Source organism: Candidatus Hydrogenedentota bacterium, from assembly GCA_016791475.1.
Taxonomy (GTDB): Bacteria; Hydrogenedentota; Hydrogenedentia; order Hydrogenedentales; family JAEUWI01; genus JAEUWI01.
Genome location: JAEUWI010000061.1, coordinates 1 through 41,718 on the forward strand (window position 1 = coordinate 1; position 41,718 = coordinate 41,718).

General features: G+C 59.7%; 27 protein-coding genes. 15 read left to right on the forward strand and 12 right to left on the reverse strand.

Going from position 1 to position 41,718, the window contains the following annotated elements; all coding sequences use genetic code 11:
- The first annotated feature begins 113 nt into the window (after positions 1-113).
- From JNK74_23730 to JNK74_23740, 3 genes are all read left to right on the forward strand, one after another.
- The gene (locus JNK74_23730) at positions 114-1,448 is read left to right on the forward strand and encodes a redoxin domain-containing protein (protein ID MBL7649200.1); all 1,335 of its coding nucleotides are present in this window, start codon (positions 114-116) and stop codon (positions 1,446-1,448) included.
- A 195-nt stretch (positions 1,449-1,643) separates the two neighbouring features.
- Positions 1,644-2,033, forward strand: coding sequence for a reactive intermediate/imine deaminase (locus JNK74_23735; GenBank protein MBL7649201.1), 390 nt, complete (start codon positions 1,644-1,646; stop codon positions 2,031-2,033).
- 39 nt (positions 2,034-2,072) lie between these two features.
- The gene (locus JNK74_23740) at positions 2,073-3,290 is read left to right on the forward strand and encodes a tetratricopeptide repeat protein (protein MBL7649202.1); all 1,218 of its coding nucleotides are present in this window, start codon (positions 2,073-2,075) and stop codon (positions 3,288-3,290) included.
- Between the two features lie 7 nt (positions 3,291-3,297).
- Here JNK74_23740 and JNK74_23745 read toward each other — a convergent pair whose 3' ends face one another.
- The 3 genes from JNK74_23745 to JNK74_23755 form a co-directional block, all read right to left on the reverse strand.
- Positions 3,298-4,230, reverse strand: coding sequence for a diguanylate cyclase (locus JNK74_23745; protein ID MBL7649203.1), 933 nt, complete (start codon positions 4,228-4,230; stop codon positions 3,298-3,300).
- Between the two features lie 2 nt (positions 4,231-4,232).
- Positions 4,233-5,084, reverse strand: coding sequence for an HDOD domain-containing protein (locus JNK74_23750; GenBank protein ID MBL7649204.1), 852 nt, complete (start codon positions 5,082-5,084; stop codon positions 4,233-4,235).
- 145 nt (positions 5,085-5,229) lie between these two features.
- Positions 5,230-5,535, reverse strand: coding sequence for a hypothetical protein (locus tag JNK74_23755; GenBank protein ID MBL7649205.1), 306 nt, complete (start codon positions 5,533-5,535; stop codon positions 5,230-5,232).
- Between the two features lie 181 nt (positions 5,536-5,716).
- On the opposite strand from JNK74_23755, the gene JNK74_23760 reads away from it, so the two are divergent.
- The 7 genes from JNK74_23760 to JNK74_23790 all read left to right on the forward strand — a co-directional run bounded on the left by JNK74_23760 (position 5,717) and on the right by JNK74_23790 (position 18,725).
- Positions 5,717-6,967 (forward strand): ISNCY family transposase, encoded by a 1,251-nt coding sequence (locus JNK74_23760; GenBank protein ID MBL7649206.1) that lies wholly within the window; start codon positions 5,717-5,719, stop codon positions 6,965-6,967.
- 437 nt (positions 6,968-7,404) lie between these two features.
- Positions 7,405-8,079, forward strand: coding sequence for a hypothetical protein (locus tag JNK74_23765; GenBank protein ID MBL7649207.1), 675 nt, complete (start codon positions 7,405-7,407; stop codon positions 8,077-8,079).
- 80 nt (positions 8,080-8,159) lie between these two features.
- Complete coding sequence (locus JNK74_23770; protein ID MBL7649208.1) at positions 8,160-10,187, forward strand: flotillin family protein; 2,028 nt, start codon at positions 8,160-8,162, stop codon at positions 10,185-10,187.
- Between the two features lie 45 nt (positions 10,188-10,232).
- The gene (locus JNK74_23775; GenBank protein MBL7649209.1) at positions 10,233-15,404 is read left to right on the forward strand and encodes a DNA repair ATPase; all 5,172 of its coding nucleotides are present in this window, start codon (positions 10,233-10,235) and stop codon (positions 15,402-15,404) included.
- 45 nt (positions 15,405-15,449) lie between these two features.
- Entirely contained in the window at positions 15,450-15,650 is a 201-nt protein-coding gene (locus JNK74_23780) for a hypothetical protein (GenBank protein ID MBL7649210.1), read from the forward strand.
- A 15-nt stretch (positions 15,651-15,665) separates the two neighbouring features.
- Entirely contained in the window at positions 15,666-16,646 is a 981-nt protein-coding gene (locus tag JNK74_23785) for an NAD(P)-dependent alcohol dehydrogenase (GenBank protein ID MBL7649211.1), read from the forward strand.
- A 9-nt stretch (positions 16,647-16,655) separates the two neighbouring features.
- The gene (locus JNK74_23790) at positions 16,656-18,725 is read left to right on the forward strand and encodes a TerB N-terminal domain-containing protein (GenBank protein ID MBL7649212.1); all 2,070 of its coding nucleotides are present in this window, start codon (positions 16,656-16,658) and stop codon (positions 18,723-18,725) included.
- Positions 18,726-18,787: 62 nt separating this feature from the next.
- Here the strand turns inward: JNK74_23790 and JNK74_23795 are convergent, their stop codons facing one another.
- The 4 genes from JNK74_23795 to JNK74_23810 all read right to left on the reverse strand — a co-directional run bounded on the left by JNK74_23795 (position 18,788) and on the right by JNK74_23810 (position 23,165).
- Positions 18,788-19,564, reverse strand: coding sequence for an HIRAN domain-containing protein (locus JNK74_23795; GenBank protein MBL7649213.1), 777 nt, complete (start codon positions 19,562-19,564; stop codon positions 18,788-18,790).
- Positions 19,561-20,448: a HipA domain-containing protein gene (locus JNK74_23800; GenBank protein MBL7649214.1), complete on the reverse strand. Its 888-nt coding sequence runs from the start codon at positions 20,446-20,448 to the stop codon at positions 19,561-19,563. Before JNK74_23800 ends, JNK74_23795 begins: the two co-directional genes overlap by 4 nt.
- Positions 20,449-20,512: 64 nt before the next feature.
- Positions 20,513-22,321: an ATP-binding protein gene (locus JNK74_23805; GenBank protein ID MBL7649215.1), complete on the reverse strand. Its 1,809-nt coding sequence runs from the start codon at positions 22,319-22,321 to the stop codon at positions 20,513-20,515.
- 10 nt (positions 22,322-22,331) lie between these two features.
- The gene (locus JNK74_23810; GenBank protein ID MBL7649216.1) at positions 22,332-23,165 is read right to left on the reverse strand and encodes a hypothetical protein; all 834 of its coding nucleotides are present in this window, start codon (positions 23,163-23,165) and stop codon (positions 22,332-22,334) included.
- Positions 23,166-23,906: 741 nt separating this feature from the next.
- On the opposite strand from JNK74_23810, the gene JNK74_23815 reads away from it, so the two are divergent.
- A complete protein-coding gene (locus JNK74_23815; protein ID MBL7649217.1) occupies positions 23,907-25,508 on the forward strand; it encodes a von Willebrand factor type A domain-containing protein in 1,602 nt (533 codons plus the stop codon).
- Positions 25,509-25,639: 131 nt separating this feature from the next.
- Here JNK74_23815 and JNK74_23820 read toward each other — a convergent pair whose 3' ends face one another.
- The 3 genes from JNK74_23820 to JNK74_23830 all read right to left on the reverse strand — a co-directional run bounded on the left by JNK74_23820 (position 25,640) and on the right by JNK74_23830 (position 29,975).
- Positions 25,640-26,605 carry a PmoA family protein gene (locus tag JNK74_23820; protein MBL7649218.1) on the reverse strand — a complete coding sequence of 322 codons (966 nt, stop codon included), beginning with the start codon at positions 26,603-26,605 and terminating at the stop codon, positions 25,640-25,642.
- A gap of 51 nt (positions 26,606-26,656) precedes the next feature.
- Positions 26,657-28,231 carry an aldehyde dehydrogenase family protein gene (locus JNK74_23825; GenBank protein MBL7649219.1) on the reverse strand — a complete coding sequence of 525 codons (1,575 nt, stop codon included), beginning with the start codon at positions 28,229-28,231 and terminating at the stop codon, positions 26,657-26,659.
- A gap of 178 nt (positions 28,232-28,409) precedes the next feature.
- The gene (locus JNK74_23830; GenBank protein MBL7649220.1) at positions 28,410-29,975 is read right to left on the reverse strand and encodes a hypothetical protein; all 1,566 of its coding nucleotides are present in this window, start codon (positions 29,973-29,975) and stop codon (positions 28,410-28,412) included.
- A 246-nt stretch (positions 29,976-30,221) separates the two neighbouring features.
- Between JNK74_23830 and JNK74_23835 the strand changes: the two genes are divergently transcribed.
- The 3 genes from JNK74_23835 (at position 30,222) to JNK74_23845 (ending at position 33,040) form a co-directional block, all read left to right on the forward strand.
- On the forward strand, positions 30,222-30,770 hold the full coding sequence (locus JNK74_23835; protein ID MBL7649221.1) for a DUF2058 domain-containing protein: 549 nt from the start codon (positions 30,222-30,224) through the stop codon (positions 30,768-30,770).
- Between the two features lie 87 nt (positions 30,771-30,857).
- Positions 30,858-32,006 (forward strand): SPFH domain-containing protein, encoded by a 1,149-nt coding sequence (locus JNK74_23840; GenBank protein ID MBL7649222.1) that lies wholly within the window; start codon positions 30,858-30,860, stop codon positions 32,004-32,006.
- Positions 32,003-33,040, forward strand: coding sequence for a prohibitin family protein (locus JNK74_23845; GenBank protein ID MBL7649223.1), 1,038 nt, complete (start codon positions 32,003-32,005; stop codon positions 33,038-33,040). Before JNK74_23840 ends, JNK74_23845 begins: the two co-directional genes overlap by 4 nt.
- A 120-nt stretch (positions 33,041-33,160) precedes the next feature.
- On the opposite strand, the gene JNK74_23850 is transcribed toward JNK74_23845, so the two are convergent.
- Entirely contained in the window at positions 33,161-34,798 is a 1,638-nt protein-coding gene (locus JNK74_23850; protein MBL7649224.1) for a ribonuclease H-like domain-containing protein, read from the reverse strand.
- Entirely contained in the window at positions 34,795-37,095 is a 2,301-nt protein-coding gene (locus tag JNK74_23855; GenBank protein ID MBL7649225.1) for a DEAD/DEAH box helicase, read from the reverse strand. The genes JNK74_23850 and JNK74_23855 overlap by 4 nt, the downstream gene beginning before the upstream one ends.
- 89 nt (positions 37,096-37,184) lie before the next feature.
- On the opposite strand from JNK74_23855, the gene JNK74_23860 reads away from it, so the two are divergent.
- On the forward strand, positions 37,185-41,718 hold a 4,534-nt coding region (locus tag JNK74_23860; protein ID MBL7649226.1), incomplete at its 3' end, for a leucine-rich repeat domain-containing protein.

Sequence of the window (41,718 nt, forward strand, 5' to 3'; positions counted from 1 at the left end):
CAGAAAATATCGGACGCCGTGGATGCACTCAAAATACTGGCCACCGCACAGGCTGCACCAAACTGGGGATAGCTCAGGAGGTTTCCGCCCCAACGCCACATCGAGGATAAGCCATGAAGCACGTCCTGGTTTTGACTATTGCCCTGATCTCCGTACTCCAAGCGGGGACCGAGGATACGGCATCAAGTTTGCAATTCCGGGACCTCTATGATCGGGAAGTCCGGCTGGAAACGGACCGGGAGACCACGGCCTGGGTGCTCGTCTACTTCTCCAACACCTGCCCCGTTGCGCGGCGCTACATGCCCCGGATTACCCAACTGGAAACAGACTACGGCGCGCGCGGGGTCCGCTTCGTCGGAATCAACGCGAGCCCGGCCGACTCGTTGGACGAGGTTGGGGAGTTCGCCCGAAGTTTCGAGATCGCCTTTCCCGTGCTGAAAGACGTCACGTTCGCGTCGGTGAGGGCGCTCGGGGTCACGCGCACCCCCGAGGTGGTCGTTCTTAACCGGGACTTCATGGCTGTATACAAGGGCCGAATCGATGACCAGTATCGTCTGGGCGGCGTTCGACCAACGGCGACACGTCAGGACCTCAAAGAAGCCCTGGACGCGCTACTCGCGGGGCGGGCGGCACCCGAGTCCCATGTACCCGCCGAAGGGTGCGCCATTACGTTCCCGGAAGACTCCCATTCGCCTGTAATCGCCACCGATGGGCGTGGGGAGCCCGGCGGACCGTTTACCCATGAATTTCAGCCCACCGGGACGGGTGAGCCGGGTGAAGCTCCGGACACCAGGGAATGGACGCTCGCGCCGACCATCCCACGGGAGTCCTGGATCAACGCGCTGGAAGTGGAAGGGCCCGCTGGTGGTGTAACGCTTTTCTATGAGGATCTCGAGACACCCGGCACGCGACGCCTTGTTGCCGGCGCACTCACCTCCGGTCAACGCCTGCAGTGGAACGCCGATGAGGGCATCCGCCTGCCCGCCGGAGCCAGGCTCCAGGCGGCGCTCCCCACCGGAGCCGAATCGACAACACGAGTGCGCCTCAAGCTCCAGGAGAATCCGCCCGCGCGTGAACTCTTCTGCTCACGAGATGCGTTTCCGGTCCGCCGAGACCAAGCGGAAGCTCCCCGGCTCCTTCAGTCAATTCCTTTGGGCGCCGCACTTCGGTGCGTCGCCGCGGATTACACCGGCTACGGCGCATCACTGGTGATTGCGCTCCCACAATCGAATCAAACCACGGCGAGCCTCCTGGCGATTCCCGTCTTGAATCCCGCCCGCCCGACGGCACGGTGCCTGGGCGAGGCATTCCAACTTGAGACCGCGCCGTTGCATGCCACCCTGGCATATCCCGGTTACCTGCGCTCCCCCCGGGCAACTCCGGGTGTGCGGCCAGAGGACGAGGAAACGACCCTCTCCATCTATCTCCACTGGTCGTTGCCATCCTGAATAGTGGCGCCCCGACCTACGGAGCATCGGCCTCGAAGCTCCCAGCCTCCGGCACACGTGAGGGTGTTGCCGTTTGAATCTGAAACCGGGGAATCGGGGTGCTTCGGATGTCCGGGTGTTGCACCTCCCGGCTCCGGCATGATACCTTCTATGAAAGCAGGTATGGTCGGTCGTAAGTATTCATAAGGATGTCCCATGAGTAAGGCATGCATCTTTGCCCCGAATGCCAGCCCCGCGGCTGGCCCCTATTCCCACGCCGTCCGCGCGGGCAATCTCCTTTTTGTCTCCGGGCAGGGCCCCTTCGCCAAAGACGGCAGCGGTGCGCAACCGGGGACCATTGAGGAGGAAACCGTTCGGACCCTGGAGAATCTGAAGGCGGTGCTGACCGATGCCGGTTCGGGTCTGGAGCATGTGGTCAAGACGACTTGCTTCCTTAAGGATATGAATAACTTCAAGGTCTTCAATTCCGTCTACGCCACCTACTTCACGGAGAACTTCCCCGCGCGCACCACGGTGGAGGTCGCGCGCCTTCCGATGGATATTCAGGTCGAGATTGAGGCCATAGCCATCATCCCCGGAGGCTGATGGCCGATGGGGCACAGGGCGTATTCAGGCTGGATTTTGGTGGCGGCTTTCATTGTGCTCGCCGCACTTCCCGCCTACGCTCGATCCGCCGCACAGCTTAACGACCTGGGCATTGCCGCCTACAATGAAAAACGCTTTACGGAAGCCGTTGCGTATTTCGAAGAGGCCTACGAGCTCGCCTCCGACAACGATGTCATCAAGCATAATCTATGCAATGCCCACCAGGAAGTCGCAAGCATCCTCGAAAAGGATGGCAAGAACCAGGAGGCCGTGCGCCATCTCGTGCTTGCCATCGGTATTCACCCCGAGAACCCCTCGCCACTGGTGCAGATTGGTTCCTACTACCTCAAGCTCAATCAGGTATCGGACGCCATTTTTCGGCTTGAAGAGGCGATTGAACTCAAGCCCGGCCTCGTTGAAGCCCATTTCATGCTCGGCGAGGCCTACTATCAGGACAACGACTTGCCCTCGGCCCGTGCGCAATGGGACTACGTCCTGGAGATGCGCCCGGACTGGCCCGGCCTCCGCGAGAAGTACGACAAACTCTTCCGGGAAGAGGTCGTAGAGCAGAACTTCAACAGTTCCGGAACCCGCCATTTCCAGTTGAGCTATCCGGGCGATCTGCCCCAGAGCACCCGCTTTAAGATTCTATCCATACTGGAGCGGGCCTACGCCGACGTCGGCCGCAAGCTGGGTGGGGTCTATCCGCCGGAAACGGTCAAGGTCGTTCTCTACAGCTCCGAACAGTTTGCCGAAGCCACCCAACTCGACAGCCATGTAGGCGCGCTGTTCGACGGAAAGATCCGCGTCCCCGTCACGGACGAACAGGGAAGGCCGCTGGACGAGGAGGATCTCTCCCGGCGCCTGAACCATGAATACGTGCACGTGGCGCTCCGCCAGCTTGTCGGCGCCAATGTGCCTTGGTGGCTCAATGAGGGCCTGGCCGAAACCCTGTCTCGCAGTATCGATCCCGTCAGGACCCAGATGCTCCAGGCGGCCTATGCCCAGGGTCTAACCTCGCCGCTCAGCCAGTTGGAAGGGAGCCAGTTGCACAAACTGAGTCCCGACGCACTTGCCCTGGCCTACGCCCAGGCCCACGCCACCGTCAACCTGCTTTGGACCAAATACGGTCAGCGGCGTCTGGTGCCCATGTTGCGTAATCTGAAGGAAGGCATGAAGGGGGAGGAAGCGCTCAACGCGAATTTCCGGAAGACCTACGCCGTCCTCGAACAGGAAGTCGCCGCCGCGTACCGCTGAGGACACCTCAGGTACGGCGGTCGAAACACGTGGTGGATCCCCGAATCGACTTCGCGTACTTCTTCACCTGCGCCGCCCGCGCGCTGATGTCCGCCACGTGCTTCACCGCGTGGGCCGCCGTGTCGATGACGGCAATCGAACAGGTCATCATGGAAAACGTACTCGTGTTTCCCTGACGGTCGATGGAATGTATCGCGCCCCGGATCCGATCTTCCTCGTCATAGAAGTTCGGTATAAGAAGGTCAAAATTGCGGAGGATTTCCTCGCAGGCCCCTTCGATGAGTTCGGACGGCGCGATCAACACGAAATCGTCCCCGCCGACATGCCCCACGAAACTCAGATCGCTCTTTGTGGCGCGCGCCGCATTCACCACGACCCGGGCGGTCATGCGCAACACCTCATCGCCCCGGATAAAGCCATACTTGTCGTTAAAGGGCTTGAAGTGGTCCAGGTCGAGGTAGGCCACGGCAAAGGCGTCGCCCCGCCCGAGGCGGGCCTCCGCTTCCCGGATAATGGCGATGTTCCCCGGCAGTCCGGTCAAAGGATTGGCGTTCAGGTCCCGCTGCGCCCGAGCCAGGCAGATCTGCACGCGGGCGAGCAGTTCTTCGGGGGTATAAGGGGCCAGCAGGAACTCGTCCACCTTGAGCCGACCCCAGTCGACCGTGGGCAGGGCTTCCCGACTCAAAGTCATGAGCATGGGGAGGTGGCCGTAGATCGTGTCGTTTTTGAGTTCCTCGGCCAGCGTCGTACCCGGAGCGGCCCCCGCTATCTCAAATGGAACGATAATGCAGTGTGGGGGCGTATCTTGAATCATCGCCTGTATCAGACCGGGACCGGCGGCCGTGTTGGCCGAATAGCCCGCCCCTTCAAGTATGGCAACAGCATCGCGGTTCGGGTTCGCCTCGGAGTCGACGACGAGTATGAGCCCAGGCTCCGCCACGCTCATCCTTTCCGACCAGTCGCGGCAAAAACATCCGCGCCCTGCTGATACTGCTCATCCGCGGCGATCATGATCCGGTCAATCTGCTCCAGGCTCAAGCCGAGCAACTCGAAAGCGTCGCGATCCAGTTCCGGCAGGGTACCGTCGCCCGCTTCGCCGTATTCCTGCGCCCGTGCAAGGATATCCGCCAGATGGACAATGGCCGCCATCTGGACGCTTCCCTTGGCACGGGAAGGATAATGATGATAGGTAAGCGCATCCGTAAGCCGCTCGGGCAGGTGCCAGCGCAGAGCGAGCCAGAGTGCGATTCGGCTGTGATCGACCCCAAACACTTCCTGCTCGACCACGGAAACATGACAACCCCGCCGGTGCGCTTCAGCCATCACGGCCAGGTAGTCTTGCAGCGCGAGGTGGGCAAGGATGACCTTACCGAGATCGTGCAGCAGCCCCGCCACCATGCATTCTTCCGGGTCTATCACACCGAGTTCTTTGCCAATATGCCTGCTGAGCAAGGCGGTCCCGAGACTGTGCTTCCAGAGACCGCTGGTCTCCTTGGCCAGGTCGCTGAACACCGCGGTCGTGAGCACGAGCCCTTTGACCACGTTGAATCCGAGTAGAACCAGCGCGTGGGTCACCGACGAAATCCGGCGGGGAAAGCCATAGACCGGAGAGTTCACCAGCTTCAGCAGCCGCGCGCTCAGCACTTGATCGCGCTGGATGATATCCCCGATTTCCTGCGCACCGGTGGAGTCATCGTCAACCATGCTCGTTATCACGGAAACAAAGGCCGGAAGGGTTGGCAGGCTGGAAAGATCTTCCACTTTCTTTTTTAGCAATTCGGCTGACAGGGCCATTCGCCGCGGATCCCAAATGCAAACCGGAAAGGTCCGGTCGCTACTTTGCTGGTTCAATTCAAGCCCCTGCCCGGAAATGGAACGGGGTAACATCACAGGTCTCGAAAGGAAATCACTGCCAGCGTGGCGGCGACGCCATACGGATTCAGGCGCTGTATTCTTCCTTCAAGCGCTCCAGTCGCTGCTGCAGTAACGCTTTGATCCCGAGTAGATTCGGGTCGCTGATACCCGCAAAACGCTTGTCCAGAGAGGCCTGCCGCGCTTCGACGTCAATTCCCGGTGTGCTGCTCCCCTCGATCCAGACGGAAACAACACTGGCATTCTTCAGCCGCTGGATTGCCTGTTCCGTCAATTTGTACCCCATCGGACACAACACGGCGCCACTGGAATTGGTGACGGCATCGGCCAAGATTTGACCGGGACGCAAGAATTTGACGTTAACGCTGCGCAAGTATTCCCTCCTGAAGTGCACCGGCATTCTATGAGAGGGCGCGCACAAGTGTCAACTTCCTGCCGCTTTACAGCGTCAAACTGTCGAAACTCTTTGAAAATGTCCCCCTGCTAACTCTTTGAAAATGTCCCCATACTGTGGATCTCGGAAAGGAGGTCCCTTGGACGGAGGACATTTGTTGATGAGCAGGAAAGAGCGTCTTCGGAAGTCGGTTGTGGAGCGGGTGGCGAAGGGTGAGTTATCCCAGGCGGCGGCCGCGGCGATGCTGGGCGTGAGTACGCGTCAGATGAAACGGATTTTTGGACGTTACCGGGAGGAGGGCGATTCGGGGTTGCTCCATCGCAGCCGTGGCTGCCCTTCGAGCCGGGCCTGTACGCCAGCCTTTCGGGAGCAGGTAGTCCAGCGCTATGGGGATGCTTTCGAGGGCTTGGGGCCGACGCTTGCGGCGGAGAAACTGGCCGAAGAGGGTCTGAAGGTAGACCACGAGACACTGCGGCGCTGGCTGCTCAAGGAGGGCAAGTGGCAACGTCGCCGCAGGCGCGCACAGCACCGCGAGCGGCGGCCGCGCCGGGAGCACTTCGGCGAACTGGTTCAGCTCGACGGCAGCCACCATGCATGGCACGGCGAGGACCGGCCGCACAGTTGCCTGATGAGCCTGGTGGACGATGCCACGGGACGTTGCATGACCTTGATGGCCGAAGAGGAGACGACCGAAGCCGCCATGGCCCTGCTGCAACGCTGGATCGAGCGCTACGGCGTCCCCCGGGCGCTCTACACGGACCGCAAGAGCGTCTACGTCACCGACCGGCCCCCGACGCTCGAGGAGCAGCTTGCGCATGAAGAGCCGGTGACCGCCTTCGGGCTTTCGTGTAGTAAACTCGGTATTGAAATCATCCGCGCCTACAGCCCCCAGGCCAAAGGGCGGGTGGAGCGCAAGCACGGCGTATATCAGGACCGCCTTTGCCATGAACTACGGTTGCGCGGCATCACCACGGTTGAAGAAACCGACCACATGCTCAAAGAGGAATTCGACGAACAACTCAACCAGAAGTTCGCCAGGCCCGCTGCCTCGCCGCACGATTATCACCGCCCGCTGCCCAAGGGCACGGACCTGCGGGATATCTTCTGCCTTGAAGAAACGCGGGTTCTGGCCAACGACTGGACGATCAGCTACCAACGGAAGATCTACCAGGTAGCCAGGCTCAATAGCCCCCTGCCCAAGCCCAAGAGCAAGATCACTGTGCGCGTCTGGAGGGACGGCAGCATTCACCTGCTGCGCGGCCAACAGCGTCTGGTCTTCAAAAGGCTTGAAGAGCCCGTCCCAAAACCCGAAGCAAAGGCCACCAAGACACAGGTGCCCAAAACAAAATCAAAACCCTCACATAAGCACCCGTGGCGCAAACGAATGATCGCACTACAGGCGGACAAATGAGTCGCCGACGTCCCCGTGGGGGCCAGCCCCCACACCCCCGGAGTTTAACGCATTGGGCAGGTTCCGGTGGGGGGAAAACCATGCAACAAGGAGGGGGCGCCAATGCGCCCCCTTCCACCGTTACCTGACCGAACGGGCGCTCGGGACGCTCTCCAGCGTTGCCCTATCCTCCCGACGGCACAATTAGAGTATCATGGCAAAGCAAAACGCGGAGGGGACATTTTCATTGAGTTAAGGATGGGGACATTTCTAAAGAGTTCCGACATGGTGAGGGCAAGCTGTTGACCCACCGGCGGGGAACATGCCACTATGACCCTTCGTGCGGAGCATTGGGACCGCGCGGAATGGGTTGCAATGGAAGTGCAGGAATCGAGCGCCGGAGCGTTACGGGCGGCCACGGTTATCTGGGCCAATCGCCTCGGCAGGGAGTGCAGGGAATGATCGAACTGTTTCAAGAGTCCTTCCGGCTGGTAAATCTGCCGTACACGCTCTTTTTCGGGCTGTCGCTGCTCTATTGGCTCTCTTACCTTCTTGGCATCGTGGGCGCCGACCTCGGCGATATTGGATCGGGCGCGGACGGCGCGCTCGATGGCGCCGGGGATGGCGTGGGCGATGGCGTGGGCGATGGCGTGGGCGATGGTGGCGGCGGAATATTCAGTGGCGTTCTGAGTTTTGTCTATGCGGCGGATGTGCCCATGACGATTATTCTTTCCGTGCTCAGCTTTGTGATGTGGGCCACGGCGGTGCTCTTCAATTACTACACGGGCAACACGAGTTTCGCTGTTTCGATGGGATTGAGCCTGCCTTTCTTTGCGGGTGGCGTGGTGGCGACACGTCTTATCATTCGGCCCTTTGTTCCGATTTTGAAGTCGGCCTTCGACGAGTCGAGCGACGAGATTCTGGTGCTGGGCCAGGTGTGCACGATCTCCTCACTGGAAGCGACGCACAGGCACGGCCAGGCGGAGTTGTCCCAGCAGGGCTCACCCATCGTGCTGAACGTGCAGACTCGGGAGGGCGTGGTGCTGAAAAAGGGCGACGAAGCGGTGGTGGTGGGAGAGGGTGAGAATGGAATTTACGTTGTCGCGCCATTTGAAGGCGGACAAGCAGGGTGAGAACAGGACGGGACCGACAGGCTGCGGTGTCGCATAGGTTTTAGAGATAGAATCGAGAGTTACTTAAAACGCAGGGTGAAATGACACCCGGAGGGAATACCATGATCGAGTTTGTAATGGTTGTAGGTCTCTTGTTTGCCGTTGTGCTGGGCTTTGCGCTGCTCTACATGATTGTGAACTGCTGGAGAAAGGTGGACCAGGGCACGGCCCTCATTATCGTGGGTGGCAGCAAGCCGACCGTGCACTTTTCCAAAGCGATACTCATCCCGATGATCCGCAAGGCGGAGGTCATGGACATTTCCGTGCGCCGCATCGAAATTTTCAGGCACGGTGCGCAGGGGCTCGTCTGCCAGGACAATGTCCGTGCCGACATCAAGGTGGCCTTTTTCGTGCGCGTGAACAACAACGCGGAAGACGTGCTGCGCGTGGCTCAGTCGATTGGGGCGGCCCGCGCCTCGGAAACGGAGAAACTGGAGGAGCTTTTTGAAGCAAAGTTTTCCGAAGCACTCAAGAGCGTGGGCAAGAAGTTTGACTTTGTCGCGTTGTACACCTCCCGCGAGGAGTTCAAGGAAGAGATCCTCAAGATCATCGGTCGCGACCTGAACGGCTATATTCTCGATGACGCCGCCATCGACTATCTGGAACAGACCCCCCTGAACCAGCTTGATCCGAACAACATCCTGGATTCGGAGGGCATAAAGAAGATCACGGATTTGACGGCGCAGCAGCAGATTCTTGCGAACAGCATCACGCGCGAGCGCGAGAAGACGATCAAGAAGCAGGACGTGGAAGCGCGCGAAGCGATTCTGGAGCTGGAGAAGCAACAGGCCGAGGCCGAGGCGAAGCAGTTGCGCGAGATTCAGTCCGTGCAGGCGCGTGAGCAGGCGGAGACCGCGAAGATTCAGGAAGAAGAACGCCTGAAGGCGGCCCGTGCCCGGATTACCACGGAAGAAGAGACGGCCATTGCCAACGAGAATAAAGATCGCCAGGTGATCGTGGCCATGCGCAACAAGGAACGCACCGATCAGGTGGAGAAAGAGCGCGTGGAGAAGGACCGCCTGCTCGAAGTGACCGAGCGGGAGCGCGTGGTCGCGCTGGCCACCATCGAACGCGACAAGGCCATCGAAGTGGAGAAGAAGGCGATTCAAGACGTGATCCGCGAGCGGGTGATTGTCGAGCGCGCGGTGGTGGAAGAAGAAGAAAAGATCAAGGATACCCGCGAATTTGCCACGGCGGAACGGGCGAAGAAAGTCGCTATCACCGCGGCCGAGCAAGACGCGCAGCAGGCGCTGGTAAAGGAAATCAAGTCCGCCGAGGCCAAGCGCGACGCCGCGCGCTTCAGCGCGGAGCAACTGGTTATCTCCGCCGAAGCCACGCGGGACGCCGCCGAGCGCGAGGCCGTGGGCAAGAAGGTGCTGGCCGAGGGCGTGACCGCCGAGCTGGCGGCAGCGGGCCTGGCCGAGGCTTCGGTGATCGAGAGCAAGGCCGTGGCGGAAGCGAAGGGTCTGGAAGCCCGCGCGGTCGCGGTGCAGAAGGAAGGTTCGGCCCAGGCCGCCGTCATGCAGCTTAAGTTCGAGGCGGACGCGAAGGGTATAACGGACAAAGCCGAGGCGATGAAGCTGTTCAACGAGGCGGGCCGCGAGCACGAAGAGTTCAAGCTCAACCTGGAGAAGGAGAAGGCGATCGACCTCGCCGCCATCGCCGCGCAGCAGGAAATCGCGAAGCAGCAGGCGGCCGTTATTGGCCAGGCGCTTCAGACCGCGCGCATCGACATTGTCGGCGGCGAGACGGAGTTCTTCGACAAGATCACCAGCGCGATCACCACGGGCAAGGCCGTGGACCGGCTGGTGGACAACAGCAAAGCCCTGACGGATGTGAAGAACACCTTCTTTAATGGCGATCCCGAGTACTTCAAGGCGCGGATGGCGCACTTCACCGACCTGCTCGGCGTGAGCAGCGAGGATTTGAAGAACCTGTCCATTGCGGCGCTGCTGAACAAGATGAAGGATGCCGCCGGGAAAGGCCCCGAGGCCACGGAGTTGCTTACGCTCTCCGGGCTTGCGAAACAGTTGGGCTTCAGCGACAAGAAACTCAGCCAGATCCTCTGATCGAATCAGTTGATCGCGTGATACATCCAGCGAGGAGAATCGCACATGGCTGAACAAGAATCGAAGGCGGCGGAGGCCCCCGAAAGCGGGGCCACCGTCGGCCTGGAAGCGGGCGCGTATGAGATCATACGCAACCGCCTCGTCAAAGGCGGCAAGGCGCTGCAAACGCGCTTGGAGCAGCTCAACGCGGGACGCAAAAAAGTGTTCGGCGCCATAGAGACGAAGCTGCTGGCGACGGAGCACATCACCACGGACAACAGTTGCATTGCCCGCGACATGATTCCCGTGGGCGACCGATTCATCTTCGGCTACAACGTCCACATTGGACTGAAGTCGCAGATCGCGCTCGAGGACGTGTTTTCGGTTTATCGCCTGGAGAACCACACGCTCATCCGAGAGTCCCTGGACCTGATTCGCAATGCGAATTTCGAGCGGGACTTTCAGGAGCTCTTCAAGTACTACAAGAGCACGGTTTTTGCGAAGTTCTCCATCATCGGGCCCCATTTGTTCATGGTCTTTCGCGTGGGCAAGGGCGTCACCGATGTGAAGGTCTTCAAGTGGGCGATCAATGGCGACGCGATTACCTACCTGGATAACCGCAGCGAGCACGAGTTCAAGTTTCCGCCGCAACACGATTTCGAGTGGATACGCACGCACCGCGACATGCACTATCACGGGCGGCACCCTCACGTGTCGATCGAGGATCGGCTCTTTGTGGAGACGGTGGGCGGTGACCTGACCATCAAGATCGAGAACAACACCGATAGCGGCCTCGGTATCTATAAAGAGGATGTGGAGAACAAGGACCAGACGCTGGACGATGCGGAGTTCTTTTATGCGATCGTTGGCAACCTGATCCTGCTCAAGGTCAAACCCTATCAGGAGCCCAACTGGCGCTATTTCGTGTATTGCGAGAAGAACCAGAAGGTTTATCGCCTCGACGCGATTCAGGAATCCTGCGTGCTGTTGCCGGAAGAGCACGGCCTGATCTACGCCAATGGCTACGTGCTCCAGACCGGCGAGCAGAAGTCTTTCGGCGGCAATTTCAAGGAGATGCTTTTCGAGAAGCGCGTGGCTTCGTCGAATGGTGAGGACTACCTGTACGAGTTCTATAACCGCGACCTGGGCGACTATGTGCTCCTGTCGTACAATGTGATCACGCAGACGGTGGACACGCCCATTCCGTGTAATGGCTATTCTTTTTTCAGGAATGGTGAACTGCTTTACTTCAAGGCATCGCCCGAGCCCCAGCGCAACCATGCGCTCCAAATCTGGCAGACGCCTTACCGCGATGCCGACTTGCCCCTCTCCGCGAAGTCGGATTCCATGCTGTACAAGATCGGAAACAAGGAAATCGTGCGGGGCATGGCCGATTGCAACGAGATCCTGAACCTTATCGCGAAGGAGGACAGCTACGCGAACCTCTACGGCGACATCACCCGGAAAATCGGGACGATGTTCGACGTGTTTCACTGGCTGGGCAAGGAAGAGGCCTTCAATCTTAAGGAAGATCTTACCGCGATTCGCGATGCGGCCCAGGCGGCCATCAGCGAGTTCGAAAAGGTGTCCAACGCCCGCCGCCACGCCCGGGAGCAGCTCAACGCGGCGACTGCGGAAGCCCTTGCGGCGCAGGACGCGAGCAAGAGCAAGCGCTTCGACACTATCCATGACTTCGTCGCCAGCCTGACGGGCGTCCGAACGGCCCGGGGCCGGGTCATCGCGCTCAAAGATCTGAAGTACATGGAGTTGCCCGCGGTGGAGGCGCTCCAGCAGACCCTGTCGGCCGAGGCGGATCGCCTGGGACAGGCCTGCGTGGAATTTCTGCTTAAGGCGGAGTCCCTCTTGCCCTATGAGAAGGGCGTTGAAGAGCACGCTTCCAAGATCGACGGGCTTGCAAAAGTGGCCGAGGCCAAGGCGCTGGCGGAGTTGGTGGACAAGCAGGCGGCCGATCTGGAGATGCTTATCGACGTGGTGAGCAATCTCAAAATCGAAGATGCGACGCAGCGCACAGCGATCATTGATTCCATTTCTGGAATCTTCGCCAAGCTGAATCAGGCGCGGTCACAACTCAAGAACAAGACCAAAGAGTTGGGCAAAGGCGAGGGCATCGCGGAGTTCAATTCGCAGATCAAGCTGCTGAACCAGGCGGTGGCGAATTATATTGACCTGTGCGACACCGTGCCCAAGTGCGACGAGTTGTTGACGAAGGTGATGGTGCAGATTGAAGAGCTGGAAGGCCGCTTTGCGGAGTTCGATGAGTTCGTGGAGCAGCTTACCGAGAAACGCGAAGAGGCCTACAACGCCTTCGAGTCGGTGAAGATCCAGCTTCAGGAGAAGCAGAACAAGCGGGCCACGGCGCTCATGCAGGCGGCGGAGCGGATCCTGAAGGGTATCAAGAGCCGTATCGAGACCTTCAAGACCGTGGAGGAGATCCATTCGTATTTCGCATCCGATCTGATGATCGAGAAGGTGCGGGGCATCATACAGGAGCTTGGCTCTCTCGGCGATACGGTGAAGGTGGACGATGTCCAGAGCCGCCTGAAGACCATCAGCGAAGGCGCGGTGCGCCAGCTCAAGGATCGCAACGAGCTCTTTGCGGAAGGCGAGAATGTTATTCGTTTTGGCGCGCATAAGTTCTCCGTGAACACTTTCGAGCTTGCGCTTACCACCGTGATGCGCGATGGTGCCATGTACTTTCACCTCGCGGGCACGAATTACTTCGACCCGATCAGAGACGAGTCCTTCCTCGCGACGCGCGATTTGTGGTCGCAGGAGGTGGTGTCGGAGAACGCCCAGGTTTATCGCGCCGAGTATCTTGCCTATATTTTACTGCAACACGTCCGGGAACCCGAGGGCCCTTCGCTGGAGGACCTCCGGTCAATGTCCCAGGAGGAGCTTCTGGCATTTATCCAGAAATTCATGGGTTCGCGCTATTCCGAGGGCTATGTGAAGGGCGTGCACGATCACGATGCGTCTTTGTTGCTTCGATCGCTGCTGGAGATGGAGGCGACCATCGGCCTGCTGGCTTTTCACCCGCGCGCCCGAGCCCTGGCCTCGGTCTTCTGGTATCAGTACGGCGACGAGGCCGCGAAGGAGCGCATCACTGCAACGCTGCGCGGCTTTGGCGCGATCCGGGAAGTCTTCGGCGATCCCGAGGCGCAGCGCCATTACACGCAGGAGCTGGCGCGCTTGATTCGGTCGTATACCGATACGACAGAGATCTTCGAGGGGCATCTGGTGGACGAGTCGGCCCGCTATCTATTCGAAATTCTCGTGTCGGGGCGCGGCGCGGCGATCAGCACGGCGGCGGATGCGATTCATCGCGATTTTGGGCTGCACCTGAAGAAGTCGAACTTCGAGAGCAAGTTTAAGGACTCGCTGGAGAGCGCGCGGAAGAATCCGAACAGCGCCTTCCTGCTCTGCCGCGATTGGGCGGCCGCTTTCGTGCGATCACGCGGCGAGGCGCTGGAGCTGGACTATATCGATGAAGTCGCGTCTCTGCTGTTGATGCAGGATCATGATATCGCACGGGTGGTACATGCATCACCCGTGGCGAAGCTCAGTGGATTTGTGGGTGGCCATCCCGTGCTTGCGAATGGCGAGTACGTATTGAACTTCAACGCGTTCACGGCGAAGCTCTCGACGTACACCCGCGAGACCGTGCCGCGTTACGAGGCCTACACGGCGCTGAAGAAGAAGCTGGTGGAGGACGAAGCCCGGAGCCTGCGGCTGGATGAATTCAAGCCGAAGGTGCTTACATCCTTTGTGCGCAATAAGCTCATCGACAATGTCTACCTGCCGCTCATTGGCGACAATCTGGCCAAGCAGATCGGGGCGGCGGGGGACCAGAAGCGCACGGATCGCATGGGCATGCTGCTGCTCATCTCGCCGCCGGGCTATGGCAAGACGACCTTGATGGAATACATCGCCAATCGCCTCGGCCTGATCTTCATGAAGATCAACGGTCCGGCGCTCGGGCACCACGTCACCTCCATCGACCCGTCGGAAGCTTCCAATGCGGCCGCGCGCGAGGAACTCGTCAAACTGAACCTCGCCCTGGAGATGGGCGACAACGTGATGCTGTATGTGGACGATATCCAGCACTGCAATCCCGAGTTCTTGCAGAAGTTTATCTCCCTGTGCGACGCCCAGCGCAAGATCGAGGGTGTACACAAGGGCGTTACCCGCACCTACGACCTGCGGGGCAAGAAGGTGGCCGTGGTGATGGCGGGCAACCCCTATACGGAAAGCGGTGAGAAATTTCAGATTCCGGACATGCTCGCGAATCGATCCGATACCTACAACCTCGGCGAGATCATCGGGGATAGCGAGGAAGATTTTAAGACGAGCTATCTGGAGAACTGCCTTACATCGAATCCGGTGCTGAACACGCTGGCCATGAAGAGTCAGGAGGACATCTACGGTGTGATCCGCATGGCCCAGAGCGGCTCCCAGGACGGCGTGGAATTGAAGGGCAGCTACACTATGGACGAGGTGAACAGCATGGTGGCGGTGATGAAGAAGTTGCTGTATGTAAGGGATATCGTGCTGGAGGTGAACAAGGAGTACATCCGTTCCGCGGGTATCCATGAGGACTACCGCACGGAGCCGGCCTTCAAGCTCCAGGGTTCTTATCGCAATATGAACCGCATCGCCGAGCGCGTTGTGGATATCATGAACGATTCGGAGTTGCGCACCTTGATCAACAGCAACTACGAGGGCGATTCGCAGACGCTGACGAACGGCGCCGAAGCGAATATGCTGAAGTTCAAGGAGCTTAACGGGCTCCTGACGGAAACGGAGGCGCAGCGCTGGGCGGATATCAAGAAGACCTTCACGAAGAACCTGAAGATGAAGGGACTCGGCGAGGATCAGGCGGTGGGCCAGGTGCTGGTGCAGCTTGAAAGCATCAACGATGGGCTGGAAAATATCGCCGCCGCGATGAAGTCGGGTGTGGCGAGCATGGCCGCGAGCCGCGAATCGGTTGCGGCGGACGCAGCCGTGCCGCCCGCGCCGACGACGGTAAACGTGGTCACCAAAGTGCCCGCCGCGCTGGTGGGGGTGATGAGCGAGCAGTTCAAGCTGATGCAGGGCTGGCTCGCGCCGATTTTTAAAGAGACGCGGGAGCAGACGGAGGAGATGAAGAAATTGAAGGTGCTGATGGACCAGAACTTGGAGCGCTATCAGGCTTTACTGGACGAGTTGCAGGATAGTTGATAGTTGATAGTTGATAGTTGATAGTTGATAGTTGATAGTTGATAGTTGATAGTTGACAGTGGGCTCAGTGGGCTAAGTGGGCTAAGTGGGCTCAGTGGGCTAAGTGGGCTAAGTGGACTCAGTGGACTCAGTGGACTCAGTGGACTCAGTGGACTCAGTGGACTCAGTGGACTCAGTGGACAATGGTTGCGGATGTGGAGTTGCTTGTCTGGAGTGGCGCATTTGTTTTTGCGTGTCGCTTCTTGAGTTTTGAGGTGATTCATGAAGGCGATAGTGTGCACGGAATACGGATCGCCGGATGTGCTCCGGCTGGCGGACCTTGATAAGCCCGTGCCGGGTGATGGCGAGGTCCTGGTAAGGATCCACGCGACCTCCGTCAATGCCGGGGATTGGCACGTCTTGCGGGCGTCTCCATTTCTGGTGCGGCTGGTATACGGTGTGTTCAAGCCCAAGGTGACCGTGCTCGGGGCCGACATCGCGGGCGTCGTGGAGGCGGTCGGCGCGGGCGTCTCACGTTTCAACGTGGGGGACGCCGTCTTCGGGGACATATCCCGCTACGGATTCGGCGGTTTCGCGGAGTATGTGTGCGTGCCGGAGGAGCCCCTTGCTAAAATGCCGAGTAAGCTGACTTTCCTGGAAGCCGCGGCGGTGCCGGTGGCTTCGGTCGTGGCCCTTCAGGCGCTGCGCGACGCGGGAAAAATCGAAGCGGGACAGAACGTACTGATCTACGGCGCTTCCGGCGGCGTGGGGACGTTTGCGGTGCCGCTGGCGAAGCATTTCGGGGCGGAGGTGACGGCCGTGTGCAGTACGGCGAACGTGGAGCGGGCCCTGTCGCTCGGCGCCGACCGCGTCATCGACTATACGAAGGAGGACTTCGCGGACGGAGACGCGCGGTTTGACCTCATTATCGGGGCGAACGGGGCACGCTCCATATTCGATTTCCGAAAGGCGCTGGCCCCCAAAGGCAGGTATGTTTCGAGCGGCGGTGCCACGTCTCAGTTTCTTCAATCCATCCTGATCGGCCCCGTGTTGTCGCTCGCGGGGAGCCGCAAGTTTGTAAACTTTCTCGTGCGTCCGAACGGCGCGGACGTTGCTTTCATCGCCGGACTTATCGAAGCGGGTTTGCTGACGCCCGTCATTGATCGTAGATATTCCCTCGCACAGGTACCCGATGCGATCCGCTATCTGGAAGCGGGTCACGCCCGGGGAAAGGTGGTGATCGATGTCCTCGGCGGCGATTGAGCAATTGCCATGACCGACTCTGTACCGCATAGCGGCCCGCCGGAAGACGGGCTCATTGACGGCGCGCGCGAGGACGTGTCGGAATCCCTGCCGCTTGCAGACCAGGGCGCCGACGAGCGCTGGACGATTCCGTGGGCGCTGGTGGAAGGCGAGACGCCGCGCGGTGAAGCCGTGTTGACGTGGTGCGGGAGCGATGCGGCGGTGGAGATTGGGGCATTCTCGATCCCCAATCCCATGCTGTATACCGCCGACGGTTGCCCGGCCGAGCCGGAGGCTTCGTGCATCGACACGACCCTTGAGATCGGCGTTCCGGACGTTGAGAGCGCGCCCGCTGTTGGCCATTGGTCCGGCTATGCGGCATTGACGCCAACGCAGCGCGCGAATTATATCCAGTGGCTTGCTTCCGGTGCTTCAGCGCCGCTGCGCGATATCCACTATGCGTTCCTGTACTTTTACGGGCTCGAGCGCCATGCCTTGATCGACAAAGGGGATCCCGAGCGGGTGTTGCGCGCGCTCATGCACCTACTGAAGCACTACGAGGGCCATTCGTCCTTCTTCAGCAGCGCTTCGCGCCTGGCGGCTTTTCTGTTCGCCACGAAGGGCATCGAGAAGCTGAAGCCCGCGTGGTTCAAACGGCTCTTTGCGCCGCGCGGCGTTCCGCTTCATCATGACTCTCTGGCCGTGGCGTTGACCTGGCTCTATGAACGCAAGAAGCCGCTGCCCGCCGCGCTGGCTTTCGAGGTGGCGCGACAGGATATTCGCTGCCCGCAGGGTAGTGCCTATCGCGACGAGCCCGAAGTCTTTCGCGCGCGCTTTGAGGCGGCGTACACCGCGCGCTTTGGCGAGGGCATGACGATTCAGTCCGCCGACGCAAAGCGCACGTGGAAGTATCGTCCCATCAATCCATCGCTCCAGAGTTGGGAGCATTTTGCGAAGCTGTGGTCCGTTACCGCGCCCGATGTGATGGGCGCGGCGGAGCAGTTTGCGCCGCTTGTTGACGTGTGGAAATCGTGCGACAACCCGGATGCGCCACCAAATCCGTGGGAGTCTCTCGTCGCCGAGTATGCTAATGCGGATGGACGTATGCTCGTCCCGATCACCAAGGTGGCGCCCGTTGCCGGTGTGGCCCTGGGAAAATCGAAGGAGCTATCTATTGCAGAGAGCCTCGCGATTGTCGCGGGGGCGAGTGGCGCGGGCTATGGCTTGATTCCCGAGCCCCGCCTGCTGCTCGGACCCTATCGTCGCGATGAACGGGTGGTGCTTATCCGGCAGGCGGAGGAGCCGACACCGGACAGCGAGCGCTACTATCTTGCGGGGGCATTGCTCTTGTCGCTCGGTGCGGCGATGGCCGAGATCGATGGCGAAGTGGATCACATCGAGGTGTTGCATGTTTCGGAGATTGTGAATTCGCTGTACCATTTCAACGATTTCGACAAGCATCGGCTTGGCGTGCTGCGGAAACGTCTGTTGAAGCATCCGCCGAAGCTGTCGGCGCTCACGCGGCGTCTGCGGGCGATCCTGAATGAGGAAGAACGCATCGAAGCCGGCGTATTTCTCGTGGGCGTGGCCGGTTCAAATTTCAGCATTGGGGACGAGGAACGCCGCGCGCTGCGTCGCGCCTGGCGGGCCTTTGAGCTGCCCACGCGCAGTCTGGACGCCTTGCTTGAGGCGCTCGTTTCGACGGCCACGGCGGAAGGGAGGGATCCTGTGAACCGCGACGCGCTGGCGCGGCTCATGCGCGAAACGAAGCGCTTCGCGGTGCGCCTGGGCGCGGCCATGCAGGAGATCGAGGTGGTGATGGGCGAGGAAGCCGGGGCGCGAGATGTGTGGTATGTGCGGAAGGGTACGGTGGTGGGTGAAGGGGAGTTGGAGGAATCGGTGCAGGTGCGCGATGCGTATCGCGATGGGTTGTATGCGCTATTGCGGCGTGGGGATTGGAGCGAGGCGGAGTTTATCGCGCTGGGTGAGCGGGAGGGTGTGTTTGTGAAGGGGGCGGTGTTGCCGATTGACGAGTGGGCGTGGGATTGCTCGGATGACGCCGACGCTGTCCGCGTGGCCTTGTCAATGGAAAAGGATTAAGCGAAAACACCGCTAGGTCCCGGGACGCCGATCGAAGATGACGCGTCTGTCGCATCTGGGCGCTACGTACTCACCACTTCACCGGATACAAATTGGAATGCTGCCGTGTCGAAGGGCTTGAAGTTTTCCGGCCAGCGGGCTGTCAGTTCGCAACGGTATCGGAACTGTAGCGGGGCGTCGGCGTTCACTTGGGCCAACACGACTTCCGCTTGCGGGTCTTGGTGTAAAATTGTGAAGAAATCGAGACAAAGGAATCTCGGGCAGTAGCCGACAAGCATTGAAGGATGTTCAGTCCACAGGGTCAATGCATCGGAATCGTGATCATTGTTCGGATCTGGCTTTAACTGCAATCTTGTTCGCAATCGTTGCGCATCAATAGCTTTTTGCGCGGATTCGGGAAGATGGCGGACACCGTGTGCGAAGAATGACATTCGATAGTTGCCATCCACGTTTTTTGGAATTGGATAGAGTTGGATATTGTCCGTCGCACGCGCGCCGCCAGAGCGGCCGAGTTCTTGCATTGGAGATAGCTGTTCGGGCGCATCGGTTTCGCCGAGCAACCAGCGTGTGTAGGACTTGTATTCGGGGCGTGAGCGCGGCATTACGCGGTTTTGGAATAGCGGGAAGAGCTTTTCCGACCTGTAAGTGGCTTCGAGATCCGTCATTACGCCGAACGGAATAAATGTGCCCGCCTCCTTGGCGTCCACGGCTCCACGTGTGTACCGAAAATGATACAGCCCTTGTTCGAAGGACAGAAGACCGACCGGAAACCACCTGCGGGAGATCGGCTCTTGAAACACGACCACCAGTTCATCGAACTCCTCGGTGTGATGCTTCATCGCAGGGCCTCCATTCTTTTTCTATTCTCTTTCAATATGCGCAGGGCAAATGCGATTGCCACTGGGCTTATGTGACTCTCTGGAAATTCGCTGAACATCATCTCGATGTCTTCCAGTTCGAACGTCGCCAGCTGATCCAGCCAGAAGTCTACGCTTTCCGGATAGCGCTGGCGCAGTTCCCGAACGACATCCAGCGTGTACAATTTCACACCCGACGCGTCACGAAAGGGGGTTCTTGCCTTTATTACCCATGATTCTACACTAAACCCGCGATCTTTGGTGACCAGGCGACGGCGGCGTTGCTCATCCAGTAATCGGGCTCCAAGACCCGAGGCATGATCAAAGGTGGGCGAGAGATGTTTGGCATCTCGAGTCACGACAAAGCCCCAATTCTCATGGTGGCGGTCTGGATTGCCAATCCAGCAATCAAAAACGAGATATCCAATGAATACGGAAAGCGGGCTGAGCGTCGCTACGATCTGGTCGGCACCGATCGGCGGGCGGATATTGTGAGAATTTTTCAGGATGTCGCAAACTGTTGACAGTCTGTACTCGCGAGCCTCGTATTCTTCTCCAGGATCGTAGCCTGTAACAACGTGCGCCAAAACCTCATTTCCCAACTCCAGGTGTCCCTGCTCAGGTATGAAGCCGGGGGTAACGACCCCGTCCAAGTCCTTCCAGCGAGCCAGGTCGTAGTGCGCGCATGGAATGCCAATGCGCTTTGCCAGTTCACTGCTTGCCTTCTCGGCCCAGTTTTCCCCCGTACCTTTCCGGCCCGCCTTGAAAAGAAAATCTACGTCATTTTCGTCAACAAACCAGTGTTTTGTTTTTGTTCCGAGTTGCTCGGTCTGGTCGTAGCTATAAACCTCGAGGATGGGGTACATCAAATACTATCCCGTGACTTGTGTGCTGCCTGTTCCTGTCAGGTAGGCCGGGGTAATGGATTGGTTAGCGAATCCCGCGTGCTTCGAGCGTCGCGATCTCGGTTGTCCACTTCGCGCGCTCTTCATCCGTCACCTCGGGGTCCGGCAGCAGACTTCTGCGTGTGCAGTTCACCAGCGCCTGGAGGGTCTGATAGCGGCGGGTGTCTTCTATGGGCGGGGGGAGGTGGTCGCGGATGGCGGCGAGGGTGCGTTCGAGGTCGAGGGGGCCGGTGAGGCGGTGTTTGGCCTTGAGTTCGGCGCGCATGGCGGAGAAGTTGGCGGCGGCGAAACCCTTCGTGGCGGCTTCGAGGGCGGCCATGGTGGCGTCGTCGATAGCCTCGCCGAGTACGGGCTTGACCATCCAGCGGATGAATGCGGCGCGGTCTTCGCCTTCGGGATCGAGCACGGGGATGATGAGATCGCCCGCGCGTCCGGGGCGGCGGATGTCGGGGGAGAGGAGGTGAATGCGCGCGGTCATGAGGAGCCAGGTGACGCGGCCGCGCAGTTTGGTGTCGGACATCATGGCCTGGATTTTACCCGTGAGCCGACGCTCCGTGGCTTGTTCCTCGGGGCCCACGCCGCCGAACTGGGTGTCGGCTTCATCGACGAAGATGAGCACCTTTGAGAGGGCCTCCAGCACGCGGCGGAGCCGCTCGAAGAGCACGTCGGTCTGGCCGTACCACTGGCTGCGGATGTTTTTCAGCACCAAGACGGGCATATCCATCTCCGCGGCGACGGCCTCGAAGATGAAGGTCTTGCCGCTGCCGATGGCGCCGCCGACGGCCGCGCCGGAGAGGGCGTCTTCCCCGGTGGCGTTGAAACGGGGCATGAGCTCCTCGCGTAGGAAGGTCTTAAGGCGGGTAAAGCCCACCACATCGTCGAGGGAGTGGCCGGGCTTTTTGAATTCCACCATGTCCTCGCCGAGCTGACTTTCGATGTAGGCCGCGACTTTGTCGATCACTTCGGCCTGGGTGAGGGTTGTGCGCTGGTGTACCGCGCCCTTGAGCAACTGGAGCAGGGCGTGGATGGAGAGGCCGGCGGTGGCACGCGCAAGTTCGGCGTCGGAGCCCCAGAGTTGCAGCGTCATACCGTGCGCGAGCGTCGAACGATACCAATTGATGAAATGGAGGCGACAGGCTTCGTCCGGCGCGGGCACGGCCACATCGAGCAGGTGGGGTAGCCGCGCGACGCGCTGGTTGATCTGACTGCGCGATTCGGCGATGAGCACGACCGAGTCGCCGCCGTTGATGAAGCCGGGATCGGAGAACCAGTCGTGGCACACGCTCATGCGGTGGCGATCCCGATCCGATAGGTGGGCGGCTTCGCCCTCGGGCAGGATGAGATCCGCCGCTTCGATGAGGATGATCAGGTTCGCCTCCAGCGGGGCCTTGCCGCCGGGCGCGCCGCGCGAACATAGGCACAACTGGCGGAGGAATTCGAGCGCCACAGTGGGCTGGCCTACGGCCTGCTGCAATTGCTGATCGAAATCGCGCTGGAGGAGGGCGGACTGTGCGTCGGTACTTGCCGGGGCGAGCATGCGTTTGATGGCGAGGTCGTCGCTGCCGAGACCCGTGCGCCACTTCAGCCAGGCCTCGCGCACGACGGCCAGATCGTCGCTATTGACAAAGCGAATGGGTCCGTTCAATTCGTAGACGAGGAGGATGTGCCTGGGGATGCGCCAATGCCGGATCAGGAAATCGATCAGTGGGACGTAGCCATCTTCGGGCGTGTGGAAGAGATCGTGGATGTTGCCCGTCAGCGAAATGGAGCGAGACTGGCCGGAGTTGAGTATCCGGCCAGCTTGTCGCAGAAATTCATGGGCGGGTGCGTCCATTGGGGCCGGGCTATTCCGGCAAACCGGGCAGGCGATCCGCTTGCTTAATTTCGTCGGTGGTGACGTTTTTCTCGGCATCGCCCGCGAGGCCGATGAGGGCGTCGAACTCGTTGCTATTTTCCGACTGGCGTGCGTAGGCGAGGAATTCCTCTTCGAGCACTTTGGTGTTCGTGCCCGAGAGTTCCTTGGAGATTCGCGCTTCCGCCTTCACTTCATTGCGAAGCTTGCGCAATTCCTGGAGGTCCGCTTCGCTGCCATCTTTGGAAAGGCCCGCGAGGGCGTCGGAAATCTCCTTTTCCTCCTTCGCGGAGATGACGTCGGCCACGGCGTCCTTGGACTCCGCTTTGATCTTCTCGATCTCGCGCATCAGCCCCTGCATTTGCAGTTTGTGCTCTTTGATGCGTTCGCCGTAATCGCTGATGTCTTTTTCCAATTCCTCGACGTGGGCGTTTTTTTCGGTGAGCGTGGAATTGAAGTCGTTGTAGGCCGCGAGGCACTTCATGTATTCGGCGTCGTTGCGGATGAGGTCCTCCCCGGCACCACTGCTTTTAAGTTCCTCCACCTTCTTTTTCGCCTTAGCCAGCGCGCCCGCCTTCAGTTGCTCCAGTCGCCGGATCTCCTCCGTGAGGGTCTTCGCCGTTTGGATCTTGCCCTCCTGCTGGGCGATCAGGCCCGCCACCGCCTGTTTGTACTGGTGGAAGCGGGTGGTCTTGTCCCGCACGACATCGTCATAGCGCGCCGCCACGGCGTGGGGGTTGGTGTCCAGGCCGCGCCGCGAGGCGTCCAGGTTGCCCGAAAGAAAAAAGCCCACCGAGCGGAACCAGCGTCCGATTGCTCCAAACATGCGATTCATTCCTCCTGCTTTGGCCGGGTTGTGGCCTGTTTCTGAGTATGCTTGCCAGTGTAGCATGCCCCCGGACAAAAGCGTAGTCCGCGCTCCCTGTGCCTGGAGTACCCGCGTGGGGGGTGAAATATTCGCACCCGGCGACTGTTTAGGCAGCCGAGGCCGAAACCAAAAGCTGAACCTCAAATTTACGCAGATTGTCGCAAACTAATTGGGACGGAGATGGAGGGGATTTGAACCGCGAATGAACGCGAATGAACGCGAATATCCAGTTGTCGTCGTCGCCTGCGAAGGGCCTAATGCGCAGAGAATCGGGCGTGTCTGTTTTCGTGAAATTCCGTGGCCTTCCGTGGTCGATATAGTGCAAATTTTTGGCGAAATAAAGTAGCCGTGCTGCCGCGCTCCATCCAAGATTTCTATAACAAGAGAGTCGCCGTCCAATGGGACGCGGACATTCTTGTCTGCGAAATCCGCAGGATTGGCATGCTCAGGCAGGAATGCCTGAGTCCCATTTTTGGCGGATATCCTAGCCTTGGCTTCACTCGGCTAAAGTGTTACGAAATATTCTAGTCGTGTCTAAGAGCACCACGACGCCGATTCGCGGGAACCTTTCGTAGGCGGCGCGGCATTCAATTCTCAGCGAACAGGTTCGCAGTGTGGCGTTTGTGCAGGGTAGTTCAGCATTTCACCGAGGGAAATTCCATGTCTAAACACTATCCCTATGCCTATTCGTTGGGGGCGATGTTGCTCCTGGCTTCCGTGCTTGCTCAGGGCTGTGCGACCACGAGGAAGGACAAGCCGGTGGACCAGGCGATGGACGCGAGCGCGCCCGCGCCTGTGAGTGCACCCCAACCAGCGGCGAGCACGGCGGCGGACGGGTTGCCCAACGTGGAACTCGAAAGGCTCTTGTTTGAAGGGGACGCGCCACCCGAAAGGTCGGCGGAGTCCTATGCCAGCGTGGCGGAGAGTGGGTTTCACACGGTGGCGCAGGCACCACTGTCCACCTTCTCCATCGATGTGGATACAGCGTCCTATGCGAATATTCGCCGCTTCATCAACGATGGACAACGTCCGCCGCGCGATGCGGTGCGCATTGAGGAGATGCTGAATTACTTCGATTACGACTACCCCGCGCCGGTGGGGGATGCGCCTTTTGCAACGCTTACGGAAGTGGCGACCTGTCCGTGGAAGCCGGAGCATTATCTGGCGCGCATCGGCATCAAGGGCCGGGAGGTGGGCGCGGCGGCGAGGCCCGCGGCGAATCTGGTCTTTCTCATCGACGTTTCCGGCTCCATGGATACGCCCGACAAGCTGCCGCTGGTGCAGCAGTCGCTCACGATGTTGGCGGAGCAACTGGAAGCACGGGATCGGATCGCGATGGTGGTCTATGCCGGCGCTACAGGCCTGGCGCTGCCCTCGACGCGCGGGGACCGAAAGGCCTCGATTATGAAAGCGTTGAACGAACTGCGCGGTGGCGGTTCGACCAACGGCGGCGCGGGGATTCAATTGGCTTACCGCACGGCGCAGGAGAACTTCATCACGGGGGGAATCAACCGGGTGATTCTGGCGACCGACGGTGACTTCAACGTGGGCGTCACCTCGCGGGAGGAATTGCTCGGGCTGATAGAGCAGAAGCGCAACGAGGACGTTTCTCTCACCGTGCTCGGCTTCGGCACGGGCAATCTGAAGGACAGCACGCTGGAGATGCTCGCGGACAAGGGCAACGGCGCCTACGCCTATATCGACAGCCAGAAAGAGGGCCGTAAGGTGCTGGTGGAGCAGCTTTCGGGCACCCTTCAGACCATCGCGAAAGACGTGAAGATTCAGGTGGAGTTCAACCCCGCGAAGGTTTCGTCTTATCGTCTCGTGGGTTACGAGAATCGCGTGCTGGCGGCGGAGGACTTCAAGGACGACAAGAAAGACGCGGGCGAGATCGGGGCGGGGCACACGGTCACGGCGCTCTATGAGATTGTGCCCGCCGGGGTGAAGGCCGTGGAAGAGCTGCGCTATCAGCAGGATACGGTTGTGATTGTCCCGCCTTCGGGGATTGTGGCGGACGAGCTCTTCAATTTGAAGTTGCGCTACAAGGCCCCGGAGGGCGACACGAGCGCGCTGCTGGAATTTCCCTACAACAAAGGCACGGAATCCTTTGAGGCCATGTCCGGCGACTTCAAGTTTGCGTCGGCCGTGGCGGGTTTCGGAATGTTGCTGCGCGATTCGGAGCATAAGGGCAGCGTGGATCGTGCGAAGGTGTTGGCGTGGGCGAAGGAGGGTCTCGGGCGGGACGAGGGCGGTTATTGCGCGGAGTTTGTGGGGCTGGTGAAGAAGGCAACGCAGGAATAAAACGGGCTGTCGGCAGACAGGAAAAAAAGATCGGTCGGATCTATCGGATCCGACCGATCTGACTGATCTGACCGATCTGACCGATTTGACTGATCTGACCGATTTGACTGATCTGACCGATCGAAAAGCGGTTAGTTCCGAGCCGCTTTGCGGGCTGCCAGGTAGGCGGTATACATGGCGGGCAGGTCGGGCTCGCCTTCGGTGCTGAAAACACAAACGCCGAAGCCGATCTTGAAGGTCTTTTCCAGCGCCACCGGCGTGCTGTCGGGCTGCACGGCGTAGTCTTTCGGGCCGGTCATGGCTTTCTTGCCGAAGGGATTGGCCACGATCAGGCCGTAGTCCCGCGAGTGGAACCAGGCGTCGCGAAAGTTGTCGGGCGAGGCCATGACGTTGACACCGGCCCAGCGTTCGCCGATTTTTCCATAGCCCGCGCACCAGTTTGCGTTCTTACCCCAGGTGCCCGCTTCCTGTTCGCCCCCCGCGCTGTTGCGGATGAAGCCGCCGCCGTGCTTTACGCTCAGGGGCGTGGCCAGGCGCACACCGAAGCCCATCTCCTCTTGATCGCCGAAGGCAAAGGCCTCGTCCTCGGGCTTGAATTCGGATTCCGCCGTGATGACATAGCCGTCTTGCGTCGCGGTGATGGTATAGGCACAGGTTTCGGTGAAAAGGGTCTTGGGGTTTTCCCCTGTGGTGTCATAGGCGTTGATGACGGTGAAACTGCCGGAGCCCTTGCCGGTTTTTGGAGGGACGAGGAAGGTCAAGTGGCGCACGACGGCTTTGTTGCGCCAGAAGTCGGCACCGGCCGCGTCACCGAAGGCCAGCCAGGCGCCGGGGTGGAAGGTGGCGTGGTCGTCGTTGCCCTTGTCGGCGACGGGATCGGTGGGGTAATTGCGACTGACCTGGATGCCATCGGGTGTGGTGAGCTGGCGGAAGTATGGGCGGGGGAGGTCCGGGTCGAGCCAGACATATTCGGCAACGGAGCGGCCGTCGATGGCGATGTCGAGGTCATGTTCATGGGCCGTGAGGGTGACCATGGGCTGGGCGACGGCGGGGGCGATGAGTGCGGCGATGAAAACGATGCTCAAGTAACGGATCATGTTGGGTTCCGAGTAGGTTTATGGGTCTTATGGGTCTTGTGGGTTACGGATCTAAATTTTTGTAAATTTGTCGAGTTTCATGCCGACCAGGATGGTCTTCAGCAGGCCTTTCAGGCCGCCTTCGACGGAAGCGTCGATCAGGTCGGAGATCAGTCCGTATTTCTCTTCCGAGTACGGATACCAGATGGGTTCTTTCTTATTGCTGTTTTTGTCCACCAAGATGGACTTTACATTGGAAAAGGAGTAAAGACCGTGGGGGCCCTTGTAGCGGCCCATGCCGGAGTACTTGGTGCCGCCGAAGGGCAGGGCGGCATTGGCCAGGGTGGCCAGCACGTTGTTGACGGATACGCCGCCGGTCACGATGGCCCGGGCGACGCGATCGCCCCGATCGAGGTCGGCGGTCCACACGCTGGCGCAGAGGCCGTAGCGGCTGTCGTTCGCGAGGCGGATGGCTTCCGCCTCATCGTTGAAGCCCTGCACGGTGACCAGGGGGCCGAAGCTTTCCTCGCCATAGATCGCCATGTCGGGGGTGACATCCGTGACGAGCGTTGGGGGGAAGGCGTGGGAGCTATCCGGGCGTTTGCCGCCGCAGTGGACCTTTGCCCCTTTCGCCTCGGCGTCGGCCAGTTGTGCCTCCACTTTGGCAATCTGAAAGTCGGCCGTCATGCAGCCCATATCGAGGGACTTGTCTTGGGACGTGTCCGCGGTGCCCGGCGCGGTACGCAGCCCTTCGATGGCGGCTTTCATCTGGAGGACGAACTCGTCCTTGATGCGATTCTGCACCAGGATGCGCTCCACGGAGGTGCAGGTCTGACCGGCGTTGGTCATGGCGCCCCAGAGCGCGCCCTGGACCGCCCGGGGGATGGAGGCGTCTTCGAAGACGACCATGGGGTCCTTACCACCGAGTTCGAGTTCCACCGGGATCAAGTATTGGGCGGCCTGGGCCATGATGGCCTTGCCCGCGCCTTCGCTCCCGGTGAAGAAGACTTTGGCGGGCTGGAGGTCGATGAGGCGTTTGCCCGTCTCCTTTGCGCCATAGACGACCTGAAGGAATCCGTCGGGCAGACCGGCGGCCTGAAAGATTTCTTCCAAAAGGCCTTTCAGGGGCGTGTATTCCGAGGGTTTGAAGATGACCGGGTTGCCCGCGATTAGGGCGGTGAGTATGGGGGTCATGGAGAGGTTAAAAGGGTAATTCCACGGCGAGATAATCAGAACGGGGCCGAGGGGTTCGTAGTAGATTTTGGACTTCTTGCCCATAAGCAGCATGGGCGTGGGGGCGGACTGGTCGCGCAGGATCTTCTCGGCATTCTTCTCGTAGTACTGGATCAGGTCCAGCGACGGGAAGATCTCGGTCATCAACGCTTCGATACGCGGCTTTCCTGTTTCGTCCACAATGCGCTGGACGATGGCCTCTTTATGCTGCCAGAGGTAGGTTTTGACGCGCCCGACGAGGGCGAGCCGCTGGCCGACGCTCATGGCGCGAATTGCAGGAGCGGCGTTGCGCGCGGCGGCCATTACCCCGTCGAGCGCGCCGGCGTCGGGCTCCTCCACGCGGTAGAGTACCGCGCCCGTTCGGGGATTGACGACATCAAAGGCACTATCCTGGGACACCGGATTTACAGCCATGAGGGAAATCTCCTGCGGGTCGCTGTTGTGGCGCGTCGCGGCCTGGCGTCGCGTCCTGGGGGAAATCGTCAACAAGAAAATTCGCGCCACCTTCCCTACTGCCTGGCGGGGCGGCGCGTCTGACGTTCAGACTAACGGGATTGTGGCGCGAATTCAATTCCTGCTTCGGGGCGCGAGATTACTCCGGTTCCCAGTAGTACCGCGCGATGGCCTGGGCCACGTCGGGCACGGTTCCCACGACCACATCCACCTTGCGGTTGGTAAAGCGTTCGACGTCCTCTATTGCGAGGAGGTCCATGGGGTTGGTGACCGCCAGCACCATGGTCTTTGGCGTGGCCGAAATGGGGATACAGTTGTGCTGGGAGGCCAGACGCTGGTTGATCAGCGCGGCGGCCTCGGGATCGACCGTGTCTTCGGCGATCCGGATGTAATCCACACCGCACTGGCTTGCTCGGGCCTGGGCAATGGCCTCTTCGGAGGCGAAGCCCAGTTCGCCGAGGAGGGCGCCCAGATGCTGCTGGGGGTTGCTTTTCTGTACTTCCAGGGCTTTTTCGAGCTGCTCTTCGGTGATCACCCCGGCGTCCAGCAGGATCTGCCCGATTACCCGCTTCGGCCCGTGGGTCCACTTCTGGGCGGAGCGCTGAATCCGGAGTAATTCATCTTCCGGCGAACGAGAAACCTGGGGCTCCACATAGGCCACGGCCTCCGCGGGCTCCAGATCGTAGCCGCCGTCCATGATTCGCCGTCCGTCCTCGAGAATTCCCAATTGCGCGCGCAGGCGCTCGTTTTCTTCTTCCAGCCGCTCGGTCTCCTGAATGGCCTCGGCCAGTTGCTGTGCGAGGACCGACTTTTTCGCGTGCTCCCGCGCTTCCGCAAGCTCTTTCTCCAGCGCGCTCACCTGCGCGGCGGTCTCGGTCACCTGCTGGCGCAGCGCCAGGGCGGCATCCGAACTCAAACCTTCCCGATAGCGCTCCTTGAGCGTTTCGAGTTCGCGCTGCACGGCCAGCAGTTCGGTCTTGAGACCTTCCTGGGTCGCTTCGGCGTGCTGCTGGATTGACTTGAGGCGCTCAAACTCCGCGCTGACCCGATTCTGCTCTTCCTGCGCTTCATCCAGCGCGGCCTGAGCATCTTGAAGCAGGCCGTCTTTCTGCGCGATCTCCGCCTGAAGCCCCGCCATCCGCGATTGCAGTTCGGCGAGCTCCGCCTGAAGCCGGGATGCGTCGTCCGACTGCCCGAGCTGCGCCTCTTCATTCGCGGCGAGGCGCTCCCGCGTGGCGGCGCCCTCGGTCCGGGCTTCTTCCAGCTCCTGATTCAGGGTAGCCAGACTCCTGCGCGCTTCGTCCAGGGAAGAGGTGGCCGCCGCAAGTTCTTCCCGGAGGCCCTCCATCTCCGAGTTGCTTCCCTCGGTGGCAGTCAGTTGTTCAACCAGGGCAAGGCGTTCGCGCTCCGCCGCCGAAAGGGCTTCGGTCAACTCCTGGATACGGGATTCAAAGCTTCCCTGGCCGGAAACGCTCTCTTCGAGGCTCTTCTTCAAATAGTTCAATTGTCCGTGGGCCGATTGTTCCAGGGATTCCAGCGAGTCCGACTCGGCCTTGGCGGACTCGGAGAGGCTCTGTATCGTGGCCATCAGGCCTGCGAGTTGTTCGAAGCGCGCTTTGTGTCGTTGGCGCAATTGCTTGAATTCGGTCTCCAGTGCCGATTCCGGCCCATCGTCCCCAGCGCGTTCCACAGTGTTGTCGTCCATCGATTGCCTTCCTTACGACGCTGAAAAATCTCACACGTCTCCCTGGGTGAAGTTTAAACACTTCACCCGAGCCTGTCAAGGTGCGAATATCCCGCAAACCACGCAGTTCTTGGGGCCCTTGAAGTGTACGAAGAAAGGGGCCTCATTCTTGATTCCATTGTGAGAAAGGACGCATAGTGCGGGGGAGCAGACTTCGTGGTATCGTGTGTGGTTTCGGCTGCATACAAAAGCAAAGTTAAGAGACGCATGAACGACCTTTTTCGAGAACAATTGTTGAAAGCCGGGCTGGCCACCAAGAAGCAAGCCAAAGCCGCGGCCCACGAAGAGAATATCGCCCGCCGCCAGCGCAGAAAAGAAGCGGATGGCGATGAAGCGTCGCCTACGCCGGAGCAACTGGCGGCCCAGAAGGCCATTGAGGAAAAGCGCGAGCGTGATCGCCAGCTCAACCTGGAGCGGGAAGCCGAGCAGAAGGCCCAGGCGCTCCACGCGCAATCGGATGACCTGATCAGGCAACACGCGTTGCAAAACACGAAGGGTCCCGTGGACTATAAGTTTGCCGATGAGGGCAAGGTGAAAAGTCTGTCCGTTTCGCGGGAGACTCAGATCCAACTGCGCGACGGCGCCACTGGAATCGTGTGGGGCGCGGGCGGTTACCACCTCGTGCCCCGCGCGATCGCGGAGAAGATCGAAGAGCGCACACCGGCCCGACTGGTGCTTTTGAATAATGCTCCGGATTCCCTCGCACCGGATGATCCCTACGCGGAGTATCCGGTGCCGGATGATCTTATGTGGTAGGAAGGCCATTCATCGCGTGAATAAAATCCGGTTCAGGGCGGTAGAGGTCGTGTAAATCCCAACTTACCAACGAAGGGTATTTAAACCATGGCACGAAAACCGGAATTTGTGGGCGGTGCTGAAGGTGGCCCGCCACGGGGAACGGGAGGGCGTCGAGCGGGCAGACTCGCCGGACTGTCCATCATTATTCCCTTGATCGCCGCGGTCGTAATCTTAGCCTACAACATGTGCTTTGAATATGTGCGGCCGAACGAATTCGGCATCAAGGTCGTCAAGATAGGCGTGCACAAGGGCGTTCAGGAAAAAATCTACGAACCGGGCCTGGCCTTCCGCATTCCCTTTGGCGTTCAGGAGGTCTACACCCTGCCGCGCAACTCTCAGGTGCTCGAGATGACGAACCGCGATAGCGCGGAGCGCGACGGCATTTATACGGATCGTGAAGCAAAGATTCAGACCTCCGACGGCTTTTTCGTGGATGTGGACGCCACGATTCTGTATCGGATAGACGACCCCTACAAGGTGTTTAAGAAGCTCGGGCCGGAGGACAACTACCTTCAGCTCGGCCTGCTGCCCAAGGCCGAGGCGGTGCTCAAAGAGGCTCTGGGTCAGTTGACGACGGAGGAGTTTTACGATTCCAGCCTTCGCGTGGAAAAGGCCGATCTGGCGGAACAGATCTTGAACGAGAAATTGAAGGACGAGGGGCTCGTCGTGGAGCACGTGCTGGTGCGGTATTTCCGCTACAGCGAGGCCATTCAAGACAACATCGAGGCCAAGAAACTACAGGACCAGTTGGTGTTCACCAACGAATCCAAGGGCCGCGCCGCCGAGCAGAATCAGGTGCTCCAGCGTGCGATGGCCGAAGGTGAATACCTTGTGAAGGTTAAGGAAGCCGAGGGGGACGCCTACCGCGTGGAAAAGGAGGCGGAGCGGGACCTGTACGTGCGCAAGAAAGAGGCGGAGGCCGACCTGCTGGTGGCCACGGCGGAGGCCCAGGGCGTGGAGTTGAAAAACCAGGCCATGCAGGCCCTTGGCGCGGACGCGATGGTGGCCATCAAGATGGCGGATATCCTTAAGGGGCTGGACGTTATCCTGCTGCCCGCGGGCGGAGAACAGGGGATGAACCCGTTGGATCTGAATGGGGTGCTGAAAACGTTTGGTGTGACGGAAAGTGCGGGCTCGGGAAAAAATGTGCCCGACGCGCCAGTCGCCCCCGCAACTACGGAGCCAGTACAATGAGAAAGCGCAACGCGGCCCTTGCCGCGCTCTTCACCGGATGCACCCTGTTCGCCAGCGGCTGCATGCCCTACAGCACCGGTGCCACCGAAGTCGGTGTGCGCACGGTCACCTGGTCGCCCTTCGGGGGCAAAGGGGTCCAGAAGGAACCTTACGGCCCCGGCTCGACCTATTTCTTTGTGCCCTTTTTCACCGACTGGCACACCTTCGATACGCGCATTCAGAAGCTGGTGATGGCGGGCGATCCGAACGCCAGCAACATCGGCGATCAGGACGATCTGAAATTTAAGACCGTGGATGGCAACGATATCAGCCTCGACGTGATCATCTCCTATCACATCAATCCGGAGGAGGCCGCGCATATTCTTCAACGGGTGGGTACCGACGATGATCAGGTGCGGGACAATATCGTGCGCACGATTGCGCGGAGCAAGCCCCGGGATATTTTCGGGGAACTCACCACGGAGAACTTTTACGAGGCGGCTCAGCGCAGTGCGAAGGCCCTGGTGGTGAAGGACAAATTGAACGAGATGCTGAAAGCCTACGGCGTGGTGGTCACAGAAGTGTTGCTTCAGGACTACAACTTCTCGCCCGCCTACCAGCAGGCCATTGAAGACAAGAAAGTGGCGGATCAGGAAGCGGAGAAGCTGCGATCGGAAACCAACGCGCGCCGCGAGGAATTCGTCACCCTGGTGAAGGAGGCCGAGGCTACCATTGCCAAGGTGAAGGCCACGGCCGATGGCGAGTATCAGAAGGCCGTGATTCAGGCCGACGCCTACTATCTCCAGCAGGAGCGTATCGCCGAGGCAACGCTGGCCGAGGCCCAGGCGGAGGCGGAGGGTATCCGCAAGCTGAACGAGGCGTTGTCCGGCTCGGGCAGTGCGGAGGTGGTGAAACTGGCCATTGCAGAGGCGCTCGCGGACAAGAAGATTGTCATGGTGCCCATGGGCAGTGGCGGATTGGATGTTCGCTCCATGGATATCAATCAGTTTCTCGGCATGTACGGCGCCAAGGCGATCGCGGAGAAGAAGGAATAACGCTGGCTGTGGACAGAGTGGACTCTAGTGGACTGGGTGGACAGTGAATAGTTTGAGATCAGGTCTAAGTTCTACTGCGTCCATTCGCCGCGGCGAATCCACTTTGTCCACAGCGCACACCTAGAACTCCAGTTCACCCCCGCGCCGCCCCAGTTTCTTCTCGATGCGCTCCAGGCGATGGCGAAAGGTCCGCGCTTCGCTTCGCTCCAGGCCCGCGGTGCCTTCGCGCGTTGCGTAGTGCGTGAGGGCCTCGCGGCAGAGGCGTGCGGCGGCGATGAGGTCACGTGTGCGGTGTTCGTGGTGTTTCGCCAGCTCGTGGCTTGCTTCGGGATCGCCGGGGAAGGCATCGAGCACTTCCTCCCAGGCCCGCTGCATCTCTTCCCAGCGCTCGCGGCGTTTACAGGCCAGGGCGAGCATTTCCAGACACTCCCGGCGCAGCGCGGCGCTTTCCGTTTCTTCCAGAAAAAGCCGGGCGTGCTCGATCACGTCGTCGTAGTGCTTCTGCCGAAAATGGATCCGCACCACGGAGAGCTTGTCCTCCAGGTGGGCAAAGCCCTGGCCGCCCGGGGAGTCGAGGCACTGGGACATCCACGCCGTGAGGGAGACCAGAGAGAGAATGTCCATTTCGTGGTGGTGCAGGACACCCTCAAGGGGGCGCGCGTCGCGCTCTTCGAGGTAGCGAAACCAGAGCTGGGGTATGAGATAGCCCGGCACGTCGCCCTCGCGGAAGATGGACAGAATCTCGCGCTCCACATTGCCCAGGCTGCAATCCTTCAGGCGCTGTTTCCAGAAGCGTCGCGCGGCATGGACCAGATCGAGGTGGAGGATGCCGTCGCCGCGAAAGGGGATGCGACTCTGGATGAAGCGCGTGCGCAGCAGGGGCAGATCGAAGCTCTTTCCGTTGTAGCTCACGAGCGTGTCGTGCCGATCAAATAGCTCCGCGAGATAATGCAGCATGGGCTCTTCATCATCGAAATCGCGCATGATGCACTGGTCCAGACGGAAGGCGCCCTCAATGAAATAGCCCACGCCCACGAGAAATGCAACCGTGCCCGTGCCGCCCATGAGTCCCGTGGTCTCCGTGTCCACGAAGCAGGCCGTGCGCGGATCGAAGTCTTCCAGCTCCGGGTCGCAGGCGGAGAACGCAATATGTTTTGATTTGCTCTGGAGTGCCGCGCCCAGTTCCACGATTCCCTGGCGGTAGTCCAGGGGATAGTCGTGGCGGATGAGATAGAATCCACTTTCGGCATCGCCGATGATTTCGCCGGGGATGTGATTTTCCAGCATGTAGGTGCCCGCGTCGCGCTCTTCCTGGGTGATGCAGGGGGCGCGGTCGTATTCCGTGTCAAACGCATGGTGAGGGGAGACACCCAGGCGATCGGTGAGGCCGCGAAGGCGATTTACATTGCTCTGGGGCAGGGCGCGCTCTTCGCGGGGCAACGTGCGGCGCTGCGGGGAGGTGGTGCCCAGTTCGCGCTGAAGCGCGGCGCCGGTTTTCAGGCCGTGGGCTTTCAGGAGGTCGGCGAGTTTGCCGTTGGGGGGTGGAGGTGACGTCGCGACTTCGGACGGATACGACGGATAGGACCGATTTGATTGATCGAGAAAGTCGAAGTCCTCAGCCACATCGGTCGTATCCGTCGTATCCGTCCTATGGCTAGCCTCAATCTTGGGAGGTTTCACCGCGCGCTTTAGATCCGCCCCGGTGCCCAGGCCGGTCATGGCTTTGAGCGCGTCGAGCTTCTTTTTCATGTCGCTCATGCAATCACCTCGGGCTTCTTAACGAGCGTCCCCAGGGCCATCTTGACCAGACCCAGCGCGCCGTTCTTGCCGTGCTGGCCCGTTTCCAGAACGCTCCCCACGCAGCTTGGGCATCCCTCCGCGCAGGGGCAATCCGAGAGGAGCGAGGCGGCGGCCTCCAGCATGCGTTTGTGGTGGTAAAAAAGTTTTTCGCTGAGCCCGACGCCGCCGGGGTAGCGTTCGTAGAGATAGACCGTGGGTAATTCACCGACGGGGGAGCGCAGCATGGCCTGGGCCAGGATATCACTCGGGTCGCACAGCACCTGCACTGGGGCCACCTGCTTCAGGGCGTTGGCGAGCGCATTCAGGGCCTCGCCCAATTCTTCTTTCGCCAATCCGAAGCGTTCCGCCGTGTCCTGGGGAAACTCGATCCAGTAGCCCGTGGTGTGCATGGTCTGCTCGGGCAGGTGGATCTCGCCCCAGCCCACATTTTCGTGGGTGCCAAATTTTATCTTCTTGTAAATCGTCGGCAGCCAGGTGACGCTCAGTTCGCCGCAACAGCGCTCCACGTCGTGCTCCGGCTTGCTCTCGAAGACATCGAGCACCTTCAGGTCCACTTTCATTTCGGCATCGGTGTAGTAGTCCACCTCCACGGGACGCGCATAGGCCTTGCGGTCCTCCAGATCGAGTTCGTCGATGGTGTACTGCTGGCTCTGGTGAAGGTAGATGGCGTTCTGATAGACCTCCACGTGGGCCGCGAAAAAGTCCACCTCGCCGATGACCCGACCGTTGTCCGAGGTGTCCAGGATCACCACATTCCCCGGCGCGGCCGTGCGCAGGCTGATGTCGGAGGCGGGATAGGTGTCCGCGCTCCAGTGCCACTTGTTGCGCACCTTGCGCAGCACCCGGTTGTCCACCAGATAGTCCAGAATTTCGCCCGTGGACGTGGCATCAACCCCGAAGGCTTCCCCCTCCACAAAGGGAATCTCGAAGGCCGCGCACTTCAGGTGGCTCGTCAACACGATAAGATTGTTTGGATCCACTGTGGCGCTTTCCGGTGGCTGGTCGAAGAAATACTCCGGGTGGCCAATGATGTACTGGTCGATGGGCGCGCTCGTGGCAATGAGCACCACCAGGGCCACGGTATTGCGGCGACCCGCGCGGCCCGCCTGCTGCCAGGTGCTCGCGACGCTGCCGGCGTAGCCTGTCATGATGCAGACGTCCAGCGCGCCGATGTCGATGCCCAGCTCCAACGCGTTGGTGCTTACCACGGTCATCACCTCGCCGTTGCGGATGCCCTGCTCGATCTCGCGGCGCTCCGTGGGCAGGTAGCCCCCGCGATAGCCCCGCACGAGATGGTGGCTCTTACCCATTTTTCGCACGGCGTCCTTCAGGTAGGTCGTCAGAATCTCCACTCGCAGGCGGCTCCGGGCAAACACGATGGACTGGATGTTTTTCGACAATAGCGAGGCGGCGAGGCGGCTTGCCTCCTTCACCGAGGACTTGCGGATGCCCAGTTCGCGGTTGACCACGGGCGGATTGTAGAACAGGAAATGCTTCTCGCCCGCCGGAGCGCCATTGTTGTCGATGAGGTGGACCTTCTCCTCGATGATGCGCTCCGCCATCTCCTGAGGATTCGCAATCGTGGCGCTGCAGCAGATGAACTTCGGGTGGGAGCCATAGAACGCGCAGATGCGCTTCAGGCGCCGCACCACGTTGGCCAGATGGCTGCCGAAGACTCCGCGATAGTGGTGGATCTCGTCGATCACCACATACTCCAGATTCTCAAAGAGGCGGATCCAGATCGTGTGGTGGGGGAGGATGCCGGCATGGAGCATGTCCGGATTCGTCACCACAATGTGCCCCGCGCTCCGCACCGCCTTCCGCGCCGAGGCCGGCGTATCCCCGTCGAAGGTGTAGGTGCCGATCTTCACCTCCATCGCGTCGATGGTCCCCTTCAGCTCATTCATCTGATCCTGGGACAGCGCCTTCGTGGGGAAAAGGTACAAGGCCCGCGCCTGGGGATTTTCCAGGATCTTGTTCAGCACCGGCAGGTTGTAGCAAAGCGTCTTGCCCGACGCCGTCGGGGTCACCACGCACGTATGCTCCCCGGCCAGCGTCGCCGCAATCGCGTCCGCCTGGTGCGTGTACAACTGATGAATGCCCCGCTTGCGCATTCCCGCCACCAGACCGGGGTGCATCGCCTCCGGAAAAGGCGCATAGCGCGCCTCACGGGGCGGGATCGTGTGCCACTTCGTCAGGTTGCGGCAAAAATCAGCATCCGCGCGAAGGCGGTCAAGGGTCTGGGCGACGTTCATGTTCAGGCTGGCCTTGGTGTTGAAGGTATGCCTGAATATAGCATCAGTGGTGTGGGGTTGGCAAGGAATGAGAGAAACGGTTCTCGCGTATGGTACTCTTCGCCTATCACGTGTCGCAGGTTGAGGAGCGCGTTGCCGGGGTTCTACCAGGGGCGACTCGCGGTACGAAGGGAGAGGCAATGAAGGCAGTGGGAGCGAGTTGTTGCAGTGTTGGGCGCGGGGCGCGGAATCTTCTCGCGGGAATAGCCCTTGCGTGGGGAGGTTGCCTTGGCGACGTCGGGGACGCGCTCGCAGACGGCGGCAGCACGGCAACGCCGCCGATATCGAGCGTTGCCAAGGCCGATCCTGATCTGGTGGTTAATTTTCCCGATCCTCTACTGGAAGACGCAGTCAGGAACTATATTGTCGTTTTTGATCGCCCGATCAAAGTTCGCGATCTTGTGGGGCGCGGGTTCACGACCTTGCAAACCTACAATCGGCAAATTCATGATTTACGTGGATTGGAGTATTGCACCGATCTTACGGGGCTCTCTATTTCCCTCGGCAAAGGGATCGAGAGTCTTGCGCCATTGGCCTCGCTATCCCGTCTCGAGTCACTTTCGCTTTATGAACTGACTTCGGTCTACGATTTCTCTCCCCTCGCATCTTTGAGCGCGCTGAAGCGTCTCTATATTCCCGATTCGAATTTTTCAAATCTGGGGCCTCTGGCGGGATTACGCGCACTCGAAACGGTGAAATTGAATAACAATAGTATCACTGGAATTGAACCGCTTGCGTCGTTGGAGGCCTTGCGCATTCTGGACTTGAGCGACAACGCCATCTCCGATCTCACGGCGTTGTCCCGGGTGAACTCTCTCTCCTCTCTGAATATCGACGACAACGATGTAACAGACCTGATGCCGTTGTCTGGAGTTCAGTCGCTCTCCAGCCTCCACGCACGCCGCAATACCATTTCGAACATTGCTGCGCTTGCGACGCTCCCGAGATTGGCGTATCTCTATCTCGAGAATAACGTGATCGCAGATATTTCCGCCCTGTCTTCACTTTTATATCTGCGGGAGGTACATCTGGCCGATAACGAGGTGGTTCAGATTCCCTCCCTGTCCGCTGGGGCGTTGGACACCCTTAATCTGGCGGACAACGCGGTAGAGGATATCTCGGGGCTCGCTTCCATAGATTCGTTAACCGAACTCAACCTCTCCAACAACCGAGTGGAAGATATCACGCCGCTGACGGAACTTGAGAAGATTCGAATTCTAAACCTCGGAGGGAATCAGATTGCCGATCTTACACCGTTGTATGGCAAAACGTGGTTGTTCCGTATCTGGCTGAATGACAACAAACTGGAGAGCATCAATCCGATCCGGTATTCCTACCGGTTAACGTTGTTGCACCTGGAAGGTAACGACATATCCGACTTGGCACCACTTTCCAACATGGGGGACTTGGAGGAGCTCGATTTTTCCGACAATCAGGTGGAAAATATAACGACGCTGGCGAGCAAGCGGGAACTCCAAATACTTCACATGAACTCGAACCAGATTGGTTCTCTGGATCCCCTGAAAGCGCTTACGAAGTTGGACGAACTCTCCTTCGCGGGAAACCTAATCACGAACATTGAAGCGTTGTCGGCGATGTCGGGACTCTGGGCACTGAATATGGCCGACAATCAGATTTCCGATCTATCTCCACTGGAAGTGTGCAGTAACTTGCGTAGGCTGGATATCTCGGGCAACCAGATTTCCGATCTGTCGCCACTCACTTCAACCTATCTTGAAGTGTTCGCCGGGGGCCGGAATCTTATTGCCGATGTTGGCCCGATTGCGCAGTTTCGCGCGCTGCACGATTTGGATTTGTCCTGGAACGCCATGTCGGATGGCAAGGCTCTGAGCGCACTTCACAATCTGGAGACGCTCGACCTCTCCGGCAATGATTTGACCGACCTGTCGTTTTTGTATGGCGCCAAAGCGTTAACATCACTCAAAGCCACCGACAACCAAGTCGGGAGCGTCGGCGGCCTGGCTGTATCCACTGCCCTGGAAGTGGTGGAACTTAAGAATAACAACCTTTCAGACCTGGGTGCGCTTCGCGACCTACCGAACTTGCGGCGGCTTGATCTCTCATCCAATCCGATTACCGATATCCTTCCGCTGGTGGAGAACGCCGGGCTCGCCGCAGGAGATGAAGTAAACCTTGGCGATACCCCGCTGAGCGCATTGGCCCTCTGCCGGGACGTACCCGAACTGCAGCAACGTGAGGTGGAACTGCTGTTTACTGGCGCGTGCGGTGCGGACAGCGATGGGGATGACCTGTCGGATGAATTTGAAACAGGGCGAGGACTTCGGCCGGATCTGGCCGATTCGGATGGTGACGGCTTTTCCGATGTCTTGGAGTTTACCATACTGTTCACGGACCCCCTGGACCCCGACGTTCCGGGCGGAAACGATATTGCAATTCTCGGGGGCGCGTTGCGAACACTGAGGACGGCGGAAGAAGTGGCCGTTACCAGCGATCTTCTGGCGATTTACGGGGGTTCATCTCCCCTGGCGTGGTCGATTTCCGCACCGCCAGAAAAAGGGGAAGCAACCCTCGCGGTTGGCCCCTTCGGATTTCGCCTGACCTACACGCCCGACCACAACGCCTTTGGCACGGACCAGTTCACCCTGGTGGCCGCGGATGGCAATGGCGGCACCGATAGGCAAACTGTCCTGGTGGAGATTGCGCCCGTGAACGATCCACCGGTTTTTAGTCCCGTGGACTCGCTTGTATTCACCGAGGGGCATTTGAACTATCTCACGTTGCCGGTGTCCGATCCGGACGGCGATTCTTTTGATCTGTCGATCTTGAATGGACCGGCTGGGGCAAGCGTTGGCGTGGTTTACAATACATTCACAAATGCTCGCTATGGCCGGGTCAGGTGGGAGCCGAATTACGATCAGGCCGGTGTCTATCCCGTCGTTATCGTTGTGACCGAAAACACCGAGGCCGGATTGAGCGCGGAAGAATCCCTGGACCTCGTCGTGCTGAATACCAACCGCCCGCCGGCCCTGGACTCCATACCACCGCAATCACTGGTGGAAGGTCGGCAGATGGTAGTGGGGCTGAAGGCGAAAGATCCTGACGGAGACCAATTGAATTTTGATTTCGAAGATCTGCCGGAAGGTGCGGTGTTTGACAGCGCCACGCGACGGCTTTCCTGGATCCCAGGTAGTGAACAGGCCGGCCAGTACTACGTAACCGTTATGGTCACGGACGATGACGTCTCGCCGGAAATGACGGAGAAATCGTTCTGGATTTTTGTCGAAGATTCGGAGTCGCTCGGGGTTCCCCTTCATATCCCTGATCCAGGCTTGGAGTTGGCGATCCTTCAGGCGATCGGCGCGCCACTCGGACCGGGCCCTGTATATTTGAACGAAGCCGAGTCGGTTCAAGTACTAAGTGCAAAGGCAAAGGGGATATCCGATCTAACGGGACTTTCTTATCTGACTAACCTGGAAATACTCGACCTTCGAAACAATGCGATTCGCGATTTGACCCCTATCCCGCCCATGAGGCGCGGGCTGCTGATGCTCGACCACAATCTGGTGGAAGATGCATCACCCCTTGCGTTAGTGACCCGCGACGGCGAACGACCAACCATTACGCTGGGAAGCAACAGGCTCACTCCAGCGATGTTCTGCACCGTGCTTCCGGATCTTGTCGCCGCGGGCTTCGAGATCTTTCACCATCCAATCTCCTTGTACGATTATTCCACTCCACCGCGTACCTACGGCGAATACGCTCCCTTTGGCAGTTTTGAGTTGGCCTGTCAGTTTCCAGATTTGGACTATGATGCAGATGGCAGTTCCAATATTGATGAAGTCAATGAAGGAACGGACCCGAAGTCTGGCCTGGCGCTGAACCTCCTCGTGGACAGTGTGACTCCTTCACGCGTGCCCGAAGGCCAGGAAACACCGGTTCGTATCCTGGGAGTATTTCCGATTTCACGGACATTTTCGTCAGATGAGGCGAGCGCCGCATTTGAGATCACCGTCGATGGTCTGGCTGCGCCATTTCGTGCCGGAGGGGGCGCGATGACGCAAAGTGAAGCGTATGTAACGGTTCCCCCACTGGGCCTGAATGGCTTGACTTCAAGGGCCGTTGACGTAGAATTTCGTGAGTTAAATGAACCTGGCCGGATCCTCCGGGGCTCGGGAGCGCTGCGTGTCGAACAGCTACTGGCGCTCAGGCTCTCCAAGAAGGGAGAAGGTACCGTAGAGGCCGAGACTCCACGATTTGTAGATGAGACCGGTGCGCCTCGTTATTTTGCGGGAGACAAAGCGTCAGTCCGCATTATCGGGGTGCCCGGTGAGACTTATATCGACAAAATATTACTGAATGGCGCAACGAATACCCTGCCGCTCGTGTCGGAACGACTAAATGTATCCATCACGGCGAACACGTCCATCTACGTACTTTTTAAGCAGATTCCAGGGGGGAGTGGTACGGAAGGCGAGGGAGAAGGCGAAGGCGAAGGCGAAGGCGAAGGTGAGGGTGAGGGTGAGGGCGAAGGCGAAGGCGAAGGCGAAGGTGAAGGTGAAGGCGAAGGCGAAGGCGAAGGTGAAGGCGAAGGTGAGGGCGAAG

Bases quoted from the DNA above. Each gene is read 5' to 3' on its own strand.
- JNK74_23825 (MBL7649219.1), bottom strand. From the start codon at position 28,231: ATGGCTGTAAATCCGGTGTCCCAGGATAGTGCCTTTGATGTCGTCAAT.
- JNK74_23835 (MBL7649221.1), top strand. From the start codon at position 30,222: ATGAACGACCTTTTTCGAGAACAATTGTTGAAAGCCGGGCTGGCCACC.
- JNK74_23790 (MBL7649212.1), top strand. From the start codon at position 16,656: ATGACCGACTCTGTACCGCATAGCGGCCCGCCGGAAGACGGGCTCATT.
- JNK74_23830 (MBL7649220.1), bottom strand. From the start codon at position 29,975: ATGGACGACAACACTGTGGAACGCGCTGGGGACGATGGGCCGGAATCG.
- JNK74_23785 (MBL7649211.1), top strand. From the start codon at position 15,666: ATGAAGGCGATAGTGTGCACGGAATACGGATCGCCGGATGTGCTCCGG.
- JNK74_23765 (MBL7649207.1), top strand. From the start codon at position 7,405: ATGATCGAACTGTTTCAAGAGTCCTTCCGGCTGGTAAATCTGCCGTAC.
- JNK74_23750 (MBL7649204.1), bottom strand. From the start codon at position 5,084: ATGGCCCTGTCAGCCGAATTGCTAAAAAAGAAAGTGGAAGATCTTTCC.
- JNK74_23810 (MBL7649216.1), bottom strand. From the start codon at position 23,165: ATGTTTGGAGCAATCGGACGCTGGTTCCGCTCGGTGGGCTTTTTTCTT.
- JNK74_23845 (MBL7649223.1), top strand. From the start codon at position 32,003: ATGAGAAAGCGCAACGCGGCCCTTGCCGCGCTCTTCACCGGATGCACC.
- JNK74_23735 (MBL7649201.1), top strand. From the start codon at position 1,644: ATGAGTAAGGCATGCATCTTTGCCCCGAATGCCAGCCCCGCGGCTGGC.
- JNK74_23855 (MBL7649225.1), bottom strand. From the start codon at position 37,095: ATGAACGTCGCCCAGACCCTTGACCGCCTTCGCGCGGATGCTGATTTT.
- JNK74_23775 (MBL7649209.1), top strand. From the start codon at position 10,233: ATGGCTGAACAAGAATCGAAGGCGGCGGAGGCCCCCGAAAGCGGGGCC.
- JNK74_23850 (MBL7649224.1), bottom strand. From the start codon at position 34,798: ATGAGCGACATGAAAAAGAAGCTCGACGCGCTCAAAGCCATGACCGGC.
- JNK74_23800 (MBL7649214.1), bottom strand. From the start codon at position 20,448: ATGTACCCCATCCTCGAGGTTTATAGCTACGACCAGACCGAGCAACTC.
- JNK74_23760 (MBL7649206.1), top strand. From the start codon at position 5,717: ATGAGCAGGAAAGAGCGTCTTCGGAAGTCGGTTGTGGAGCGGGTGGCG.
- JNK74_23820 (MBL7649218.1), bottom strand. From the start codon at position 26,605: ATGATCCGTTACTTGAGCATCGTTTTCATCGCCGCACTCATCGCCCCC.
- JNK74_23805 (MBL7649215.1), bottom strand. From the start codon at position 22,321: ATGGACGCACCCGCCCATGAATTTCTGCGACAAGCTGGCCGGATACTC.
- JNK74_23795 (MBL7649213.1), bottom strand. From the start codon at position 19,564: ATGAAGCATCACACCGAGGAGTTCGATGAACTGGTGGTCGTGTTTCAA.
- JNK74_23840 (MBL7649222.1), top strand. From the start codon at position 30,858: ATGGCACGAAAACCGGAATTTGTGGGCGGTGCTGAAGGTGGCCCGCCA.
- JNK74_23730 (MBL7649200.1), top strand. From the start codon at position 114: ATGAAGCACGTCCTGGTTTTGACTATTGCCCTGATCTCCGTACTCCAA.
- JNK74_23770 (MBL7649208.1), top strand. From the start codon at position 8,160: ATGACACCCGGAGGGAATACCATGATCGAGTTTGTAATGGTTGTAGGT.
- JNK74_23815 (MBL7649217.1), top strand. From the start codon at position 23,907: ATGTTGCTCCTGGCTTCCGTGCTTGCTCAGGGCTGTGCGACCACGAGG.